This is a genomic window from Labilibaculum euxinicum (assembly GCF_009795715.1).
In the GTDB taxonomy this organism is placed as follows: domain Bacteria; phylum Bacteroidota; class Bacteroidia; order Bacteroidales; family Marinifilaceae; genus Labilibaculum; species Labilibaculum euxinus.
Window position 1 is genome coordinate 57672 of the sequence record NZ_WTCR01000015.1, and the last position, 57671, is coordinate 115342.

Here is a 57671-nt window from a genome sequence, read left to right on the forward strand (position 1 = left end):
CTTCATGATAAAAAGATGATCTTTTTTCCCAAATTTTAATAAAAGTTTCCTGAATTATATCTTCAACAACATCTTGTGCCAAAACATATTTATGACCAAACAGAAACAGCGCATCAAAATACTTATCGTACAATATTTTAAATGAGTCCTGATTACCATTCCTAAATAACTTTAGGAAAGTTTGATCGAAGGTTTTCATAGTTAGTAGTGGTTAATAATATTAAAACAGGGCTAACAATATTATAAATTATTTTCAGAATAATGCTAATTATCAACCAAGTATTTTCCCTAAACGTTCTAAAATTCACTTTTTTCCGTGCTAAATAAAATTCAAATTTTTAAATTACTGATACAAAAAAAAGGATGTCCAAAGAACATCCTTTCACTTATTTCCCAATCTTTATTACAAACCCAATTTCTTTTTCAATTCTTTAGGTATCGCATCTTTATGAACCATTACAGCCACAGTTTTAAGCTTCACATAAGCTTCACTCATGTTTAAATAGCCGCCAAATTGATTGCTGTTTTCAGCCCAGGAATTTTTTGTTTTATAATAAACCTTTCCATACTGATCCTTAACAATTCCTGTTAAATGCATCAAATGATCATCTGTCGTTTCAAAATCATCAAAGGTGGCCTGACGAAGCTCTTGGCTTACTTCGGGCTCAATATCTTTTTTACTATTTCCCTTTTCATCTTTTGCCAGATCTTTCTCCCACTTTGCAATTTCAGAATCAGTCATATCAACCGTTTTTTCTGATGGCAAAACAGCATACCCATTTCGATGAGAAAATCCTTTTTCACTAACATCACCGTCCCAACAAACTGAAAAGCCATTATTGAGAGCGTAGTTAATTACCTCCATCATATCATCCATAGGTACATTATAATACAAATCATCTGACCAATTATCCGGAATCTCCAAATTAATTTTCTGATAAAAAGGATGATGACTATATGAAGTCAGTTCAATGTAATCATCCGGATTAAAACCTAATTTCTCAGCATAAGAAACAGGAGTGTATTCAACTCCATCCAATTCAAAATTACTTGGTACTTTTCCCATATAAGTATCTAACACTGCATTTATTGATTCCTCCCAAACAGGGGTAATCTTTCTATTTGGATTTTTAATAACCTCATCCAGCATAGCTTTGGTCGATTGAAGCATCTCTTTATGGATGTGAAAACCGCTGCCATACTTATTCCCTGAATAAACACTTTCCGGAACAAATCCATTTTCTTTTACTACGTTTAGAACATCATGAGCTTGTCCTCCTTCACTATAGTTTCCTTTGCCATGGTAACGAAAATACCTTTTGGCTTTCTGAGAATAAGCTAACCGAACAATATACATTTCTGATAAATCAATTTCAGGTGCTCCCATACGCAGTAACTCAGTTTCGATATACGAGATTCCTGCAAAGCACCAGCAGGTTCCTGTACTTTGCTGATTTTTAACCGATGTTGTTGGAATATCTACCACAGTAGAATAAACCTTTTCTTCTTTCGTTGTTTCTTGCGCCATTGTAAGATTAACACTAAAAAAGGCAAGAATAATGATTGTTAAAAATGTTTTCTTCATCGTTTTAGTACGTATTTGTTGTTAGTATATTATATTCTAAAGGAACTTATTAATTTGTCTATTTCAAATTCATTAATTCATTCTGTTTCTTTTTAGTCATCTTAGCAACAACCTGATCATACGAATCATCAATCCATTGCTCTAGTTGCCGATCTGATACACTACCATCTATAACTACAGTATTCCAATATTTTTTATTCATATGATATCCAGGTAATACCGAAGAATACATCTCACGTAATTCAATGGCTTTTTCGGGATCACACTTCACATTCATTTGAAGTTCACCTGTTATATTTGTGAGCAAAAACATTTTATCCAGCACCTTAAAAACCAAGGTTTCTTCATCGAATGGAAATCCCTCACTTACAGCAATTTTTGAAAGACAATACTCTCTTAATTCCTCAATATTCATCTGTATATATTTGTTAGATTGCAACTTAAACAATGAAAACAAATATAAATACTTTTAAATAAAAGCCTAAATTTTCATGTATTAAGATGAAGAAAGATGTGGTTCTTAAGTTTCTGTAAGTTTACAAACATAAACCTCCTTACTATAAACAGAATTCACCTGTTTATAGTATAAATAAGGCATTTGTTAAACACTGAAAAAATATTTTTAACCTAGAAACAAATGATTTTTTTTTTACTTCTCTCAATTTTGTATATTTAGTTCACAGAAAAGTAAGAAATAGATATACTCATGAAAGAAACTGGCTACGCCCAAAAATACAATTGGAAAAACAAACGAATTCTCATTGTTGAAGATGAAGAGATTAACAACATGTTTTTCGATGCAGCTTTAAGCAGAACTGAGTCGAAACTGTTGTGGGCAAAAAATGGGAAAGAAGCGGTTGATATCATTGAAGAATCAGATGATATTGATGTCATTTTAATGGACATCAGATTACCTATAATGGACGGTTGCGAAGCCACCCGCAGAATCAAAAAAAATCACAAAGAAATTCCAATCATTGCTCAAACTGCATATGCACTTGAAGGGGACAAGGAACGCATATTGGATGCCGGCTGTGACGATTATCTATCAAAACCAATTCGTTTTGAAGAACTTTTATCAACTATCGATAAATATCTTGCCGATTAATCAACAGGTGCACTAAAAGCATCTTCGATGTGTTCAATTACAAATTCTGCATCTTGTTTTATCACACTTATTACATCGAATCGTACTTCTTGTACTATTTCTTTTGAATCGACATATCCCTGTGTTGCACGTACCAAAAATTTAATTTTTGAGAGTGTAATGGCATCAGCCGGGTGCTCAAAATATTCGGTTGATCTCGATTTAACTTCCACAACAACCAAAAGATCATCTTTTACAGCTACAATATCCAACTCCTTCTTTTGATAAATCCAATTACGATCCAGAATTTTATACCCATTTTGAAGCAAATGCTTCGCAGCAAGGTCTTCGCCCATTTTCCCTAAGTCATTGTGTGCAGCCATAATTATTCCATTTCCTTATATTTATCCCATGTAAACTTCGCTCCTTTTTCACTTACATCCAACCTTAAAAATCTACCAAACGGCAAAGCCCAATTTTCCTTGATATGACCGGCAGGAAAATCGAAAACAACCGGATAAGAATAATTTTCAATGGACTCTAAAATAATTTCGTAAGCAGTTTTTCCAAAATCAGGATTTCCTTCCTTCATATCGCTCATACCTCCAATAATCAATCCCTGAAGTTCTGATAATTTACCACCCATTTTTAAATTCTTCATCATTCTGTCCAAATGATACAATTCTTCTCCAACATCTTCAATAAAAAGAATTTTCCCATGCGGTTCAAAATCCATTACAGTTCCGCGTAAACTATAAAGAATAGATAAATTCCCCCCTATTAATTCTCCCTCTGTAACACCATTTCGATTTAATTCGTGAGAAGAAATTTCATAATTTTCCAAATCCCCGGCTAATGAATGCAAAAGAGTTGATAGTGAATTATCTTCCTTCTCCTTCAATGAAGGAAAATTAACGGGCATAGTCGCATGTATACTTTCCACTCCTAATATATTATTCAAATAGCTGTGAAATACAGTGATATCACTATATCCAACAATCCATTTTGGATTGCGAATAAACAGATCAAAATCTAAATGCTCCAATATTCGCACACTCCCATATCCACCTCTGGCACAAAGAACAGCTTTTATCTCAGGATCATCTAACATGAGCTGAAGATCTCGCAACCGATTCATATCACTGCCTGCAAATTGATTTTCAACATCAAACACATGATTTCCCAGAACGACTTTATAACCCGCCTCTTCCAATCTAGTGACTGCAATTCCCACTTTTTCAGGATTAATTTTTCCCGCGGGAGAGATGATTCCAATTTTATCTCCTTTTACTAAAGCAGCCGGCTGATACATATCTATTTAGTTTTTTTGAAGTAAGAACAAATTAAGAATAAAATACAAATGGATAACTACGTTTTTGCCAATTCTATCTTATCTTTGCAAACAATTCGACCAAAGGTCAAAGTTTTAAACAATAGTCAGTAAACAAAATTAACAGAGGAATCCTTCATCTCAAAACAATAAAAGGCAATTCCTTAAGAAAAAATATAATCACAAATGAAGAAATTTAATAGAACACTTGTAACCACGGCTTTACCTTATGCAAACGGACCGGTTCATATTGGTCATTTGGCTGGAGTATATGTTCCTGCAGATATCTACACAAGATACCTTAGAATAAAAGGAGAAGATGTACTACTGATTGGAGGTTCAGACGAACATGGTGTACCTATTACTATTAAAGCACAAAAGGAAGGCATTACCCCGCAGGATGTTGTGGATAAATATCACAATATTATCAAAGATTCATTTGAGAAGTTCGGAATTACTTTTGACATTTATTCCAGAACAAGTTCAAAAACACACCACGAAACTGCGTCTGAATTTTTTAAGACCTTAGATAACAAAGGAGAATTTATCGTAAAAACAAGTGAGCAATATTACGATGCTATTGCGAATCAATTCCTTGCAGACAGATACATTACCGGAACCTGTCCTCATTGTAATAACGACGGAGCATATGGTGATCAATGCGAAAGTTGCGGAACTTCACTAAATGCAACAGATTTAATCAATCCTACTTCATCCATTACCGGAAATAAGCCAGAATTAAAAGAAACCAAACACTGGTATTTGCCTTTAGATAAATATGAGAATGATCTGAAAAAATGGATTTTAGAAGATCATAAAGAATGGAAACCAAATGTTTACGGACAATGTAAATCATGGTTGGATACCGGATTGCACCCGAGAGCAGTAACCCGTGATTTAAATTGGGGGGTTCCTGTTCCTGCCGAAGGTGCAGAAGGAAAAGTACTTTACGTTTGGTTCGATGCTCCAATTGGATATATTTCGGCTACAAAAGAATTAACTCCCGACTGGGAAAAATACTGGAAAGCTGATGATTCGAAGATGGTTCATTTTATTGGAAAAGACAATATCGTATTCCATTGCATCATTTTCCCGGCAATGCTTAAGGCTGAAGGATCTTATATACTACCGGATAATGTTCCTGCCAACGAATTCTTAAATCTGGAAGGGGACAAAATTTCGACAAGTAGAAATTGGGCGGTTTGGCTGCACGAATATTTAGAGGAATTCCCTGATAAACAAGATGTTTTAAGGTATGTTTTGACCGCAAATGCTCCGGAAACTAAAGATAATGACTTTACCTGGAAAGATTTTCAGGCAAGAAACAACAATGAGCTGGTTGCAATTCTAGGAAACTTTGTGAATCGTGCTTTGGTTCTTACTCATAAATACTACAATGGAATAATTCCTGCGCAAGGAGAATTAACCGATTTCGATAAAGAAACATTAGCTCAGATTCCTGTCTTTAAAGAACAAGTTGAAAAGAATCTTGAAACTTACCATTTTCGTGAAGCATTAAAAGAAGCAATGAATTTAGCTCGTTTAGGAAATAAGTATTTAGCAGATACTGAACCTTGGAAACTGATTAAGACTGATGAAGAAAGAGTAAAAACGATCATGAATATTAGTCTTCAGATTACAGCCAATCTATCGACCTTAATCGAGCCGTTTTTGCCATTTACAGCCAGCAAACTTCGCGGATTTTTGAACATCGAGACTTTGGCCTGGGAAAATATTGGTGCTAATGTTATTTCAAATCATCATCAAATAAATACTGCTTCTTTACTTTTCGAAAAAATTGAAGATGAAACAATACAAGCTCAGGTAGACAAACTTTTGGCTACAAAAGCAGCTAACGAAGCAGAAAAAAAGATTGTTGCGCCGGCAAAAGAAAATATCAACTTCGATGATTTCATGAAACTGGATGTTCGTGTTGGAACAATTACAGCTGCTGAAAAGGTAGCAAAAACAAAAAAACTTTTAAAGCTAACTGTTGATACCGGAATTGATCAAAGAACTGTTGTTTCAGGTATTGCAGAACACTACAAACCTGAAGAAATTATTGGCAAGCAGGTTAGTATATTAGTGAATCTGGAACCAAAACAATTAAAAGGAATTGAATCTCAGGGGATGATTTTAATGGCTGAAGATGCCGATGGAAAATTATCTTTTGTTTCACCGGACCAAAGCATAAAACCAGGTTCTGAAATCAGATAATTCAAGACTTAAACTTTAAGATAAAAAAAAACGCTTTCCGATAGAAAGCGTTTTTTTTTAGGTCTTTATTTTTTCAGAACCCAGCAGTAAGCTTTTGAGTTCTTAGCAATTACCTTCTTTTTAAATTGATCTGCATCTGCTCTCTTATCAAATTGATTGATCGCAACAGAATACAAATTTTTATTTTTAATTATCACAGCAGGATAAGATTTAGAAATCAATTCCTGTTTTAATATTTCTGCATTTTTCATTGAAGTAAAACTACCCGAAATCAAATAAAATCTGCCTTCACGCAACTCATCCAGTTTCACTTCTTTTGTAAGCTTAGGCTCAAATATCACCATCTCTTCCGGTGGGGAAATTACCGGTTTTAATTGAACTATCTTCTCGGTAATTTCTTTCTTGCCTTCCATCATTCCCATAGAAGCTTCGTTACCAAGGAATGAACGTTCAGAATTCATTGGAAGTAAGGCAATTGTTAATACAAAAGGAATAGCTGCTGCGGCATACCACAAACGTTTTGTCGTAAAAAGTGTCCTTACTTTAGCTTGAGATATAATTGCCGGATGAATTTTGTCTTCTGCAGATAAGGATAGTTTAGGAAGATCTATTTGCTCCAAACCAAATGCATCTACCAAATAATTAAGCTCTTTTGAAGGCTCAAACAACATATTATGCCTTCTGTCATTGTAAAAACATCCTACCTGATCCAACACAACCCTTTCTCCACGCTGAATTCGAACACGGATATCTTCAGTAAAAAACTGAACAGATTTTTCAGCCTCTGAATAACTCAGATTTTCCGATTCAGCCAATCTATTAATCAGCAAACCATCATTTTTCGATAAATTACGGTTAAATCCAATAGCTTTGGACGGAGGAAAAACAATATTCAAACTATCGTCGATATTAGCAGGTTTATAGTTGGCAACAAAGCCACCAAACCCAGGTAATATCACACAATCGTGAATAAATAAAAGGTCTTTAATATATTTTGATACTTCCAGCATAATACACAAATATAATCAAAATTACATACCACTCAAATCGAATTTATCGTAAAAAAAGTAATCAACTATAAACCAAGCTTTTCACAACACAAAAATAATTATGCATCTATTCAGAAAGAGTTACTCTCCAATAAATTATTGTATTTTTGATACCATTAAAAATAATACATAAACTGTTTCCAATATTTTTTACCCTTGAGATTATTATGAGTATTTTAAAGTGAAATAACTAAAAATATTATCTGAACGTGAAAAAAAATATATTAATTACAGGAGGTGCCGGATTTATTGGTTCACATGTGGTTCGTTTGTTTGTAAACAAATATCCAGACTATCAAATCATTAACCTTGACGCACTTACATATGCCGGGAATCTTGAAAATTTAAGAGATATCGACTCCAAAGCAAATTACACTTTTATAAAAGGTGACATAACAGATCTGGCATTTGTATCAAACCTTTTTAAAAATTATAAATTTGAAGGAGTTCTGCATTTAGCCGCAGAGTCTCATGTTGATAGATCAATTTCAGATCCTTTAGCCTTTATTATGACCAATATTGTTGGAACTGTAAACCTTCTTAATGCAGCTAAAGAATGTTGGACCAATGATATGAATGGCAAAAAATTCTACCACATATCTACTGATGAAGTATACGGTTCCTTAGGAAAAACAGGGAAATTTACAGAAACAACTTCTTACGATCCGAGAAGTCCGTATTCTGCTTCAAAAGCAAGCTCAGACCATTTGGTTCGGGCATACTTTCACACCTATAAACTTCCGGTTGTATTGTCGAATTGCTCTAATAATTACGGTGCAAATCAGTTTCCTGAAAAACTCATTCCGTTGGTAATAAACAACATTAAAAATTCTAAACCATTGCCTATTTATGGTAAAGGAGATAATATAAGAGACTGGCTGTTTGTAAAAGATCATGCTTTGGCAATCGATTCCATTTACCATGATGGGAAAATTGGAGAGACCTATAATATTGGAGGGGATAACGAATGGACCAATCTGGATTTAGTGAAAAAACTTTGTGATATTATGGATCAGAAACTGAATCGTGAAACAGGAAGTTCACAGCAATTAATCACTTTTGTAAAAGACAGAGCAGGTCATGACCAGCGTTATGCTATAGATGCAACAAAAATTAAAAAAGAATTGGGATGGCAGCCAAGCATCCAATTCGAAGAGGGTTTTGAGCAAACGATTGACTGGTATCTGAAAAATTCCGACTGGATGGAAAATATTCTGTCGGGAGACTACGAAAAGTTCTACGAACAACAATATACCAACCGATAAAAAGAAGAGCGATGTGAAACAATCACATCGCTCTATTTATAATTCTTAAATCTTAAGTTACTCTACAGTAACAGATTTTGCTAAATTTCTTGGTTGATCAACATTACAGCCTCTGTAAACAGCGATATAATAAGAAATCAGCTGGAAAGGAATAACCGTTAACAATGGTGCCAATGGTTCCAAGGTTTCTGGAATTTCGACTACGAAATCAGCCATTTTACTAATTACAGTATCGCCCTCAGTAACAATAGCAATTACGTGGCCCTTTCTTGCCTTTACTTCCTGAATATTACTTACAATTTTCTCGTAAGATTTATCCTTTGTTGCAACAACAAAAACCGGCATTTGTTCATCTATAAGAGCAATTGGTCCGTGTTTCATTTCTGCCGCAGGATATCCTTCGGCATGTATGTATGAAATTTCTTTTAATTTTAGAGCTCCCTCCAAAGCTACCGGAAACAGGAAACCTCGTCCTAAATAGAGAGCATTGGTAGAATTCATGTATTGTTTGGATAATTCTTTAATGTCATCTTCTTTATCCAGGATTCTTTTTATCTTTTCCGGAAGATTTGCAAATTCTGCAATAAGCTCTTCATATGCATCCTTAGCCAGAGTTCCTTTGCGGTATCCAACAAGCATTGCCATCATGGTTAGCACAGTAACCTGAGCTGTAAATGCCTTTGTAGAAGCAACTCCAATTTCCGGACCTGCATGAGTATACACACCAGCATGAGTTTCACGGGGAATACTTGATCCAACTACATTACAAATACCAAGAACAGTTGCTCCAGCCTCTTTAGCTAATTTAATAGCAGCCAGGGTATCGGCAGTTTCACCACTCTGACTGATCGCCAAAACGATGTCATCCTTAAAAATCACAGGATTTCTATAACGGAATTCAGATGCATATTCTACTTCAACAGGAATTCTGGCAAATTCTTCAAATAAGTATTCACCTACCATTCCAGCATGCCAGGATGTACCACATCCAATAATTAATATTCGGCGGGCATTCACCAATTGCGGAATAACATCATTTATTCCACCTAAAAACACTTCTTTATTTGCGGTAGAGATTCGTCCTCGAATAGTATCATGAATAGAGCTGGTCTGTTCGAAAATTTCTTTTAGCATGAAATGATCGTATCCGTTTTTTTCAATTTGCTCAATATCCAAATCCAGTTGTTGAACATGGGGAGTTAATTTGTCATTCTGAATGGTTTTTAAAACCAATTCATCTCTGCTTATAATCGCAACATCATTATCATTCAGATAGATAACACTATTAGTATATTCAATAATTGGTGTAGCATCCGAAGCAAGAAAATATTCTCCGTTTCCAACTCCAACCACCAATGGACTTCCTTTTCTGGCCGCAATCAATTTATCTGGTTCATCATCACAAATAACAACCAAACCATAAGCTCCAACCACTTTTGTTAAAGCCAATCGAACTGCCAGTTCTGCAGAAACTTCACCTTTCAAATAGATATACTCAATCAGATTTGCCAGAACTTCTGTATCTGTATCACTTTGAAAAGCATATCCTCTTTTAATCAGCTTATCCTTTAAGGTTGAGTAGTTTTCAATAATTCCGTTATGAATAATTACAAATTTTTTATTCATCGAACTATGAGGATGAGCATTTTCATCGTTAGGTTCTCCGTGAGTTGCCCAACGGGTATGTCCAATTCCAATGGTTCCCGAAACATCATTTCCTTTTGCATGATTTTCCAGATCCTGAACCTTTCCCTTACACTTAAATACCTGAGTCCGATTTGTACGAAGAGCAACTCCTGCAGAATCATACCCTCTGTATTCTAATCTTTTAAGACCATTAATGAGTATAGGATAAGCCTGCTTATCCCCAATGTAACCAACTATTCCACACATAAATACAAATATTTCAGTTTCGGTACCACGCGAAACTTGTTAAAAAACAATTCATCAAATAATCTTGCAATCAATGAGTTAGCATCAAAATAGGCATCACCGAATGAATTATCATAAATCCAGCTAAAAATACGATAAGTTAGAAAGCTCTCCAAACTTCTTAAAGTATATTAAAGAATAAAAAATAAGGTGTAAGTAAGCAAATGCTTAAATACACCTTTTGAATATATCGTAAATCGTAACTATTCTGCTACTAATTCGTCATAAAGTTCTGAGTAAGCCAATACATATTCATCCTTGTTCTTATACTCCAGAAAAGGTTTTCCTGAAGCAACCGCATATGCCATCACTTCGTCGTTTATCTGAGGACTTCCCATAATCAGGGCATCAGACTGATCAATTGCTAATTTATGAAGTGCAACATAACTCGCATCTTCTAAAATGCTAACATCCTCCTGACTAACTCCCTCAATAATTGACTTTTCTCTAAACCGGCTGCTGAATTTTGTTGAGAACTCATCATCATACATGGAGAAAACAACCTTTGTTTCAGTAAATAACGGATCCTCATTAAATGATTTTTTCAAATACAAAGGTACCAAACCGGTGAACCAACCTTGACAATGTACCACATCCGGCGCCCATCTCAATTTTTTAACTGTTTCAAGTACCCCTCTTGCAAAGAAAATAGCTCTTTCATCATTATCCTCAAAAGCATCTCCGTTTTCATCTAACAGAATCTCTTTTCTATGAAAATAATCCTCATTGTCAATGAAATAAACTTGCATACGAGCCGCTTGAATCGAGGCAACCTTAATAATTAATGGATGATCTGTATCATCAATTATTAAATTCATTCCCGAAAGGCGGATAACTTCATGTAGTTGGTTTCTTCTCTCATTGATACATCCATATCTGGGCATGAAAGTTCTGATCTCTTTTCCTTTTTCCTGGATTCCCTGAGGTAGATATCTGCCTATTGCAGACATTTCAGTTTCAGGAAGATAAGGGGTAATTTCTTGTGAAACAAACAATACTTTTGTCTTTTCCATATAGTCGCTAATAATATAATACAGATTATCTGCGCAAAATTAGTAAAAATAATTAACATACCTGTCCGAAAGCGAAGCTTAAAGCTCCTACAATACAATTAAATGCAATTAATATTTCTCCATTTTATATTTATTTATTTTATTTGCAGTCTCAAATAAAAATCAATTAGATTTTACCGACACAATTCAAGGGATGGAAATAGTAAAGCTTGTTGCTGAGATTAAAAGTAAAATCAGCAAGTTGAAGGCAGAAGGAAAGACAATCGGATTTGTTCCTACAATGGGAGCTCTTCATAAGGGGCATTTGTCTCTTGTAAATACATCTGTAAAAAACAATGATATTACGGTTGTTAGTATTTTTGTAAACCCAACACAGTTCAATAATCCAGAGGATTTATTGACTTACCCAAGAACTATTGAAGAGGACTTGGAGAAACTTTCGGCCTGCAAACCAGACCTAATTTTTATTCCGGAAGTAAATGAAATTTATCCTGAACCTGACACCAGAATTTTCGATTTCGGTATGCTTGATAAGATTATGGAAGGGAAAAAACGTCCGGGTCATTTCAATGGTGTTGCTCAGGTTGTTAGCAAACTTTTCGATATCGTAAGCCCTGAAAATGCCTACTTTGGACAAAAAGATTTCCAACAAGTAGCTGTTATTAAGCAGATGACAAAAGATCTTAAGTTAAATGTTAATATCGTTCCCTGCCCTATTATCAGGGAAAAGGACGGTTTAGCCATGAGCTCAAGGAATGTTTTGCTCTCTGAAGATCAGAGAAAAAATGCTTGTAAAATCTCTGAAACTTTATTTAAAGCTCGTAACTTAGCTGCGGAATTAAGTGTTTCTCAATTGAAAGAATGGGTTGTTGAAGAAATCAATAAAAACAATTATCTTTCGGTCGAGTATTTTGAGATTGTTAACGATACAACCCTTGAGGTGATTAACGACTGGAATGAGTCAAATAATAAGATAGGTTGTATTACAGTTCAGGTTGGGAAAACCCGCCTGATAGATAACGTTACTTTTTAAAATTAGTTAAAAAACGATATGTACATTGAAGTTTGTAAATCGAAAATTCACAAAGCGTCAGTAACTGGTGCTGATCTTCAGTATGTTGGAAGTGTAACCATTGATGAAGACTTAATGGATGCAGCCAATCTAATTGAAAATGAGAAAGTTCAAATTGTTAACGTAAACAACGGAGAACGATTGGAAACCTATGTTATTCGTGGTGAAAGAGGCTCTGGAACCATTTGCTTGAATGGCCCTGCCGCCAGAAAATGTGCTGTTGGTGATATTGTTATCATCATCTCTTATGCATCTATGGAATTTGAGGAAGCAAAATTATGGGAACCTAGTTTGGTTTTTCCTGATACTGCGACCAACAAATTGATTTAAATTACAGTATTTAATAAGTACAGGGCTGTTCTAACCGATCAGCCCTTTTTTTATGGCCTTGCCACTATAAAACAATTCAAATATTAAAATTTACTTACAGAATAGAGATTGAACAATTTGATCGCTATTCTTGATACTTTGTTTCCGATACTCTATACTTGTAAATTATTAGCTTTAAATAAAGTCAGCCCAATGAATAAACTTGATATTGTAAAAAATAAAATCATATCTGATAAAAAAAATGCCTTTAACCTCCTTCAAACCTGGAGATTCAAGGAAAACAAAATTGTTTTCACCAATGGCTGTTTTGATCTGGTTCACCGCGGACATCTAGACTATTTAGCTTCGGCAGCCTCTATGGGCAATAAACTGATTATTGGTTTAAATACTGATGCCTCCGTTCAAAAACTAAAAGGTCCTGACCGACCAATTATTGATGAATATTCAAGAGCTTTTCTATTGGCATCATTAGGCTTTGTAGACATGGTAATTTACTTTGATGAACAAACACCCTACGAACTAATTAATTTTGTTCAGCCTGACATCTTGGTTAAAGGAAGCGATTACAATGCTGAAGACATTGTTGGATACGATATAGTAAAAGCCAAAGGAGGAGAAATTAAAACACTTGATTTCATTGAAGGATTCTCTTCAACCGGAATCATTAATAAAATAAAGGAAAAAGGATAGAGATTAAAAAGAAGCAAACCAGACTTTTTAAATAATTATCAATCTCAAGAATTCTTAATAATTACTAACTGATTACGCATGGCCACCAAAGCAAAAACAAAAAGTGCCTGGTTTTGTCAGAGTTGTGGAGTAGAATCTACAAAATGGGTAGGAAAATGTCCCTCTTGCGGAGAATGGAATTCCTTCGTTGAGGAAGTTGTTGTAAAATCAACAACATCAACAATAGCAGGAATCAATGGGCAGAACAAAAAAAACAAACCTCAAAAAATATCTGAAATATCTTCGTCGGAAGCATCACGATTCGACACTAAAAACGGAGAATTAAATAGAGTTCTTGGGGGAGGCCTTGTTCCCGGATCGTTAATATTAATTGGTGGGGAGCCGGGAATTGGCAAATCAACACTTGCACTTCAAATTGCCCTGAATTTAAAAAGTTATACGACCTTATATGTGTCGGGTGAAGAAAGCGCCCAACAAATAAAGCTACGTGGCAACCGCATAAATTCCGATAACGAAAACTGTCTGATTGTTAGCGAAACATCCATGGAGAATATCTTTTCTCATGTAAAAAACACCTCTCCGGATATTATAGTTATTGATTCCATTCAAACCCTTGCGACAGAATCAATAGAAGCAGGACCTGGCAGTGTATCACAAATCAGAGAATGCACATCTCAACTATTAAGATTTGCCAAGGAATCGTCAACGCCTGTAATTTTAATTGGCCACATCACTAAAGATGGAAATTTAGCCGGTCCTAAAATTTTAGAGCACATGGTGGATACTGTACTTCAGTTTGAGGGAGATCAAAACCACATGTATCGAATATTGCGATCTACAAAAAATCGGTTCGGCTCCACCTCCGAGATGGGAATTTATGAAATGCAGCACAACGGACTCCGCGAAGTCTCGAACCCATCAGAGCTTCTTCTTTCACATGAAGATGAAAGCCTTAGCGGTGTAACTATTTCTGCATCGATAGAAGGTATGCGTCCTTTTCTAATAGAAATACAAGCTTTGGTCAGTTCTGCAGCTTACGGAACCCCTCAACGATCATCAACAGGTTTCGACCTTCGTCGTTTAAACATGCTTTTAGCCGTCTTGGAAAAGCGAGCCGGATTCAAACTTTCAACCAAGGATGTATTCTTAAATATTGCAGGAGGAATTAAAGTAAACGATCCTGCTATCGATTTGGCAGTAATTCTTGCTGTACTATCATCGAGTACAGATGTTTCTATTCCTAAGGAAGTCTGTTTTTCGGGAGAAATAGGTTTATCCGGAGAGATTAGACCTGTTAGTAGAATAGATCAACGAATTAGTGAGGCTGAGAAGTTGGGATTCAAGCAAATTTTCATTCCAAAGCACAATTCCAAAGGACTTGACACTTCAAAATTTAAAATAAAAATTCATTTGGTAAGCAAGGTTGGAGAAGTATTCCAGACGCTTTTCAGATAAAAAAACAAGGCCGAAACGCAAGTTTCGGCCTTTAACAGTTACTATGAATTTTGTTGATTCGAGTATGGCAGTTCGAATCGAATAGCGTCGGAATAAGAAAGAAATAAACTGAATCTTTCCGCTTTTTTCCACCGAAAGCTAAAATCCATGATCTCAGGCAGGTCTTCTGGCTTATTCCAATTTTAAACACCTTCCCATTCCATCAGGAACAGTGGTTTTATTGCTTAAAATACTGATTCGAAAAACGAACCGGAATCTACAGCTGCGGGGACAGCTCCTGCTTAAACAGGATTCCCTATTATTCCCTTTCGGGAACCTGAAACTCACTACAATTTTAAAGAAATTTTATTGATCTTCCAACTAAAAAATTACTGAAAATCTAAAAGAAATCTTCATTCTCCGACTCTATCAATTCTTTGTTATTCGATTCATTAGATTCATCATCGCAATCCAGATTTATACTTACACCCCTTGGTTTTTCAAAATCCCCCTGAGTAATACCCAAACTTTTATCAGCATAAACCTTCTTCATATAAAGAGCCCAAATTGGCAATGCCATGTTTGCTCCCTGTCCCAGCGAAATTCCCTCAAAATGAACTGAACGATCCTCGGCACCAACCCATACACCGGAAACTAATTCAGGAGTAATTCCCATGAACCACCCATCCGAATGATTTTGTGTCGTTCCGGTTTTGCCTCCTATCGGATTAATCAAACCATATTTATATCTCAATCTGACTCCGGTTCCTCTCTGAACAACACCTTGCAATAAATTTGTCATTAAATAGGCTGTTCGCTCATCCATTACTTCATGTTTTCGAGGAACCGATTGAGCAAGTACATTTCCTTTGTGATCTTCTATTTTAGTGATGAAACTTGGTTTAATGTAAACCCCTTTATTTACAAAAGTTGAGTACGCGCCAACCATTTCATATACAGTAATTTCTGAGGTTCCTAAAAAGATAGATGGGACTGGATCAATTTCACTGATAACACCCATTTCATGAGCCATTTTAACAACCGATTCCGGTGTGGTTTGTTTCAAAACCCAAGCAGATATATAGTTCACCGAATTAGCCAACCCCCACTTTAAAGTTACCATTTCACCGTTCCTGGCATCAGTTGAATTTTTTGATGTCCAAGGTGTTCCATCCGGCAAAATAAAAGTCTGAGGGATATTGGGAACCCTATCGCAAGGCCCCAGGCCTTCCTGCATGGCAAGAGTGTATAAAAATGGCTTTATAGTTGATCCCACTTGCCGTTTACCCACATTAACCATATCGTACATGAAATGTTCATAATTTGGTCCTCCAACATAAGCACGCACTTCCCCGGTTTGAGGTTCCATCGACATAAATCCAGCACGTAAAAATCCCTTCATATAAAGCATGGAATCATTTGGACTCATAATGGTATCCCTTTCTCCTTTCCATGTGAAAATTCTCATTTTCGTTGGATTCTTAAATACCAATCGAATGGAATCCAAACTCATGCCATTTTTCTTTAAAACGCGGTATCTTTCACTTCTTCTCATAGAAGTTTCGATATTTTGATCTACATCCTCCTTAGATAAATCATCAGAAAAAGGCGGATATTTGTGATTTTCTTTCTCCCGGTTAAATGCCTTTTGCAAATCCAATCCTAAATGCTCAACCACAGCCTCTTCCGCATATCGCTGCATTCTGGAATCAAGGGTTGTATATATTTTTAATCCATCCTTATATATATTGTATGGAGTTCCATCTGCTTTTACATTTTTATTGCACCATCCATAAAAAGGATTGGTTTTCCACTCTATCGAATCTTTCACAAATTGTTGATCAGCATAAGATGGATACCTGTCTCTTGATGGCTCGTTTGCGGTTAAAGAAGTACGCAGATACTCTCTAAAATAGGGAGCCATTCCTCTTTTGTGATCCACCTTCTGGAAATCGATTCCTAAAGGAAGGTTTTTCAATGAATCAAATTCCATTTTCGATAAGTAATCATACCTTACCATTTGGGATAAAACAACATTGCGTCGGTTCAATGTCAATTCAGGTCGCCGCAACGGGTTAAAATATGATGGATTTTTTGCCATACCTACAAGCATAGCAGCTTGCTCAATCTTAAGAGAATCCGGTGTTGTATTAAAATATACGTTTGCTGCCGACTTAACACCTACCGCCAGGTTTAAGAAATCAAATTTATTAAAATACATGGTCATGATCTCCTCTTTGGTATAGCTTCGCTCCAGCTTTACCGCAATCACCCATTCACGAAATTTCCTGAAAACAATCTCCATTTTCTTCTCGAAACTCTCTCGCGGAAATAACATTTTAGCCAATTGCTGAGAAATTGTACTCCCTCCTCCAGCGCTTCTGTCACCAGTAATCAATCCCTTTGCTACCCGACCTAGACCACGCACATCAATTCCCGAATGGTCATTAAATCTCACATCCTCCGTAGCAATTAATGCATCTACCAAAAATGGAGACAATTCGGAATATTCAACAAAAGATCGATTTTCAAAATAGAATTTACCAATTAAATTTCCATCTACTGTATACACTTCTGTTGCCAAACTGTTTTTAGGATTTTCCAATTCTTCAAACGAAGGCATAAAGCCAAATGTCCCATTTGAAACACCGGCAAAAAAAAGTACTGCAATTAATATACATATCGAAAAAACTGACCAAAAAATAATCAATGGCTTTTTAAACATTTGTATTTTCGAAATTGGTTCGTTGTCCGAGTTAAACTCAGTGTTTCTTTCTGACATTTTAAATCAATTAATTTAATTTGTGCTGTAAAAATAGCAAATATTATTCGAACAATTATTGGAGGTACACCTTCTATTGATTTAGAATTATTTTAGATAAATGAAAAAGGTAATTTCAAAATAATCATCATTAAATTTTGAAGTTAGCTTCCTTATTGTTTTACTTTGCAAAAATTTTAACCTAAACTTTCCAAAGTAAAGATACAAGTATGGTAGAGAATTTAGTAATAGTCGAGTCCCCTGCAAAAGCAAAAACCATCGAAAAGTTTTTAGGCAAAAACTTTGTTGTTAAGTCTAGCTTTGGGCACATTAGAGACTTAGAGAAGAAAGATTTTGGAATTGACATCAAGAATAATTTCGCCCCCAATTATATTGTTTCCACAGATAAAAAAAAGGTAGTTGCTGAATTAAAGAAATTAGCGAAAGAAGCTTCTACGGTTTGGATCGCATCTGATGAGGATCGCGAGGGAGAAGCAATTGCATGGCACTTATACGAAGTATTAAAGCTTAAAAAAGAAAATACAAAACGTATCGTTTTCCATGAAATTACAAAAGAAGCAATTTTAAATGCAATTGAAAATCCACGTGATATTGATGTGAATTTGGTAAATGCGCAGCAAGCCAGACGAATTCTGGACAGATTGGTTGGTTTTGAAGTTTCTCCTGTTTTATGGAAAAAAGTTAAACCACAATTATCAGCCGGACGGGTACAATCGGTTGCTGTACGGTTAATTGTTGAAAGAGAAAGGGAAATTATTGACTTTACCTCTGAATCCTATTTTAAAATTATTGCTCTTCTTACCGTAACCGATAAGAATGGCGATGAAAAAACGCTAAAAGCAGAACTTCCTAAAAGATTTTCGACAAAAGAGGAAACTCTTAAATTCTTAAATAGCTGCAAAAATGCGGAGTACCGGGTTAATGATATAGAGAAAAAACCATCTACCCGTAAACCGGCAGCACCATTTACAACTTCTACCCTTCAACAAGAGGCAAGCAGAAAACTCGGATTTTCAGTAGCACAAACAATGACTGTTGCTCAGCGCCTTTATGAAGCTGGAAATATTACCTACATGAGAACTGACTCTGTAAATCTTGCAGAAACTGCACTTACAGCAGCTAAGGAAGAGATCACCAGACGTCATGGTTCCGAATACGTTCAAATCAGAAGGTATAAAACAAAAAACAAAGGAGCGCAGGAAGCTCACGAGGCAATTCGTCCTACCTATTTAAACAAAGAAGAAATTTCAGGCGAATCTAATGAAATTCGTTTGTACAATTTAATCTGGAAGCGAACCATTGCGTCTCAGATGGCTGATGCAAAGCTTGAAAAAACGAATATTAAGATTGGCATCTCAACAAACAATAAAGAGTTGGTAGCATCTGGCGAAATGATCAAATTCGATGGATTCTTTAGAGTGTATATGGAATCTTCGGATGATGAAAATCAGAAAGAAGAAGAAACACTTCTGCCTACAGTTGCAGTTGGCGATTTACTTCGCGAAGAAATAATGAGTGCCACTCAGAACTTTACCTATCGTCCTGCAAGATATACCGAAGCCAGCTTAGTGAAGAAATTAGAAGAACTTGGAATTGGCCGGCCATCAACTTACGCCCCAACAATTACCACAGTTCAAAATCGTGGATATGTTGTAAAAGAATCCAGAGACGGAATAGAAAGAAGCTATGAAATAATAACGCTTTCAAATAATAACATATCCGAAGAAACCAAGACTCAAATAACCGGAGCTGAAAACAAAAAGCTTTTTCCTGCAGATATAGGAATGGTAGTTACTGACTTTTTAAATAAGCACTTTACAACAATCATGAATTACAATTTCACAGCAGATGTGGAAAAAGAATTCGATGACATAGCTGTTGGGAAACTTGTGTGGTACGAAATGATTGGAAAATTCTACAATCCATTTCATGCCACCGTAGAAAAAACTCTTGAAGAATCCGAAAGAGAAACAGGAGAAAGAATTCTTGGTAACGATCCAGCTACCGGCAAAGTAATATTAGTACGTATTGGAAGATATGGTCCAATGGCACAACTAGGAGAAAGCTCTGATGATGAAAACGCTGAAGCTCCAAAATTTGCAAGCCTTCGTACCGGCCAGCACCTGGAAACAATCACACTTGAGGAAGCAATCGATTTATTTAAGCTTCCCAGAGACCTTGGTTTATACGAAGACAAAAAAGTAGTCGTTGCAATTGGTCGGTTTGGTCCATACGTTCGTCACGATGGAAAATTTGCTTCTTTAAAGAAAGATGTAGATGATCCGATGGAAATTGATTTGGAAAGAGCAATCGTTCTTATAGAGGAAAAAAAGGAGAAAGACAGATTGAAACACATCAAATCCTTTGATGAAGATGCAGATTTGCAAATTCTTAACGGTCGTTGGGGACCTTATATTTCTTACCAAAAGGAAAACTACCGTCTGGCTAAAGATTTAGAGGATCCAAAGACACTAAGTTATGAGGATTGCTTAAAAATTATTAAATCGGCACCTAAGAAGAAAACAACTAAAAAAGCACCGCCCAAAAAGAAAGCAGCAGCAACAAAGAAAACTGTTGCAGCGAAAAAGGCAAAAAAATAAAAAAAAAATTAAGGGTTGTCTTTCTAATACAGACAGCCCTTTTTTATTGCCATGCAATTAAATTCAAACAATCCATAATGTTATCTTATTGTTAACTTCATGTTAAAATTTACAAAAACTCTTAACAAAACAATAAAACCCTCGTAAATAAGACTTACAATAAAATATGGAAAACTCTAATCTATACAAGTAGATTATCATCCTGTTATTTAATTTAATGTTATAATTAAAAAAATTAAGTTTTAAATAGAACCGTAGAAACTATTGATTAATGCACCTGAACCTCTGATAAAACTTGTAAGGCACATTTATTTTTATTTACTTTACTCCTCACAGTTTTTGACCGTTACTGAACCATAATGTATTACATGAAAAAAATTATTTTCTTCATATTATTGTCTTGCAACACCTTATTAATAAAGGCTCAGCAAGATCCGCAGTTCAGTCAAAACATGTTCAATATTCTTTCTGTAAACCCTGCATTTGCTGGTGCAGACAAGGATATATTTGTGTCGGCAATTAATCGTCAACAATGGGTTGGTTTCGAAAATGCTCCTGTTACCACTGTGTTTAATATAAGCACACCAGTTACATTTATGGGAACAGATCATGGTATTGGATTAACTATACTAAGCGATAAATTAGGTTTCGAAAAGAATACCGGCATACGTTTTAGTTATGCATATCAAAAAAAAACTGGTGAAGGTTCTTTAAATATTGGGTTCAGTTTCGGTTTTCAAAACAATTCCCTTAAAGGAGAATGGTTTGTTCCCGACGGAGATGGTTTTTCTACACCCGATGACGATTTGGGCTCTTCAAGTGTAGATGACAGTAAAATGGTTTTTGATTTAGGACTAGGAATTTATTATAAAACAGACAACTTTTATGTAGGAACTTCCGTAAGCCATCTGAACAAACCCAATATTGGATATAATGAAAATATTGAAACCTATCTTGCGCGTCATTATTATGCAATGGCAGGATATCGATACGAATTAAATGAATCGTGGGAAGTTTTACCTTCGGTTTTTTACAAAACTGATGCCGTAGTGTCTCAATTTGATTTAAATACGAACATCAGATACAATAAAAAGATTTGGGGAGGCGTTTCATATAGGGTTGATGACGCCATTGTTGGAATGTTGGGAGTTTTGTTTAATAATGGTATTCAAATTGGATATGCATACGACATTTCAACCTCAAAAATTGCAAGAGGATCGCATGAGTTTTTATTAGCTTATCGATTCAGTACAAAATTGGAAAAACGAAATCAAAAATATAAGAGCATTCGATTTTTGTAATATTAATTAGAAAAACTATACAATCAGTATAATTTATAAAACCACTATGAATAAACTACTTACAACACTTTGTGTAATTGTTTTATTGTTCTTAACCAGTTGTGGTAAAAACACTGGGAACGGAGAACTTACCGGTGCGGGTCAGAGAGGTAAATGGTTTGAACCTAAACCATATGGTATGGTATTGATTCCACGCGGAAGCTTTACTGTAGGTCCGAATGATCAGGATGTAGCTTGGGCACTTAATGCTACGGCTAAAACCGTATCTGTTGAATCTTATTGGATGGATGAAACCGAAATTACAAACAATGAGTATCGTCAGTTTGTATATTGGGTCAGAGATTCTATTGCACGCGAATTATTAGGACAACAATTCGAAGAGTTCTTAATTGCTGAAGATGACAATGGCAATCCAATAGATCCTCCTTTTATTAATTGGGACGAAAGATTGGAATGGGATAATGAAGAATATACTGAAATTCTGGAAGACATGTATCTGCCTGTTAACGAAAGATTTTTCAGAAATAAAGAAATTGATTCTCGTAAACTAAAATATCAGTACGAGTGGGTTGATCTTCAGCAAGCCGCAAAAAAATCGAACCGTTATAATTATGAAACAGGAGAATATGAAGGAATGGTTGATGATTACAAAGGAGGCCGTAAGAAAATTGAAGACCGCTCTTCTTTTATCATGAAAGAAGCCCTTAATATTTACCCGGACACATTATGCTGGATTCAGGATTTTACCTACTCATATAACGAACCTTGGACAAAACAATATTTTTGGCATCCTGGTTATGATGACTATCCTGTAGTTGGAGTTTCCTGGAAACAAGCGTCTGCATTTTCTATCTGGAGAACCCGTTTTCACAATTCTGCATTAAAAGCAGAAGGTGATTATCCTGTTCAGGATTATCGATTACCCACAGAATCGGAATGGGAATATGCTGCCAGAGGAGGCATTGCATTAAATATGTATCCTTGGGGTGGACCCTATACAAGAAACGACCAAGGCTGTTTTCTTGCCAATTTTAAACCTCTGCGCGGAAATTACGTAGACGATGGAGGTCTTGTAACCCTGCCTGTTGGCAGCTACGAGCCAAATGAATTTGGATTATATGATATGGCAGGTAATGTTGCAGAATGGACTTCAGGAGCTTACGATGAGTCAGCCTATTCATTTACTCATGATATGAATCCAAATTATGAATACAATGCATTACCCGATGATCCACCAGCTTTAAAAAGAAAAGTTACCAGAGGAGGATCATGGAAAGATATAGGATACTATTTGCAGTGTGCAACCAGAACATACGAGTATCAGGATACTGCAAAATCTTATATCGGATTCCGTTGTGTCAGAACTCATTTAGGTAAATAATATTACCCGTAGACTATTTATTTTAGACCTTTTCAAACTTAACTGATCATGAATATTACCGAACTTGTTCAATCTCCTAGATGGAAAAAATTTATGGGCTATGTGTATGGCTGGGGTGCTTCCGTAGTTTTAATTGGTGCACTATTCAAAATACAACATTACCCATATGCAGGAGAACTTCTTACCGTTGGTATGACTGTAGAGGCTATTATCTTTTTCTTCTCAGCTTTTGAACCACCACACGAGCAACCAGACTGGAGTTTAGTATATCCGGAATTAATTGGATTGGAACCAAGAGAAGGTAGTGCCGGAGGCGGTGTTCAGGTTGAAGGACTGGAACAATTACAATCATTCCTAGAGAAAATGAGTGTTCATCCGGACAAAATATCGAATTTAAGTCAAGGGCTTGCAAAATTAACCAACGTTGCAGAAAACCTTTCAAACCTGTCAGAAGCAGCTATTGCAACCAATGGTTACATTGAAAGTATACAGAAAGCATCAAGTTCTGTTGGAGAATTTTCTAATAGATACGCTGAATCAACAGAAGAAATATCTAATTCAGCTCAAAAATTAAGTAATTCTTATCAGGAAACAGCAAATATTGTTTCTTCATCAGGTGAAGGATTCGCTAAAAATGTGAACGATTCAGGAAATAAATTGTTGGAGTCCTATCAAAATATGGATAAATCGTTGCAAACCGGATTTGATAAAATTTCTGAAAACAGCAATACGTATAATGGTTCCATGTCAACATTGAATAATAACCTGTCATCACTGAACGCGATTTACGAGTTGCAGCTAAAACAAAGTGACGAGCAAATAACTAATTCGAAAACTGTACATCAGGATTTGGGTAAAGTTCTTGAAACTCTTACTGTAACTCTACAAAATGCACAAGCTTACAAAAAAGAAACCGAACAGTTAAACGAAAATCTTGCCGCGCTTAATACCATATACGGTAATATGCTGAGCGCCATGGATGTAAGAAAGAAAAATTAATTTAACTGTCAAGCTAAGCTGAAATGGGAGCAACGAATTGTAAAGAAACGCCACGGCAAAAAATGATTGGGATGATGTATTTATTCCTGACAGCAATGTTAGCGATAAATGTATCAAACGAAGTCCTTAATGCTTTCACGATTATTGATAATGGTTTGGCTAAAACCATTCAAACCTTCGAAGAAAAAAATGAAAATAAATATAAGGATTTCCTAATTGCCTTGGAAGCAAACCCGACTAAAGTTCAGGAAGCTTGGGATAATGCTAACAAGATAAAATCCGAATCAAATAAATTATCAAATTTAATCGATTCTCTGAAACATAGAATCGTTAAAACTGCAGATGGTCCTGAATACGATATGAATAACATCGAGAGTAGAGACAATTTGGATGTACCTCCTGAAATTATGATTATTGGAGGACAGGGTAAAGTTTTACGAAAAGCTATTGATTCTTATCGTGATTTGGTATTAAGTCATATTGCAGGAAAAGATTCTACTCTGCGTAAAGCAATTATGAAAACTCTAAATACGAAAAAACCAAAAAAGATGACTAAAGGTGATCCAAATTATAGTTGGGAGTCTATACAATTTTCTCATACACCACTAATTGGAGCAGTCACTCTACTATCTAAGATCCAGACAGATATTCGTAGTACTGAATCGGATATCGTAAGTTATTTATTCAATCAAATTGAAGCAGAATCTTTTAAATTCAATAAACTAAGGGCAGAAGTATTTTCACCTTCAAATTATATTTTAAAAGGTGACACCTACGAAGCTCAGGTTTTTCTTGCAGCTATTGATACGACACAAAACCCTAAAATAGTAGTAGATAGAACAGGTCCAATTAGAACATTCAAAGATGGCCGGGGTATTTACACTGCAGAAGCTGATAAGGTTGGTGAAGTGAAATGGGGTGGTGTGATCACTTATACAAGTCCGTCAGGAATTGACAAAAAATATGATTTTGAATCAAGTTATATTGTAGCAGAGCCTAATGTTGTTGTATCTGCTACCAAAATGAATGTATTCTATGTAGGTGTTGACAATCCGGTAAGTGTTTCTGCTCCGGGATTTTCATCGGACAGAGTACGTGCCAGAATGGACAATGGTAGTTTGGTTAAAAAAGGCGATGCTTATGTTGCAAGACCTAAAGTAGCATTTAAAAATGCGAAAGTATTGGTTGAAGCACAATTTGAGGATGGTTGGAGACCGTTACGTACTGTTGATTTTAGAGTGAAACCAATTCCAGATCCTATTGCTAAAGTTGCAGATTTAGGTGGAGGTAAAATTAAAAAGAATCTGCTCTTGGCACAAACAGGTGTTGATGCGGTTATGGATCATTTTGATTTCGACTTAAAGTTTAAGATTACCAGCTTTACTGTTTCTACAATCGTTAAAGGCTTCACTGTTGATCAAGAATCCAGATCGGATGTATTTACAAAGGAACAGATTGAAATGTTTAAAAATTTAAAAAGAAGTCAGAAACTATATATTGAAGATATTAGGGCAGTTGGTCCGGATGGTGTAACCAGAGACTTACCTACAATTTCATTTAGAATTGAGTAATAAAATTTATATATGATGAAGAAAAGCTTATTACTAATAATTGGTCTTGTAATGATTTGTGCCTCGTATTCCAGTGCACAAACAAATGCAACAAGTGTTTATTCAAAAAATCATATCAAAAACAGAAAACCTATCCCTTATTCAAATATACGTGAGTCAGATGTGATGTGGTCGAAGTTAGTTTGGAGATTCGTGGATTTACGGGAAAAAATGAACCTTCCTATGTATTATCCAACAACACCAGAAGATGACCGCTACAGTTTAATCGATCTATTGATGTATGGGATTGAAAATGAAGGCTTAACTGCTTACGAGACAAACGATGATGAATTTAAGGTTCCTATGACGATTGATCAGATTCGTTCGAAGTTTGATGCCCAAAATGATACGATCATGCAACGCAATAGATTGACAGGAGAACTTGAACAAAAAATTCTTCCCGGTGAAATGCATACAGATGATGTAAAAAGATATATGGTGAAAGAACAGTGGTTCTTCGACAAACAAACATCGACTCTACAGGTTCGGATCATTGGAATTTGTCCAATTCGTGAATACATAAAAGATGGCGATTCAGAGTTAGATGGTATTCAACAGAAAAAACTGTTTTGGATCTATTTTCCTGAAGCCCGGCCTTTGCTTGCTTCTCACGAAGTGTTTAATCCAAATAACGATGCCGCTCGTTATTCATTCGATGATTTGTTCTTAAAAAGACATTTTTCGAGTTTTATTTCACAAATCTCCAATGTTCACAACAATCGTCAGATTAGTGAATACACTGTTGGTTTAAACTCAATGCTTGAAGCAGAACGAATTAAGAATGAGATTTTCACATTTGAACATGATCTTTGGGAATTCTAAAAAAAATATACTGATATAAAAAAAGGACCTGTAAGGTCCTTTTTTTATCATACGAATTTTTTCCCTTTTGTGATTTTCACATCATTAACAATTTTCCTTATCTCCTGCTCATCCCTTCTACGACATATGAGCAGAGAATTATCAGTCTCAACAACAATGTAATCCTTTAAGCCCTGCACAACAACCAATTTGTTATTTGGTACATTTACCAGACAATTTTTTGATTCGTAAAGCATCACATTTTCGCCCTGAATTGCATTCTGATTATTATCCTTAGCAGTATGCTCGTAAAGTGAGCCCCAAGTTCCTAGGTCGGACCAACCAAATTCAGAACAATACACAAATACACTTTCAGACTTTTCAAGAATTCCGTAATCAATAGAAATATTCTCGCATTTTGGATAAATCTGATCAATAAAACTTTGTTCTTCCCCAGTGTCAAGTTTATCTAATATGGCCTCAAACAGATTTTTTATATCCGGTAAAAACTTATCGAATGCATCCTGTATTGTTGAAAGTTTCCAAACAAATATCCCTGAATTCCAAAAGAATTCGCCCGATTCCTGAAATATTTTTGCCAATTCAAGGTGTGGTTTTTCTGTAAATGTTTTTACAGGATACACATCAGAATAATTCTCAACTGCTTTATTTGAAACCTGAATATAACCATAACCGGTTTCCGGTCTTGAGGGAGTAATACCCAATGTCAATAATTTATTTCCATCTTGTACGAATTGAATTCCTTCCGACAAAACTCCTAAAAACTTAGTCTCATTTAATATTAAATGATCTGCAGGCGTTACAATAATTGATGCATTCGGATTTCGCTTTTGTATTTTATGATTGGCATAAGCAATACAAGGTGCAGTATTTCTTCTTATTGGCTCCAACAAAACCTGATCTTCATTTATATTTGGGAGCTGCTGAAGAACAAGATTCTTGTAATTAGCATTGGTTACAACGAAAAAATTCTCTGCCGGACAAATGGATGCAAACCGCTCATAAGTCAATTGAATTAGAGTCTTACCTGTACCAAGAATATCAAGAAATTGTTTGGGTTTATTATTTTTACTTAAAGGCCAAAAACGTGAGCCTACGCCCCCAGCCATAATTACGCAATAATTATTTTTATCCATTGGAAATTATTTAACTGAATCCATACCAAATTAAATCGGAATTCAGAGTAGTAAAATTATACCCTAAAATACTGAAAAGCCTTATTAAATCAAAAAAGAATAGAAATTTCAATAGATACACTTATCCTGGAAGATGGTAAACAAATAATTTGTAATTTTATCGTAAACAAAATAACTATGAACTTGTTTGAAAACGTAGGAAAATTCTCAAGATTTCTTGTATTGGTATTTTCAAAACCAGAAAAAGGCAAGACTTTATTTTCACAAATAATCCGTGAGATTGATAAACTCGGAATCAATTCCATTGGGATTGTTGTTATTATATCACTATTTATGGGAGCCGTTATAACCTTGCAAACGGCATACAATATGCTTAATCCTTTACTTCCGGATTATTTGGTTGGCTATACAACAAGAGAATCAATGATTCTTGAATTCTCATCGACGATAGTTGGTTTGATATTAGCTGGAAAAGTTGGTTCAAACATAGCTTCTGAAATTGGCTCGATGCGGGTAACTGAACAAATTGATGCTTTGGAAATCATGGGAATCAATTCTGCCAATCATTTGGTTTTACCCAAAATTATAGCGGCAATTTTTATTAATCCATTTCTATACGTGCTAAGCGTGTTTGTAGGAATAACTGGTGGATTACTTGCTGGTTATCTAACAAGTACAGTTAATTTAGCCGACTATATTGATGGCGTGCAATATGCTTTTATTCCTTATTACATTACCTATTCCCTAATAAAAACAGCTGTTTTTGCCTTTATAATAACAGCAATACCATCCTTCTATGGATATTACGTAAAAGGAGGTGCACTGGAAGTAGGTAGAGCGAGCACAAAAGCTGTTGTAAACAGCAGTATTCTAATTCTTCTTGCTAATGTGATTCTCACACAAATCCTTTTAAAATGATCACTGTAAGTAATGTAAATAAATCCTTTGCCGACTTAAAAGTGTTGAATGATATCTCAATCAATTTTGAGGCTGGTAAAACCAATCTTATTATAGGACAAAGCGGATCCGGTAAAACAGTTTTACTTAAATCAATCATCGGTCTTCATGAGGTTGATTCCGGTAGTATTTTCTATAACGACAGAGATTTTACTTCCTTGAATTTGAAAGGAAGAAAAGAGATTCGAAAGGAAATGGGCATGGTATTTCAGGGCGGGGCTTTATTCGACTCTATGAGTGTTGAAGAAAATGTACTCTTTCCTTTGGATATGTTTTCGGATATGAGTGAAAAAGAAAAAAAAGATCGTGCAAACTTCTGCTTAAACCGTGTTAATATACAAAATTCAAATCACCTGTTTCCTGCCGAAATTAGTGGTGGTATGCAGAAACGTGTTGCCATTGCAAGGGCAATTGCTTTGAATCCAAAATATCTTTTTTGCGATGAACCCAATTCCGGTTTAGATCCTGTAACTGCTATTTTGATTGATAATCTTATTCAGGAAATTACAAAAGAGTATAATATGACTACCATTATTAATACTCATGATATGAATTCAGTAATGGAAATTGGAGAGAAAATTGTTTTTATAAGCAAGGGGAACAAAGTTTGGGAAGGTTCCAAAGATGAAATATTTAATACCGACAATAAGGATTTAAATGATTTTGTCTTTGCTTCGGAATTGTATAAAAAGATTAAAAAAATAAGCTAGTAGAAATCCCACTCGAACATTCTATTCGATTTATTATCTTTGCTTTCAGATCAACAAGAAATAATTCATGAATAAAATACTACTTTTCTTTATTTGCTGTGCATTCACCTTTTTGATATCCTGCAAAAAAAATAATAAAAATACTCCTCAGTTAAATGAAGATCAATTCACTAAGATGCTTATTGATATTCATATTATTGATGGAACTTTAGAATCCCAGAATATTTATCGCTCTGGAGATAATTATCGCCCCAGCTACTATTACAATTCTATTTTTCAGAAATACAATATCACCCGTGATCAATTTGATTCCTGCGTATCCTATTATTCTAACGATACGAAAAGATTCACCCAAATTTACGATGTGATTATAGATTCACTTAACCGACTTGAAACTCAATATCGTATTGAGGTTAAAAATAAAAAACTGGAACAAGACACTGTAAACCTTTGGACAAAAAAACAGAATTGGAGAGTTCCTGAAAAAGATAAAAACCAAGTTGATTTTGCAATTCCAATCAAAGAGAAAGGAATTTACACCATTAAAGCTTCCATTAAAATATTTAAGGATGATCAAACAGATAAACCTAAATTGGAGGCTTATTTTTGGAAACAGGATAGTTTGGGCGAAGAACATAAAGTAAGCTTTATGCCACGGCCAATTGCTAAAGAAATGAAATTTAACACTTATGAATTAAGTTTGTCCTATCCGGATTCGAGCTACACAGAGCTGCGTGGCAACTTATTTGCCGGAGAAAATGATCTTGTTGAGTTTACTCAGCATTTCGAAATTAAGGACATCATAATTTTCAATCCGCAGATTAGACCTGATTCCCTGCAGGTGATTAAGGAATTAAAGCAAGATGAGGAACAAAACCTTAGGCGTGTGCGATGAGAAAAATAGCGGCGAACTACATTTTTCCAGTTACAGCTACTCCTCTAAAAAATGGAATTATTGTACTTGATGAGAAAAATTATATTGTCGATATAATTGATACGAAGGGACAATTTAAAGAAATTCAAAATCTTGAATTCTACAGTGGTGTAATTATTCCCGGATTTATTGATGTATTTACCTTACTCAGTATTTCTTCTTTTTCAAGAAATGATTTCAAAAAATGTTTGCAGGATGATTTTGGTTCTGCACTTAAAAAGAGCTTACTCAAAAAAGAAACTACCCCTACTGCAGTACAAAGAGGGATTAATCAATTAGAAGCTTATGGAACTGTTGCCGCGGCAGACTATTTCACTGTAAATGATCATGCTGAGCAAAAACGAAAATCTAAATTGTATTTTTCTGATAGTAACGCTGCAGAATCAAACTGTTCGTTACAAATCCCAATATCAAACAAGCAGCTAAATCCAACCCAATCCATTCTGTTGAATCAGATGATCTTAGAAAAATTGAATGGGTTTATACCTGCTGCAAGTGAAATGAACCGATACTGCATTGGAACAGGGTCACTTGGAACGCATTTGAAACTATCTGTTTTTGAGGAATTAAAAGCTTTGCAGGAAATTCTGCCGGCACTTACGTTTTGGGAATTGATTAAATGGGGAACCATAAACGGAGCAAAACATCTACAGATTGAAAATAAATTTGGAAGTCTTGAAATTGGTAAAAAACCTGGCTTAAACCTGCTCACAAATCTTGATCATTCCAATCAGAAATTTAACACGGCAAGCGAACTGAAAGTCCTTGTTTAATCAAAGTGAATTAACTCCACGATTTAAACTCTTTATTTTAATGGATCAACTCAGGAATTTATCTAAATTTGGGCAACAAAAAAAAACGTATAAATGGCTACTTTTCTCTTCGATAAAATTATTTTCGGCCCCGTAAAAAGCAGAAGACTTGGGGTTTCATTAGGTATTAATTTATTGCCTAACGATTGCAAACTCTGCAGTTTTAATTGCATTTATTGTGAATGTGGCTGGAATCCGGATCACTCTGAACAGAAAATTAACTTTCATCCTAAAGATCAGGTGAAAGAAAGTCTATTCGAGAAATTGAGCCTGATGAAAGCCAATAATGAAGATCTGGATGTGATTACCTTTGCAGGAAATGGTGAACCAACACTTCATCCTGAATTTAGCGAAATCATTAATTACACGATCGAGGTTAGAAATCAAGTATTTCCACAGGCAAGAATCGCTGTCCTTTCTAATTCATCGATGATTCACAAAAAGTCGGTATTCGAAGCTCTAAATAAGGTAGATGATAACATTTTAAAGCTGGATGGCGGAACAGAAGAAACCATAATCAATTTAGATCAGCCGGTTGGAAAGTTCAATCTAAATAATACGGTTGAACTTCTTTCAAAATTTGATGGCAATTTAATCATCCAAACCCTTTTTATCAGAGGAGAATACGAGGGTAAAATTATAGACAATACAACCAAAGAAGAAATAGAAGCCTGGTTGACTCACCTGCAAAAAATCCAACCTAAAGAGGTGATGATTTATACCATTTCGAGGGATACGCCAAGTGATAATCTGGAGAAAATATCAATGGAAGAATTGCAGCAAATTGCACAAAAAGTAGAGGATGCCGGATTTAAAACACAAATCAGCGGTTAATATTTTGTCTTCGTAAAACGATGAGGTGCTATCGGTTCCTGAAATTCATTTTTAATGCTCAACGGGAGCTGAGGTAAATTTCATAAAAACATTTTACCCTCCAAAAGCCCAATAGAAAAGGAATTATTGTTGTTGTGAGGTGAGATTTTTAACTTCATTATTACGTCTGCAAATATCTTTTGTTTCTCCATTCCAGAAGTTTTTTTACAATAATTGCTTATATCTCTTTTTTATTTGCAATTACTCTCTAAAAGTATAACTTTAAGTTTATTACAAAATAAAACCTAAGAGAAAACAATAAATCTATGTTTAAAACATCTATTAAAATAAGCTGTTTCATTCTTTTTTTCATGTCATCAGTGCTAACTTTTGGTTGTCAAAATAAGAAACCCTCAGCTGATAAAATACCTGAGATAACTGCGCCACAACAAAAGGAGTTTAAATCGGTTAAAACTCTGTTTTACAATGTGCCAAGCCCAATTGAAGTGACTGGTATTATCAAAAAAATGAACCTTCCTTATCAACCCGATTTAATGAATCCGGTTTCCAATGCAGATAATTATTTATCACAAGCAGATGTGGCTATCAACATTGGTATTTACGGTGCGGATTTAAGTTACATTCGGATTTATGAACAGTTTCAGGATGCGGCAAGATATTTAGCCGTAATCAAGAAATTTACTCGCGATTTGGGAATTCCTGAAGAGCAGGAGAGAATTACTGCCCGAAGAATGGAAGAGAATATTGAAAACCAAGATTCTTTGCTTCAGATTATTACCGAAACTTTTACAAAATCGGACAGTTATCTGAAAGAAAATCAAAGGGGTGGTGTTGCTGCTTTAATTGTTTTTGGTGGATGGATTGAAACCCTGTATCTGGCAACAAATATTGTTGATTTAAAAAATCCTCAAAAGGAAATGGTCAACTTAATTTCACAGCAAAAACATTCTGTAAAAAACTTAATTGGTTTACTAAATCAATATAGAGATAACTATAAAATAAATCAGATTCTGCCGGATTTAAAGAAACTGGATGCAAAATTTCAGGAAATATCACAGACTAAATCTTCTGCTTCGAGCATTAAAACCAAAGACGGCAAAACAGTTATAAAAAATCAGGTTACTCTAACTGCTTCGAACGAAACAATCAGAGAAATAAAAGAAATTAACAGCAAAATAAGAGAAACGATTACCGAATTATAGGATTGGGGAGCACTAAAACGATTGGGATGAAAACGACTATAAAAACCATATTATTTATTTTTTACTTATTCGCGTTGCCAAATATTGTGCTTGCGCAGTGTAACGAATACACCAAAAAGGAATGCATTCCGAAACTTACGCCTTATACGTTTAACGGGCAATTAAATAATGCGGTGTTATCGGAAGGTGAAACTGCTGAATTGCAACTGACTTTTTATAAGGATCAGGAATATCGAATTCTGGTTGAAGGAGAAGAGAGCCTTGGTAAAATTCAATTTCAGCTTTTTGATACTGATTACAACTTATTGTATGATAATGCTGATGAAGATCACACAAACCTGTGGGATTTTATGGTTGAGAGTACTGATGATTTTGTAATTCGTGTTCTAGTCCCCGAAGATCAAAAAAAGGAGCGGATTGAAAGTGGCTGCGTTTCAATTTTAGTTGGCTTTAGAGCTTTTGGATCGAGAACCATTTTTAAATGATCATTTTCTGAGTCGAAACCTACGAAACAAAAAAACCATCCCGCAAAGGATGGTTTTTTTTCATTTCTGTAGTTTCAGTAATTATTTCATCAAAAATTTAGCTGAACCAATATGGTTTCCTTCAGCGAAAACATCCACTTTATATTCTCCTTCAATAAGACTTCCATCATTATCCCAGAATACAGCAACATCAAGCTGCTCCCCTTCGTAATCAATCTCTCGCGTTGCAGAATAGCTAAGTTTAGTATTCTCAAAATCGAATAAAAGATTTTCCGGATTACCCAAAACAACTTCATCAGGTCGGGTAATGCGCACAAATATTGCTTTAGCCCCGGTTGATGCAGTTACATTCTTTTGAATCGTAAAATTGGTGACCAGTTTTTCCGTTTTGGAAATCTTTTTCACCTCTTTGCCTTTTCTATTTATAGGAGAACAAGCAAGATCTACTAATGAAAGAGTAGCCGCCTTACTAATTACCTCTTTCATTGTTTCAGTTGATTCCTCGAGCTTGGTGTTTCGGTCTTTAACCCAATCGATCTGCTTTTTAACTCTTACATTTTCAGCTGTAAGCAATTGATTGCGTGTATTTAGAGAGTCAATTTGAACAATGTAATCTCTCAATACTCCTTTTAAAGTTCCTAACTCTTTTTTGTATTTATTAATTTCGAAATAAGAATTGTTTCGAAATACTTTCATTCGATCCAAAAGTTCATTTATCTTTTCCTGTTCCATTTTCAGCTGAACATTCAAGGTATCGTTACTCGTTTGCAGAGAATCGTAATCCTGTGAAAGTAATTTCAATTCGTTTTCCAAACTTATTTTCTCGGTAGTAATTTCGGATATATAGCGCTTATTATCTCTATGTTCCATATAATACATAACCGCTAAAATCACAAGAATTACCCCTAAAGTTGACAATACCCCAATATAAATGTTGTCTTTTTTACTTTTACCTTTAATCTCTGCCATAAAAACTCTACTTAATTAATTCGAACAAATTTACTTATCTTTTTTTTAATTGTATTCTCAAATTCATATTTGTTTGAGCACATGATGCTCATCAATAATGAATAGAATCAATACATTGTAAAACCAAATACAATTGTCAATTGAACCGCAGCAATAAACAAACCAAATTTCGAAATTCTTAATTTCTAAACAAAATAACGGAGCTAACATCCTGTTAAAGAATGCGCCCCGTTACCAAACTAACCCTGTGGTTTTTTTTTATTAAGTAGATTTCTTCTACAGGATGTTACCCAATTTCACACCAAAATAAATTGTTCTTGGATTTAAAGGACCATATACGTAACCTGCATCACGGGACGGGCCAAAATCAAAATCATCCTGAAAAGAATTAAAAATATTCTTCATCCCCAAATCAAACTGTAACTTCACATCACTGCCTAAATCGAAATGGTAAGCAAAGTTGATTCCCAAATCCATAAAACGATCTGATTTCACTAAACTTTCCTGAATCTCATTTCCATATTTATCATCTCCTCCACTTAAGTGAATCAAATTCATTGGTCCGGTATATGATCCTGATAATGTAGCAGTAAACTCATGAAGAGGTTTCCAGTTCATTGCAAAATAACCATACTGCTCTGGTGTTCTTAAAATATCATCAGTAGTAGTATTGGCTGTATCCTCATCCTCTCCCTGATCAACAGCATCATCGTATTTACTGGATTGCAATGTTAGTCCCATTTGGAAATCCAACTTATAGGATGGGGCCAGTTTACATTCAAAATTTACCCCCCGAACAACCGCTCCATTGGCATTTTTTCGAAGCATAACCATGTTTCCTGTCGCATCTACCTCACTAAATTCGTTAAAGAAAGGATCGATTAACTGAGTATTAAAACCCTCTGCAAGAAAATAGGTCTGCATTTTACCAAAGGCTTTGGTGTAATCCCAGGATACAGTATAACTGTTTGATTTCTCTTCTGTTAAATCGTCAGCCAATTCGTGTGTGATTCTTCTGGCCGTTGAAGCTTCAATGTGTAAATCTTCATCGAAAATTTGCGGAGCTCTAAAACCTCTTGCATAACTAACCCGCAATTGCGAACCTTTAAAGATATCGAATAACACGTTAGCTCTGGGACTAAATACTGTATTTGAATAATTGGAATTTTCCGCAGAATTTTTAATTTCATAGGAATCCATTCTTACACCCAATAGAAATTTTACAGCTCCTAAATCCCATTTACTTTGAGCAAATGCACCTATAGTATTTGATGTTTGATCGGCAATTTTGGTTGTTTTAACAAATTCATTATTTGTAAAATCATAATACCCCAATTTATCATCTTTCAGACTGTTGTAAACATTCTCCAATCCAAGAGTGATATCTGCAGGAGCGAAAAATAAATTATCAAACTTTGTAAAGAATTGCACTCCGGCAGAAACAGCCAAATCATCGGTTTGACCATAAGCACCATAATCAGGAATTGGTGTAGATAATTTCGCACCATTTTCGTCATAAATAGTGGCAGCTCCATAGTAACTATCCCTATCGATACTTTGTCCCGAAGCATAAACAGACAATTTACTGATGCGATCCTGATTAAGATATTGATCCCAGGCCAAACTTCCTGAATTAATACGATGACTTACTTCTTCGGCAACAGTAGCTTCATGAGCCTTTAAATTTAGCTGATCTCCGCCCCTTCGGTACTCATCAACTACATGATATTCCAAAGTCAATTTGGCTAAATCTGAAAGACGATGATAAGCACGTAAACCGACACTTATATTTTTCAATTTAACCATATCGGAATAACCATCCTTATTCGCATCCCAATCACCGCGCTCACGGTTCATCCCAAAAATAAACATCCCGCTTTTATGATCTTCAGAAACAACTGACGCATTAAAATCGGCAGTCATGTCACTGGCAGCATCTCCACCACCATCAACACCAATACCTACAGCTCCATATTTCACTCCTGCTTTAAAAGTATTGGCAACAGGATCTTTTGTAATGATATTAATTGTACCGGCAATTGCATTCCCTCCAAAAAGAGCTGAACCACCTCCACGTACAATCTCAACACGCTGAATCATACTTGCCGGAATGTGTTCCAATCCGTATACTCCGGCCAATCCGCTGAAAATAGCTCTGCTGTTAATTAATATCTGCGTATATGGTCCTTCCAAACCATTCATTCTTACTTGCGAAAAACCACAATTGTTACAATTATTCTCTACACGCAAACCAGGAGAAAAAACCAAACCATCAGCCAGGTTTGCTGATGATATTTGCTCCAGCAACTTAGTAGATATAGAATTTACTACAACAGGAGCATCTTTACGTTGAATTCTGTTTCGATCGGCCGTAACCACAACCTGATCCAAGCCAATAAAATCTTCTGCTATTTTAAATTCAAGAACAGAGTTCTTTCCTCCTTTTAGTTCCAATTCCTTCTTGTCCAATTTGTATCCCACACAAGTAGCAATTACATGATAATGCCCCACAGGAACATTCTCGATTACAAATTCGCCGTCGAAATTTGTTACTGCTCCCATGCTCGATCCTTCAAGAGCAACACTGGCATAAGGAATGGGTTTGCTGCTGTTACTGTCAATCACTTTGCCTTTTACACTTGAAGTAATATTTTCGGCAGAAACAGAAAATGCCACACTAATTAGCATAGCAATGCCAATAGTTAGATGAGTTAGTAGTCTCATTATAAGGTATATTTTTTTGATGTTTGTATTTATTGATATACACAACACTCCCTCATACTATCAAACAGTATCAGGAAACAGTTACATACTCAAATTTTAAATGGACCTTTTCAGGTAATAATAATAAAGGTGTTACTGGAAAACAGGCGGAGCCCTGTTGTCAAGAAGAGAACTTATAATTCCTTTCTTAATAAAAAGGTGGTAAACATTACTAATTTCATAAGATTTTCCTATTAATGCAGCTATAAATAAAACTGAACCGAGCAAGAACAGGAAACTCGTAAATTGCTGCAGTGAAAAACATTCATGAGAAGAATGATGATGATTTGCTGTTCCGTTAGAACTCCCTGGTTTTTGATAGGGATGAGCATGAACGATTAAAGTTCCATCAACTTGTCTATGAACGTGCCAATTAAAAACAGCATTACCCGCCAACAAAATCATTGCCGGGAGCAGTATACTTACAATCGCTATTTTTATTTTTCGAAAACCGTTCATTACCGAATTAAATTGGCATTAACATTACGGCTCAAAAGTAGAAAGTCGGGATTCGTTTAACAATACCTATATGTTGGTATTCATTGACTCCAACCATGTTACTTAACATGTTTTTCATTAAGGCGATTGAAATACTCCTTTATTACATCTTCAGAAGCAACCAAATCGGAGTCCAAAACAGGCTTAGATTTTCTGATTCGGGAAATATAATCTTCTTTGGAGCAAACCATCTCATTCTGATACAAATACCAAAACTGAACGTGAACCCACAAATCATTTCCGGGTCCAAATTGAGCGCGTAATTCGTAAGCTTTTTCTGTAAGCTCCTCTATTTCTGAACCAAACCGGTAAAACATATTTTTAAAAGGAACCGGGTGCACACCGGTTTGCTTTGCCTCATCAAAACGGTAATCTCCAAATTCGATTAACTGCTGTATTTCTGTTTTCCCTTCAAATTGTGCATCGATAACCGGCATTGATGAAATTTGCTTTTGCAATTGAGACAAAGAAATGGAAAGCTTATTTTCAACAACTTTGGCAAAATCCGTAAGGTGATTTTTCAAAGAATTATTCGATGTGGTCGCTACTAATTCTGAGCTGATGATATCATCTTCATTAAATTCATTCTCCCATTTCACAATTCGGTTTATTTCCTGAAGAATCATTCTAACAAATTGCCTGTTATCCGATTGTGAATCGCAAACAATCATAAAATAATCCTGATATCTAACCATTATTATCAAAACCCCATCCAGACTAAACTTCAGACTTCGTTTTAAGAATAAGCCTTTTTTATGCAAACAGAACCTGATTTCGGTCTTAGTCTTTGCTTTATTTATCGCTGAAAAGGAAAGCAAAGATTGATAGGAAATGGCATACGTTTTAGAATTTGCATCTACTTTATCGCAGCATACAATTTCAGAGTTGCTTTTAATCTCAGTTGTAACATGATTTAGAATTACAGCTCCTTGTTGAACTGCACTTTTCAGTAAAGAAAGCAACAAGCGATTTGTTGAAATCTTAAATTCTTTATCGATGTGAACAGCATCAGCGGTTTCGGCAGTAAGAGCCGGCTCATATTTTGAAATGTCCTTATCGCGAATACTTCCCGAAAATATTTTTTCCCATTTTGAAATGTTTCGTTTTACATTCAGATATTCATCTGGCAAAATTAAATGAGGAAAGCGGTTGCGAAAAGCAAGAACCAATGGATGTGTACTTTCCGAAGTATCAACAATAGGGTGCAAAGATTCTTGAAAATCATTTTCGGTTAAAATGGCGCATTTATATCCGTTAACAGTCGCCAAAAGAGCAAACAGAACTTCCTTTATACCAACACTTAGTATCACAAAATCGAATTGAGTATTTGCCGCTGTTTCAAGAAATTTATCTCTTTTTAACACGGAATATTGTAAGGAGTCCTCCATTTTACTTTTATTAACTTATTTTTGTTTTGAATCTTTGTAATTTTGTTGCCTAATAATCAAAAATAATCAATTTGAAAAAGATAGCTTTTTATATCCTTGCGGGATTTGCAATTTCAGCCCTATTATATTCTTGTGCACGAAAAGGAATGCCTACCGGAGGGCCTCTTGATTACACAGCTCCAAAGGTTACATTGACCAAGCCTCAAAACTACTCAACAAACTTTAAAGGTGGAAAAATAGAAATTTTCTTTGATGAATTTGTTCAGCTAAAAGATATAAGTTCAAATTTCACAATTTCTCCACCACTAAAAAAGAAACCTTTGGTGAAATTAAAAGGTCGTTCTATCTACGTGAAGTTAGAAGAGAAACTTCGTGAAAACACCACCTATACTCTCGATTTTGGAAATGGCATTGCCGATAATAATGAAGGGAATCCTTTGGGAGAATATCAATTTGTTTTCTCAACAGGTAACCAACTGGATTCATTAAGCATTAAAGGAAAATTAGACAATTCCTTCAATCAATTACCAGTTGAAAAAGCCATGGTAATGGCTTACTTAAATACGAATGATTCTGTACCCTTTACAGTAATTCCAAGTTATGTTGCTAAAACCGATTCGGCAGGTTATTTTCAACTGAACAATTTAAGCAGCGGAGACTACAAGCTATTTGCAATTGTTGATGGAAACCGCGATTTTCTGTACAATGGCCCCGGCGAAATGATTGGTTTCAGCAATGACATTATTACGCCAAAAATGCATACTTACGAACAATTAGACAGCATTAATGCCGACTCCGTTGTAGTAAGACAAATGATGGAAACAGAACCGTCAAATATTTACCTTAGAATGTTTGATGAAGAAAATCCTCTTCAATACCTTACCACTTATAAAAGAGATCGCAGAGAACAAATCTATTTTGATTTTAACTCGAAAAGAACTGATAGTCTTAAGATTGATTTTATTGATGTTGATGAAAATCCAAATTGGTTTTTGCTTGAAAAAAATAGAACAAACGATACTCTTTCCTATTGGATAACCGATTCGACTATTTACCAAAGAGATACTCTTTTGGCGAAACTGGAATATTTGAAAACTGACTCGTTGGGTAAACTTGTAAGCTTTACCGATACAGTTAAATTAAATTATAAGGCTCCGAAAAAAGCAAAAGCTTCGAGGAATAAAAAGAAACAGGCAAAAATTAAAATTCCTACCTATGGATTTAAATTGAATGCCAGTAGTTCGCAGGATTTAAACAAAGATGTAATTATTGATTTTAATGAACCTCTAGCCGAAATCAATAAAGACAGTATTCATTTGTATCAACTTCAGGACACAATACTAATTCCTGTTGATTATAAAATAGAGCAGGATTCTGCTGATATTCTTCGCTATCATGTTAAAATTGACTGGAAAGCAGAAACCCAATATAAGGTTGAGTTTGATTCAACCGCATTTCGAAATATTTATGGTTTGTACAGCGATAAATACAATGGGAAAATTACAACCCGGGAAGAAGAATATTACGGAAAAATATTATTGAATGTATCCAATGTAAAAAAACCACTGATTGTTCAACTATTAAAAAACAACAAAAGTGAAGGGATTGTTCAGGCAAAAAGGATTTATTCCGATCAAACCGTAATATTCGATTATTTAGCTCCTGACACCTATATCATTAAATTAATTGTTGATGAGAACGACAATGGTAAATGGGACACCGGTAATTACAGAGAAGGTCTTCAGCCTGAAATGGTTCATTACTTTAGAAAAGAAATTAAAGTCCGTTCGTATTTCGATGTAGAAGATCGTATTTATATTCCGGAAAATGGTCCGGAAATCAATTTCAATCAGCATTTAATAGAACTTGAGCAAAAAAGGCAGAAAAAGCTTGAAAAAGCATTACTAAAAGATGCTGAAAAAAATAAAAAGAAAACAAGAACCAAAAACAACAATTAGATATGTCAGTACTTCTGGAATTTGCTATTTTCCCAACCGACAAAGGTGATAGCGTAAGCAAACAAGTTAGTCAGGTTATTGAGTTGATCCGCGAAAGCGGGATTAGCTACCAGTTAACTGCAATGGGAACTTTGATTGAGACTGATGCGTTACCGGAAGCTTTAGCGCTTGTAAACCGCTGTTATGATCTTTTAGCGGAAGATTCAGAACGTGTTTATACTACTATAACGATCGATATTCAGAAGAACAAACACAATCGCTTAAAAACCAAAGTAGAAGCAATCGAAAATAAGATTGGCAAGGTTAATAAGTAAGGAACAAGTTTCAAGGACCAAGTATTAAGTATCAAGAAAATTCACGAATGAAATTTTTAGCCTCACTTAAGTACCGTATTTTTTCAAGAAGAACAATTATGGTTCTAATTCTGCTAATGGGAACATTTGGTCTGAATGCACAATGTGTGGTAAAAAATTTCGCTTTTCAATCGGGTGAAAAATTAGTTTTCAGAGGCTACTACAACTGGGGATTTATTTGGGTTGCTGCAGGTGAAGTTGAACTGTCTGTTAAAGCAGACCAGTTTCAAAATAAAGAGGTATTCAAAATAAAAGGAGAAGGCCGAAACACAAAAGCATTTGACTGGTTTTTTAAGCTTAGAGACACATTAACCTGCTATGCCGACGCTAAAACTCTTGCTCCACTCTACTTCGACAGACGAACTCATGAAGCCAAATACGATGCTCATCACGAGTATTGGTTTGATTACAAAAAAAATCAGATTAGGTCGCAAATTCAGAAACGAGATAAGCCTGTAAAGCACGATACGCTAAAAAACAAGCCCTGCACTTTCGATATTTTATCGGTTGCGTACTACGTTCGGAATCTCGATTTCTCGAAATACAAGAAAGGAGATAAAATTCCGATTTCGATGCTGATCGATAACGAAATTCACTCCCTCTATATTCGCTATCGCGGATTGGAAACCATCAAGGCAAATTCAGGCGAACGTTTCGAATGCCTCAAATTCTCGCCCCTTTTGGTTGAAGGTACCATGTTTAAAGGCGGCGAAGACATGACCGTTTGGCTAAGCAACGACGACAACCGAATTCCAATTATGGTGGAAGCAAAAGTGCTGGTTGGCAGCGTTAAGGGAATTCTGGAAAGCTACGACGGCCTGCGAAACACCAAAAATTCTTTCTTCAAGAATAACAAAGGGAATCTGGATATTGCGGAGTAAGATTTTTTCTGACCGGTTCCCGAACTAGTACTAGTCCGATTGATGGACAAGTAGTGGTCCGACTGCTGGACTAATACTAGTCCCATTACCGGAGCAGTAGTGATCCGGTTTATTGCAAAAACTTTAAGACAAAATCTTCCGCTGCTTTTTCAAGATAAATGCCTGCGTTTTTTATAGAATCATCTGTACTTGCAGCATATTTGCTTACTTCGAACAGGCAATCGATATTCATTTCTTTTACTCTTGCCTCATCCAAATCAAGCAATCCACAAAAAATTGCCAGTTTTTGATCAGTAATGGAATCCAATACACCGCGGATTACTTTTCCTGAGAATGTTTGCTCATCCAATTTTCCTTCTCCGGTAATTATCCAGCCAGCACCTTTAATGAGAGCATCAAAATTGGCCTCCTTTTTTAGTAAATCAATACCCGGATTCAAGGCTGCATTTAAGAACAGAATACAAGCTGCTCCCAAACCACCCGCAGCACCTGCACCGCTTATTTCCTGCAAATCGAACCCGAATTGCTTCTTAGCTACTTCATTAAAATTCTGTAATCCGGCATCCAATTCCCGCACCATTTCGGGTGTCGCTCCTTTTTGTGGAGAATAGATATAAGCGGCTCCATTTTCGCCATACAAAGGATTATCAACATCGCAGGCAACTTCGAATTTCACCCCTTTTAATCTTGGATGTGCGACTGAATGATCAATAGAATAAAGTTGAATTAAATCCTGGCCGGCACCTTTCAACTCATTATTATTTTCATCGAAAAAGACATAACCCAATGCCCGCGCCATGCCCAAACCGGCATCGTTGGTTGCACTTCCGCCAATACCCAAAATAATGTGTTCTGCACCTTTGTCCAACGCATCTTTAATTAATTCGCCGGTTCCATAAGTGCTTGTCAGCATCGGATTTGCCTCATCGCCTTGCAGCAAACGAATTCCCGAAGCTTCTGCCATCTCAATGTAAGCAGTCTTCTTCTTTTCAGAATACAAATAAAAGGCAGTAATTTTTCGATGCAGCGGATCGTGAACCTCGATGGAGTTCATTTCTCCTTCCAGATAGAAGTTCAGGACTTCAATTGTACCATCACCACCATCAGCCAACGGTAGTTTGATGATCTCAACATCAGAAGTGTGTTTTCTGATCCCTCTCTCAACAGCATCACAAAATTCCATTCCGGTGAGAGAGCCTTTGAATTTATCCGGAGCTAAAATAATTTTTGTCATCATTGGTAAGTTAGCTTAAATCAGGAGGATTTTAACTTACTATTATTGGGACAGGTTGAAAAAAAAGCTTATTTCTTATCTATTTTAATCTCAAAAAGTTTAGGCCATCTTTTCCCGGTAACAAACAAACGATTATTAATAGAATCCCAGGCTATTCCATTCAATACCTCATCTCCCTCTATCAATATTCTCTTGTCGGCTAGTTTTAAAATCTTACCTAGATTTAAATTTCCTTCTACTCTTCCCGTTTCCGGATTTATAATTACAATGCGGTCGGTAAGCCAAACATTGGCATAAATTTTTCCATTTATATATTCCAATTCATTCAAATTGGTTACCATTCCCGAATTATCATACACTTCAATTATTCTCTTCCTGCTATAATTGTCAGCATCAAGAACTGTCAGCACATTTGTCCCATCCGAAAGAATCAACTCATTGTTAGCTGATGTAATTCCCCAGCCCTGATTATTGGACGTGTTGGGTTCAAAAGTATCCTCTTTTTCAAAAGTTACAGGATCAACAACAAAAACTTTTTTTGCATTCCAGGTCAATTGAATAATTTTTCCCTTGGAAAACGTAATGCCTTCGCCAAAATATTCCTGCTCTAAATTCTTAACCGACAGGGCCTCACCATTTTCAAGTTTTACCTTTCGCAAAGTAGATTCGCCTCTTTGCCCTGTTCCCTCATATAGAAATCCTTCATGATAAAACAATCCCTGGGTATAAGCACCTCTATCGTGGGGAAACTCATTAATTATTTCATATGAATATTCAACAGGAGGGATATTCGTTTTCAAATTTATAAATGTGGAAACAATACCAATTGTCCCGTCTTCATGATAAGCCATCACCTTCAGATCGTGTTTCCCCATTTTTTGATCCTCAGGAACCCAAGTCATTGTCCATGGCTCATCGGTCAAACTTCCAATTAAAGTCTCATCAGCCCAAAACTGAACAGAATCAATTCCGGCCGCCCTATTTCTGGGAGTCATTTCAATTTCAACATCTCCTCCCATGGTATATAAATCACCCCGATGCGGTTGTTTTAAGCGCAAACTATTAACAATCACTGTCGTTTTTTCTGTCTGCTCATCAAAGCTTTTATCGGCAAACTTATTATTGTTTACACTCTTGCCATTACACGAGACTAACAGCAAAAAACAAACAAGCGATAAAAAAGAGTGAGTATTCATGGTAATTCTTTTAGGATAAAACGATCAGTGAAAACAACAATTAGTTTTAGTATTACAAGCTTTAAAATTAGCTAAAAAATAAAAAACTGCCCTGATCAGTCAGGACAGTTTGTATTATTTTAAGATTTCCCATTCATAACCATCTTTGGTGTCTTTTACAACAATGCCTAAATTGGTCAATTCATCTCTTATTTTATCGGCAGTAGCCCAGTCTTTATTCTTTTTGGCCTCATCGCGGGTCGAAAGCAGCAAACGGACAACCTTATCGAGTATCTCGTTATTCCCTCCTGATTCACCTTCATCTTTCAAACCCAACACGTCAAACACCAAATTGTGATACAAATCCTTTAAAACAGTAAGATCAGAAGCAGTAATCGTTTCCTTTCCAACAGCTAATGAATTAATCATCTTCACTCCATCAAACAAGTGAGCAATTAATATCGGTGTGTTAAAATCATCATTTAATGCCTCGTAACACTTTGTCTTTAATTCCTCAACCGAATTGGAAGAAGAAGCCGAAGCTTGTATTTTATCTATCGTTGCAACAGCTGTCATCAAACGTTTAAAACCTTTTTCTGCTGCCTGAAGCGCATCGTTCGAAAAATCCAACGGACTGCGGTAATGAGCCTGCAACATGAAAAAGCGAACCGCCATCGGGCTATACGCCTGTTCCAGTACATCATTCTCTCCCGAAAACATAGAAGATAAATTCACGTAATTTCCCAATGATTTACCCATCTTCTGACCATTGATGGTGATCATGTTGTTATGCATCCAGTATTTTACAGCTTCGTGACCATTCGATCCTGTCGATTGAGCAATCTCACATTCGTGATGCGGGAATTGCAGATCCAATCCACCTCCGTGGATATCAAATTTAGCACCCAGATATTTCTGACTCATTGCAGAACATTCCAAATGCCAGCCAGGAAATCCATCACTCCATTTCGAAGGCCAACGCATAATGTGCTCCGGTGTCGCTTTTTTCCAAAGAGCAAAGTCAAAACTGTTTTTCTTTTCGCTTTGTCCTTCTAAATCGCGGGTGTTCGAGAGCAACTCTTCAATTTTTCTTCCTGATAACTTGCCGTAGTCGTATTTTTCGCTGTATGCTTTCACATCAAAATAAACAGAACCTTCACTCTCATAGGCAAACCCATTCGCAAGCAGTTTATCAATCACCTCCATTTGCTCAATAATGTGTCCTGATGCACGAGGCTCAATACTTGGCTTCAATACATTCAGATCATCCATATCATTGTGATAGCGATCGGTAAAAAACTGAACAATTTCCATTGGCTCCAGTTGTTCCAAACGAGCCTTTTTAGCAATTTTATCTTCGCCCTCATCTGCATCATTCACCAAATGTCCTACATCGGTAATGTTTCTAACGTAGCGTACTTTATATCCTAGATGCGTTAAGTAACGAAAAACCAAATCAAATGTAATTGCTGGCCGGGCATGCCCCAAATGTGCATCACCATATACCGTAGGACCACATACATACAGCCCAACATGGGGAGCATTAATGGGTTCAAACAATTCTTTTTTACGATTTAGTGTATTATAAATGAACAACTTATTTTCCATAACTGTAATATAATCGAAATTCTATTGGGAGTGTAAAATTATAAAAAATTATTGCTCGCCATAAAATATCTTGCGAATAACTTTAGAATTCTGATAGATAGATTCAATTCATTCCTAATTTTCGACTTCCTTAGGGAGTAAGTTACGTCAATAAAACTCTTTTCAACTCAAAAAATGGGGTTCAAACAGACCATACAACTGTATATTCAATCATAATCTACTCTTTTTATTGTCTATATAGATTCCTTCACTATCTTTGTGACATAAAATATTCTATCCAATATCCTAAATTGCGATTACCGTCATCAGCAAGATTACTTGAAAACATTCACCTTCCTCATTGAATGTAAAGGAAAATCAACAAAAGGAAATAACAACAAGAATTATATAGAGATTGATCAAATTTGGATAGAATAAATACAGTTTATAGACTAATTATAAAATCTTAATCATGTAATATTGTTTTAAACAATCAAAATATATTTTTTATTATTACTTTCAACTATAAGCTCATACAGGATCAATCCAATAGTAGTATTACAAAATTAAAAGAATGTCAAAAAAAAATAAAAAAGAACATAGAAAAGGAAAACCAGCACATAACCGCCAAAGTCTTTCAAAACTAATTGATGGAATATTCGCTCAAAACCCAACTAAAACACTTAATTACAAACAAATTTCAAGTGAATTGGGAATTAAAGACATGGGCACAAAGCAGCTTGTAGTCGGAATTCTTTGCGATATGGTTGATTTAGAGGTTTTAAGTGAAATTTCGACAGGAAAATACAAATTGAAATCGAAAATCGGCAACATAACGGGCAAGGTTGACATGACTGCCCGAGGATCTGCATTTATCGTTTCGGAAGAAATTGAAGAAGATGTTTTTGTATCGCAGGCAAATTTAAACAGAGCTTTACATGGAGATATCGTTAAAGTTTCCTTGTATGCACGTAAAAAAAGCAAGCAACCCGAAGGCGAAGTGGTTGAAATCGTTAAAAGGAAAAAAACCACCTTTGTAGGAATCGTAGATGTTTCTAAAAACTATGCATTCCTGGTTTCATCGGGCAAACAAATGCCATACGATATTTTTATTCCTTTGGCAAAGTTAAATGGGGCACAAAATGGCGATAAGGCAATTGCACAAATAACCGAATGGCCTAAAAAATCGAAAAATCCGGTTGGTCAGATTACAACTGTTTTGGGTAAACCCGGTGATAACAACACCGAGATGCATGCGATTCTGGCTGAGTTTGATCTGCCTCATATTTTCCCTGAAAATGTAAACGAAGCAGCGGAGGAAATATCCGATGTAATAACAAAAGACGAAATTGCTCTTCGCAGAGACTTCAGAGAGGCCACAACCTTCACCATCGATCCGCACGATGCGAAAGATTTTGATGATGCGTTGTCGATTCGGGCTTTGGAGAATGGAAACTGGGAAATTGGTGTTCACATTGCTGATGTTACACATTACGTAAGAAAAGGGAGTATCATTGAACAAGAAGCTTTTGACAGAGCAACTTCTGTTTATTTAGTAGACCGTGTGGTTCCAATGTTACCGGAACGTTTATCGAACGGAATTTGTTCCCTGAGACCCAATGAGGAAAAATTAACTTTTTCGGCTGTATTCGAAATGGATGATACCGCAGATGTAATCAATACATGGATTGGTAAAACCGTAATTAATTCGAACCGACGATTCACCTACGAAGAGGCGCAGGATATTATTGAAACCGGAGAAGGAGATTTTAGTGAAGAAGTTCTTGAATTGGATAAACTGGCTAAATTGCTGCGCAAAAGAAGATTTAAAAAAGGAGCAATTGATTTTGATCGTTTCGAAGTAAAATTCGAAATTGACGAAACGGGTAAACCAACACGCGTTTATTTTAAAGAATCAAAAGATTCGAACAAACTGATTGAGGAATTTATGCTTTTGGCCAACAAACGTGTTGCTGAAGTTGTTGGACGTGTACCAAAAGGCAAAACTGCTAAAACATTTGTTTACAGAACTCATGACCAGCCAAATCCTGAAAAACTAAATACTTTTAACCAATTTATTCAAAAATTCGGATACAGTTTAAAGACAACAAATCCGGGAGCAATATCCAGTTCGCTAAACGCTCTATTACACGATGTAAAAGGTGAAACCATTCAAAATCTGGTAGAAACTTTAGCGATTCGCTCCATGGCAAAAGCCGAATATTCAACTGTGAATATTGGTCACTATGGATTACATTTCGATTATTACTCACACTTCACATCGCCAATTAGAAGATATCCCGATATGATGGCTCACAGATTACTGGAGAAATACTTTTCGGGTGCTAAATCGGTAAACAAAGAGAAATACGAAGAGTATTGCCAACATTGCAGTGAAATGGAACAAAAAGCAGCACAAGCTGAACGTGCATCCATAAAATACAAACAGGTGGAATTCATGCAGGAACATATTGGTCAGGAATTTACAGGAACTATATCAGGTGTTACCGAGTGGGGATTTTACGTGGAATTGGATGAAAATAAATGCGAAGGAATGGTTTCAATTCGTGAGTTGGAAGATGATTTCTATGAATTTGACGAGGACAACTATTGTATTGTTGGACGCAATCATCGTAAAATTTATCAATTAGGAGATAAAGTTGAAATTTTGGTTGCCAAAGCAAATTTAATTGCCAAGCAACTTGATTTTGTATTAGCTGATTCTGAGAAAAATATATAATTCAAAAAAACGTAAAGCAAGGTCGGATCTCCCATTTGAAATCCGTCCTTTTTCTTTTGTTAATCAACTTAATAAAACACATTTCTTAATAAATGATAAAATGAGAGGCATCATTTCATTCATCCACTCTTTTTATGTAATTTTGATTGAAACCCGCACATATTAAATAAAGGTAAGGTTACGCATGAAAAAGATATTGATAATTGATGATGATCCAACTATTTGCCTGATGCTTCAGGGCTTGTTAAAGCGTAAAAACTTTGATGCAGATACTGTGTTTTCTGCCGGAGAAGCATTAAAAAAGCTGGAGATTAATCAATTTGATCTTGTATTAAGTGATTTCCGTTTGCCGGATTTTGATGGATTGGAACTTCTCCAAAAAATAAAATCAATGCATCCTCATGTTCCTGTGATTATTATGACTTCTTATGCTGATATAAGAACCGCTGTGAGTGCAATAAAAATGGGTGCGTTTGAATATGTAACCAAGCCGCTTAACCCGGATGAAATACTCTTGCAAATCAATTCTGCTCTTGCAAAATCAGAAGAACCTAAAAGTTCTAAAAATTCACAAGAAAAAAAGAACAAAGAAGGGCTTGAATTTGTAAGTGGAAACAGTCCAAATTCCTTACAAATTGACCAATACATTAAATTGGTGGCACCCACAGATATGTCAGTTATTATTGAAGGTGAAAGCGGTACTGGAAAAGAAATTGCGGCCCGAAGAATTCACTTTGACAGTAAGAGAAAAAAGAAAGCTTTTGTTGCCGTTGATTGTGGTGCTTTATCTACAGATTTAGCAGGAAGCGAACTGTTCGGTCATATAAAAGGTTCATTTACAGGGGCAATAAACGATAAAGAAGGTCAATTTGAATCAGCTCAGGGGGGAACTTTGTTTCTGGACGAAATAGGGAATTTATCTTATGAAATTCAAATGAAGCTCTTAAGAGCTTTGCAAGAACGTAAAGTTCGTAGAATTGGAAGCAATAAAGATATTGATGTCGATGTCCGGATTGTTGTTGCTACCAATGAAGACTTATCAGTAGCAGTAAATAATGGAGACTTTAGAGAAGATCTTTACCATCGTTTAAACGAATTCAAAATTACTGTTCCTGCCTTGCGAAACAGAATTGAAGACATTGAACTGTTTTCGAATTATTTTCTCGAACTATCCAATAATGAGCTGAATAAAGAAATAACAGGATTTAGCTCCGAGGTTTTGGAAAAATTCAAATCTTATTCATGGCCGGGCAATTTAAGAGAACTTCGAAATGTTATAAGAAGATCTGTTTTGCTTAGTCCTGAAAAGAAAGTAGAACTAACCAGTTTACCCAATGAAATCTTAAATGACAATGCCAACAGTGGTTTTGTTGTGGAAGGTTCCAATCTTAAATTAATTCAGGCCGCAAACGAAAAGGAATTAATTGTATCCACGCTCCGAAAGGTGAACTATAACAAATCGAAAGCCGCCAGAATGCTTAATATCGACAGAAAAACCTTATACAATAAGATTAAACAATACGGAATCGATATTTAAAAATAGACTTAGGCAATAATTTCATCACGAATAGATGATATTACTAAATTTGTGTTAGCTGTAACAGTTGCAACCAACTCTCTTATCTCTTCGTGGTTTATCTCAGCATTTTCTTTTTTATGAAGAATGGTTTCCAATCGCGCTAAAATAGGAACCACAATTAAAACCCTAAGCTGGTTAAACGAAGAAAGCATCTTATGAGCAATTTCACCAATAGCCAGATAATTTTTATCAATCAAAGCTTTATTCAATAAATCGACATTTTCGTGTGCAGAAACAATAAACTGCTCCAATATCTGATTAACTAATCCCTGATCATCGGAGGTAAATTGTTTGATTTGAGTTAAGTCGAAAAGATCATCCGACATTGTTTTGTCAGAACCTTTTAATTCAATTCTCTCTTCTTTCGCAATACCAAATAAATCTCGAAGCATTCCCATCAGAATAGCCTCATCAAATGGTTTCACAAGACAATCTGTCATTCCCGATTGTATATACTGTTTTAAATCCGACTCTCTCACATTCGCAGTTAAAGCAATAATTGGAATTTCAGATTTTTTGGTGTGCTCCAATTTTCTAATATTTTTACACAGCTCAATTCCGCCCATTTCAGGCATGTGGATATCTGTAAGAATCAGATCGTAATCTTTTTGCCTGATCAAATCGTAGGCCTTAGATCCATCTTCCACAAAGTCTGCCTGCAAGCCCCAACTGGCAAAAATGGTTTTCAGCAACAATAAACTGTACGGATCATCATCTGCAACCAAAAAGGATTTTTGCCTTAAAAAATCAGGAATTTGAACCTCTCTTGATCCTTTATGCTCAGTCACCTCTTCTTTCGATTCCAATAACGGTATTCGCAAAGTAAAACAAGATCCTTCACCCAGCTTACTCTCTACGAACAAATCACCACCCAACAATCGTGATAATCTTCTGCTAATTGCCAAACCCAATCCTGTTCCCCCATACTTCCTTGCCGAAAACGAATCTGCCTGACTGAAATCTTCAAAAATTGTTTCTAATTTATTCTCATCAATTCCAATTCCGGTATCAATTACATTTACTTCGAACATAAAGTACTTATCGATTTGAATAACCGATGATTTGATTCTAACAGCCCCCTTGGGAGTAAATTTTATGGCATTACTACCCAAATTCAATAGAATCTGTTTAATTCGAAACGGATCACTATCTAAATTAATCTGAGAATCACCATCGTATTCCCAAGTAAAATCGATGTCCCTGTTTTCAGCATTAATTTTCAGAACATCGTATACGTCAAAAACCAGTGAATGTGGCTGAAACGGAATATTTTCAATATGCAGTTTTCCAGCTTCTATTTTCGACAAATCGAGAATTTCATTGACCAAGCCAAGTAAATGTTTCGAAGAGTTTTTAAGAACCCGTACGAATCCCTGTTGCTGATCTGCTAATTTTGTTTTATCAAGCTGATTTGTAAAACCTAAGATGGCATTAAGAGGAGTTCTTATTTCATGACTCATTATGGCTAAAAAATCTTCTTTCACTTTTGCCAACTTTTCTGCTTTTCCTTTAGCTACAATTAATTCTTTTCTATAAAAATTACTTTTGGTGATATCAGTAAGAATGAAAATAATAAATAAAATACCCAATATAAATCCAACAATAATGATCACAGAAATAATAAATATTGAATTACTGGCAATCTCTTTTGCGCTATCCGATTCATGAGTTAATTGCTGCAATCTTTCCTTTTCCAACTGATGCAATAAAATTTTAATCTTGTCCCACATTAAAGAATTCTCCTCAACTAACCGCAATTCTTCATTCGAAACAATCTCTCTGTTCAATCGCTCTTTGGCCTGAGCAGTAAGTAACATAGTCTCCAAACTGCGCAACAAACTATCGGCTTGTGGCAAATAACTTGTATCAATCTGAATTTGAGTTCGTTGAATTACAGTCTCAATCGAATCTATTTTGGTCTCACTCTTTTTGCCACTAAAAAGTCTGGCAACAAATCCTTTCTTCTTTTTTTCCTTCACCTCAGCAGGACTAACAACTGTATCCAAAAACGTTGTAGTAGTTGTGGTAGTCTTAATTTTTGTTTTTGTAGCATCAGAGACTTCACTAAGTTGCTCCATCGCTTTTTGAGAAAGATTTTCCTTCTCTTTTGATCTTTTTAATTCAACAAACCTCTCTAATTTATCAGCACGTTCCTCTAGTAAATAATTCATTGAATCAATTAAAAGAAACGATTTACTACTATCATCACTATAATATCTCAGCGAATCCAAATCACTTTGTATCTCAATAATATTATCAGCATATTTAGCCAAATAGCGTTCCTTCTTTGTTAAGGAATAAATTCTGATCTTATTTTCAGCCTCCGATAAATTGGTGAGAATTCGATTCATTCTGGCAATCTCAGCATCTGGTTTCGATAAGAAATCCACAGAATCCAAAAGTTTATTATAAGACTGATAAGCAATTAAAACAGAAGCAAAAATAGCCAGGAATACAAATATGTACCCTGCAACTACTTTTACCTTTATATTACTTCTACTTTCTGACACCATTTGAATTTATTTGTTTTCTTATATCACCGTAAGGTTTAAATTCTTTAAGGTAAAGTTAATAAGAATATTTTTAGTCCGTGCTCAAAATACTGGTACACATTCCTTTAAACAACCCTTAACCTTTTGGGTATTTTATACCCATGAACTGGGGAAATATTCCCCAACTCCGATTCCTCAACTCTAAAACAGCAATCTATCCGCAAAAATGAAACCGTACATTAAATACTGATAATATGTGAGTTGCAATGAGTAGATGAATAATATCCTTTGGTGTACAATCTTGGCATGATATTCATATATGTAATAAAAACAAGATAATGAAACCTAATCTCTAAAAACTAATTTATGAAACGTATTCTTATAGCATTGCTAATTGTTCCATTGTTTATCTCGTGTAATCAAAAAGAGTTAAAACAATTAAGAGAGCAAAACCAGCAACTAACTGTAATGGCTCAGGAAAAAGATTCTTCAATTAATGAATTTATTGGATCATTAAATTCAATTGAAGAAAATCTTGAAATGATTAAGCAAAAAGAAAATATTATTGCAGTTAACTCTGAGAATCCTAATCAATCTCAAAAACAAAAAATTGCAAGTGATTTAACTTCAATCAATAATCTGTTAGAACAAAACAAATTAAAAATTGAAGAATTAGACAAAAAATTAAATAATAGCTGGTATCAAAACTCTAAGCTACGCAAATTAACTGATCGTTTAAAAACGGAATTGGAAGCTAAAGAAGGTGAAATTATTGTTCTGAATGACAAAGTAGCTAAATTGAACATTGAAGTAGATAACTTAAATGGACAAGTGACTGAGCTAAATGGAACTGTGTTGGCTTTAAATACTGAAAACGAAAACAAAACAAAAGTAATTGAAAACGCAACAAACGAACTAAATACAGCTTACTATATATTTGGAACCAGCAAAGAATTACAAGAGAAAAATGTAATAACCAAAGACGGTGGATTTATCGGAATTGGAAAAACAGCAGTTCTTAATAAAGATTTTAATACAAGTGAATTTGAAAAAATTGATATCACCAAAGTTACTACTATTCCTGTCATCGGGAAGAAGATTAGTTTTGTAACAAATCATCCAAGCAACTCTTATAAGGTTGAGGGAGTTGAAACAGTTGAAGGCATTACAATTCTAGATCCGGTTGAATTCTGGAAATCTTCAAAGTATTTGGTAATCGCGGTACGATAATCAATACATGGTTGAGTTTTAAGGTTGTCCAAGAAAGGCTGTCAGGAGTGGCGGCCTTTCTTATGCTTTCTATTTTGTAATCAATATTCAAATGATGAAACTGTTTTGATTGTTCATGAGTTTTTGTATTTTAGTGTTTTAATTTGATTTAAATAAAAATAATATTCATGAAAGAAGCATATCAAATCAACAAAGTTTATTCTATAATCCTAATACTTGTTGGATTAATTGGAATTACAGCAAGGTACTTTGATGCAGGAGATTGGCAATTTACAGCCTTGATTCCTACTTTCTTTGGACTTATACTGTACTTTTGCACCACAGGCATTCAGAAAGAGAATGCCGCAGTTGGACATGTTGCAGCACTTGTAACAAGCCTGTTAATAATCATGTCTCTAGTGATGCTGTCGAAAGGTATTTTTGGAGATGCAGGATGGGGCAGAAAACAATGGATATTCCTCATTATAATAGCTGGTGGAATATGGAGTTTACGCAGTCAGATATTATACTTTAAAGCACAACGAAAAAGGAAAGCCAATCAAGCTAAATCATAAAAAAGCCCGTTAGGGCTTTTTTGCTTATAATACGATTCAAGTTCTCAAAAAATAAAACCAAATTTCATTTATAAAATATCTTTTATAGGTTCGATTAGAATCACTATTATTTTTTTACTCGAAAATACTGGCTTTTCACTAAAACATTCATGCCATCCACTCATTTAATTTTTTTCACAAGTCTGTTAACTTAATATTTGTTTTTAGGAATTATATCCTGCAATACAATAATTAATAAACAACGAAGATGGAAAAATCAGAAGTAACAACAGGTGCTTATACTCCGTATAGCACAAAGATTTCAAAAGAAGCTAAAGATATATTTCAAAAAGCCACTGAGGATCTGGTGGGAGTTGAATATAGTCCTTTCGCTGTAGCTTGCCAAATTGTTGGCGGAACCAACTTCAGATTCATTTGCAATGCTAAAGAAGTCTCTCCAAATGCTCCTACCACGGTTGCAATGATTGAAATTTATCAACCTATAAACGACATTCCCCGGATTTCTGAAATTAGTAGATGTTAAGTTAAAAAATCTTACGGATAGTCCAAAGAAACAGGATAACTTTAATGGCTCGAGGCTTAATAATATAAGCACAAGACCGGCACAGTAAAACTAAGCCTAAAAATACTTACGTAAATCGCTTCATCTAAAAAGGAGGCTGTCTCATAACTACGAAACTGCCTCTTTTTCAATTCCTGAAACTCCTATTGATACTTCTAACAGCCAGTTCCAATAATTCAACAAAAAATAATTAAGAATATACCTGGATATTTCAGAATAATTGTACCAACTGTTTCGGTAATGTTACGTGTCTCTTCTTCAATTCGTTTCAACAAGAACTATAACTTGTTTGCCGTTCTTATTTCTGCTATCATTTCCTGCTGTTCTGTTTGATCAGTTTTACTGGTTGGGAACTGATAATTATATGGTATGTAATAAATCAAACACATTATTGCAGTAAGTTTTTGCAACAGGAATGTGCTCACCATCAACTATAATCATTTTCCCTTCAAAACCATCAATTTTAGTGAGATTAATTATATATGATCTATGCACCCTAATAAACTGATTTCCCGGCAATTTTGCTGTAAACTTCTTAAGAACAGTTGAGTATAGATAGTCTCCTTTTGTTGTATGAATTACCGTATAGTTATTCTCAGCTCTTAACCAAAATATCTCCTCGAAATTGACCCTGTCAAAATGATTGTTCTTTTTTAAAAACAGACAATTATTTAAATGATCCAAGGTTAAATTTTCTTCTTTATTTTCGCCCAAAGAGTAATTCAACTTCTCATTATTACTCACTGCAAGTGTTAATGAAAAATGTATTTGATTTAATGTCGGATTTTGCAATACTATTACACTTGGATTCGCCTCCTTTAGCTTTTCTATACTAATTTGCCCAACAGTTGAAATGAGAAATATAAACGGAATTCTGAATTCACATTTAATGATTTCTGCTAATTGACATCCGTTAAGATCATCGTCCAAATTTACATCAATCAGAACAATATCGATTTCGGTACTCACTAAAAATTCAAGAGCTGCTTTGGAATGAAATACCGTTTTAACTATCTCGTAATCCATATCGTTTAAGCAATTCAGAATTCCTTCATCAATGGCATATTCATCCTCAACTATTAAAATTCGGATCTTACTTTTCATACTCTTTAGTCAATTTAATATAACAATTGCGCAATATCGAATACTTTAAGTATGCTACAGAAGTGTTCTTACATACATCATTCAGATAAAAATTAAAAAAAGCTACCATTAAGAGAGTATTTCCCGTTTGATAGAAATGAATGGTATTTGCATAAATTTACAATTGCTAGTCGTTAGTAGTAGTCTTTATTAACACACAAACTCTTTAATTACAATTCAATCAAGAAATGTAATCATAAACATGAGTTTAATAATAAATATAAGACAATCTGAAACAATCAGCAAATAATAATTTATGTTTTGTACAAAAAAAGTCACAGGGAAATTTTAACGAATCAGGAATTTGTCAGGGAGTACTTGCTTATTAATAATACAAAAAGCCCTAAACGGGCTTTTATACTTACTTTATTGATATAAATTATTTTTTTATTTATGCTCTTTCATGAAATATTTTCGCTGAAACAAAAGGATAAAAGTAACACCAATTGTTATGTATGAATCGGCAATATTAAAAACCGGACGAAAGAAAATATAATGTTCTCCGCCCCACATGGGTAACCATTCAGGAAATCTTCCTTCCAGAAGAGGGAAATAAAGCATATCAACTACTTTGCCATGTAAAAAGGATGCATAGCCTCCCCCTTCGGGCATAAAAGTTGAAACCTGATAGTAGCTATCATTAAAAATTAATCCATAAAATGCACTGTCAATAATGTTACCCATTGCTCCGGAAAAAATTAAAGCAATTGAAATCACTAATCCCAAAGGCGCTTTCTTAGTCGAGATATCGTACAGATACCACCCAATACCGCAAACAGCAAATATTCGAAACAAACTTAAAAGAATTTTCCCCCACTGGCCTTCTAATTCCATTCCGAAGGCCATTCCATTGTTTTCAATAAAATGAATCAAGAACCAATCCCCGAATACCGAATACTCTTCTCCCAGCATCATATGGGTTTTGATCCAAATTTTTACTACCTGATCCAAAACAAGAAGTAGCACAATAAGTACTATCGATTTTTTAAATAAAGA

The 57671-nt window shown here is 35.2% G+C and carries 48 protein-coding genes and 1 riboswitch (2 of these 49 cut by a window edge); of the genes, 28 read left to right on the plus strand and 20 right to left on the minus strand.

Annotated features, from left to right (window positions below; genetic code table 11):
* From GQR60_RS17270 to GQR60_RS17280, 3 genes are all read right to left on the minus strand, one after another.
* On the minus strand, nt 1-199 hold the 5' portion of the coding sequence (locus GQR60_RS17270; RefSeq protein ID WP_124994133.1) for an RNA polymerase sigma factor. Its footprint begins 356 nt before the window's first position; 199 of the gene's 555 nt are visible here — the first part of the coding sequence; it begins with the start codon at nt 197-199; its stop codon lies off the left edge, out of view.
* Between the two features lie 204 nt (nt 200-403).
* Nucleotides 404-1585 (minus strand): C1 family peptidase, encoded by a 1182-nt coding sequence (locus GQR60_RS17275; protein WP_124994134.1) that lies wholly within the window; start codon nt 1583-1585, stop codon nt 404-406.
* A 58-nt stretch (nt 1586-1643) separates the two neighbouring features.
* Nucleotides 1644-2000 carry an MmcQ/YjbR family DNA-binding protein gene (locus GQR60_RS17280; RefSeq protein ID WP_124994135.1) on the minus strand — a complete coding sequence of 119 codons (357 nt, stop codon included), beginning with the start codon at nt 1998-2000 and terminating at the stop codon, nt 1644-1646.
* 291 nt (nt 2001-2291) lie between these two features.
* Here GQR60_RS17280 and GQR60_RS17285 point away from each other — a divergent pair, with 291 nt between their 5' ends.
* Nucleotides 2292-2693 carry a response regulator gene (locus tag GQR60_RS17285; protein ID WP_124994136.1) on the plus strand — a complete coding sequence of 134 codons (402 nt, stop codon included), beginning with the start codon at nt 2292-2294 and terminating at the stop codon, nt 2691-2693.
* Here the strand turns inward: GQR60_RS17285 and GQR60_RS17290 are convergent.
* Nucleotides 2690-3055, minus strand: a complete 366-nt coding sequence (locus GQR60_RS17290) for a YraN family protein (protein ID WP_124994137.1) — start codon at nt 3053-3055, stop codon at nt 2690-2692. The genes GQR60_RS17285 and GQR60_RS17290 overlap by 4 nt on opposite strands.
* Nucleotides 3056-3057: 2 nt before the next feature.
* On the minus strand, nt 3058-3984 hold the full coding sequence (locus tag GQR60_RS17295) for a S66 peptidase family protein (protein ID WP_124994138.1): 927 nt from the start codon (nt 3982-3984) through the stop codon (nt 3058-3060).
* A 204-nt stretch (nt 3985-4188) separates the two neighbouring features.
* Here GQR60_RS17295 and metG point away from each other — a divergent pair, with 204 nt between their 5' ends.
* Nucleotides 4189-6219: a methionine--tRNA ligase gene (metG, locus tag GQR60_RS17300; protein WP_124994139.1), complete on the plus strand. Its 2031-nt coding sequence runs from the start codon at nt 4189-4191 to the stop codon at nt 6217-6219.
* Between the two features lie 65 nt (nt 6220-6284).
* Here the strand turns inward: metG and GQR60_RS17305 are convergent, their stop codons facing one another.
* Nucleotides 6285-7229 carry an HU domain-containing protein gene (locus tag GQR60_RS17305; protein ID WP_124994140.1) on the minus strand — a complete coding sequence of 315 codons (945 nt, stop codon included), beginning with the start codon at nt 7227-7229 and terminating at the stop codon, nt 6285-6287.
* Nucleotides 7230-7477: 248 nt separating this feature from the next.
* Between GQR60_RS17305 and rfbB the strand changes: the two genes are divergently transcribed.
* Nucleotides 7478-8533: a dTDP-glucose 4,6-dehydratase gene (gene rfbB / locus GQR60_RS17310; RefSeq protein WP_124994141.1), complete on the plus strand. Its 1056-nt coding sequence runs from the start codon at nt 7478-7480 to the stop codon at nt 8531-8533.
* A 57-nt stretch (nt 8534-8590) separates the two neighbouring features.
* Here rfbB and glmS read toward each other — a convergent pair whose 3' ends face one another.
* Entirely contained in the window at nt 8591-10426 is a 1836-nt protein-coding gene (gene glmS / locus GQR60_RS17315) for a glutamine--fructose-6-phosphate transaminase (isomerizing) (RefSeq protein WP_124994142.1), read from the minus strand.
* 242 nt (nt 10427-10668) lie between these two features.
* Nucleotides 10669-11478, minus strand: a complete 810-nt coding sequence (locus GQR60_RS17320) for a glycogen/starch synthase (protein WP_124994143.1) — start codon at nt 11476-11478, stop codon at nt 10669-10671.
* Between the two features lie 193 nt (nt 11479-11671).
* On the opposite strand from GQR60_RS17320, the gene panC reads away from it, so the two are divergent.
* The 4 genes from panC to radA all read left to right on the plus strand — a co-directional run bounded on the left by panC (nt 11672) and on the right by radA (nt 15025).
* Nucleotides 11672-12511, plus strand: a complete 840-nt coding sequence (panC, locus tag GQR60_RS17325) for a pantoate--beta-alanine ligase (RefSeq protein ID WP_124994144.1) — start codon at nt 11672-11674, stop codon at nt 12509-12511.
* A gap of 18 nt (nt 12512-12529) precedes the next feature.
* Entirely contained in the window at nt 12530-12880 is a 351-nt protein-coding gene (gene panD / locus GQR60_RS17330) for an aspartate 1-decarboxylase (RefSeq protein WP_101310495.1), read from the plus strand.
* A gap of 192 nt (nt 12881-13072) precedes the next feature.
* Nucleotides 13073-13570: a D-glycero-beta-D-manno-heptose 1-phosphate adenylyltransferase gene (gene rfaE2 / locus GQR60_RS17335; protein ID WP_101310494.1), complete on the plus strand. Its 498-nt coding sequence runs from the start codon at nt 13073-13075 to the stop codon at nt 13568-13570.
* Nucleotides 13571-13648: 78 nt separating this feature from the next.
* Nucleotides 13649-15025 (plus strand): DNA repair protein RadA, encoded by a 1377-nt coding sequence (gene radA / locus GQR60_RS17340; RefSeq protein WP_124994145.1) that lies wholly within the window; start codon nt 13649-13651, stop codon nt 15023-15025.
* Nucleotides 15026-15164: 139 nt separating this feature from the next.
* A riboswitch (cobalamin riboswitch) is annotated at nt 15165-15360 on the minus strand.
* A 44-nt stretch (nt 15361-15404) separates the two neighbouring features.
* Here the strand turns inward: radA and GQR60_RS17345 are convergent.
* Nucleotides 15405-17786, minus strand: a complete 2382-nt coding sequence (locus GQR60_RS17345) for a penicillin-binding protein 1A (protein WP_225441450.1) — start codon at nt 17784-17786, stop codon at nt 15405-15407.
* A gap of 209 nt (nt 17787-17995) precedes the next feature.
* Between GQR60_RS17345 and topA the strand changes: the two genes are divergently transcribed.
* The 6 genes from topA to porN all read left to right on the plus strand — a co-directional run bounded on the left by topA (nt 17996) and on the right by porN (nt 26499).
* Nucleotides 17996-20386: a type I DNA topoisomerase gene (gene topA / locus GQR60_RS17350; protein WP_124994146.1), complete on the plus strand. Its 2391-nt coding sequence runs from the start codon at nt 17996-17998 to the stop codon at nt 20384-20386.
* A 368-nt stretch (nt 20387-20754) separates the two neighbouring features.
* On the plus strand, nt 20755-21687 hold the full coding sequence (locus GQR60_RS17355; protein WP_160463513.1) for a PorP/SprF family type IX secretion system membrane protein: 933 nt from the start codon (nt 20755-20757) through the stop codon (nt 21685-21687).
* Between the two features lie 46 nt (nt 21688-21733).
* Nucleotides 21734-23068, plus strand: a complete 1335-nt coding sequence (gene porK, locus GQR60_RS17360) for a T9SS ring complex lipoprotein PorK/GldK (protein WP_101310490.1) — start codon at nt 21734-21736, stop codon at nt 23066-23068.
* Between the two features lie 48 nt (nt 23069-23116).
* Complete coding sequence (gene porL, locus GQR60_RS17365; RefSeq protein WP_124994148.1) at nt 23117-24067, plus strand: type IX secretion system motor protein PorL/GldL; 951 nt, start codon at nt 23117-23119, stop codon at nt 24065-24067.
* Between the two features lie 23 nt (nt 24068-24090).
* Nucleotides 24091-25638, plus strand: a complete 1548-nt coding sequence (gene porM / locus GQR60_RS17370) for a type IX secretion system motor protein PorM/GldM (RefSeq protein WP_124994149.1) — start codon at nt 24091-24093, stop codon at nt 25636-25638.
* A gap of 15 nt (nt 25639-25653) precedes the next feature.
* A complete protein-coding gene (gene porN, locus GQR60_RS17375) occupies nt 25654-26499 on the plus strand; it encodes a type IX secretion system ring subunit PorN/GldN (protein WP_124994150.1) in 846 nt (281 codons plus the stop codon).
* A gap of 47 nt (nt 26500-26546) precedes the next feature.
* Here porN and GQR60_RS17380 read toward each other — a convergent pair whose 3' ends face one another.
* Complete coding sequence (locus GQR60_RS17380) at nt 26547-27635, minus strand: mannose-1-phosphate guanylyltransferase (RefSeq protein WP_124994151.1); 1089 nt, start codon at nt 27633-27635, stop codon at nt 26547-26549.
* Nucleotides 27636-27812: 177 nt separating this feature from the next.
* On the opposite strand from GQR60_RS17380, the gene GQR60_RS17385 reads away from it, so the two are divergent.
* The 7 genes from GQR60_RS17385 (at nt 27813) to GQR60_RS17415 (ending at nt 33569) form a co-directional block, all read left to right on the plus strand.
* Nucleotides 27813-28553 (plus strand): MlaE family ABC transporter permease, encoded by a 741-nt coding sequence (locus tag GQR60_RS17385; RefSeq protein WP_124994152.1) that lies wholly within the window; start codon nt 27813-27815, stop codon nt 28551-28553.
* Nucleotides 28550-29302 carry an ABC transporter ATP-binding protein gene (locus GQR60_RS17390; RefSeq protein WP_124994153.1) on the plus strand — a complete coding sequence of 251 codons (753 nt, stop codon included), beginning with the start codon at nt 28550-28552 and terminating at the stop codon, nt 29300-29302. Before GQR60_RS17385 ends, GQR60_RS17390 begins: the two co-directional genes overlap by 4 nt.
* 67 nt (nt 29303-29369) lie before the next feature.
* Entirely contained in the window at nt 29370-30197 is an 828-nt protein-coding gene (locus tag GQR60_RS17395) for a DUF4296 domain-containing protein (protein WP_124994154.1), read from the plus strand.
* Complete coding sequence (locus tag GQR60_RS17400; RefSeq protein WP_124994155.1) at nt 30194-31009, plus strand: amidohydrolase family protein; 816 nt, start codon at nt 30194-30196, stop codon at nt 31007-31009. The genes GQR60_RS17395 and GQR60_RS17400 overlap by 4 nt, the downstream gene beginning before the upstream one ends.
* Nucleotides 31010-31102: 93 nt before the next feature.
* Entirely contained in the window at nt 31103-31882 is a 780-nt protein-coding gene (locus tag GQR60_RS17405) for a radical SAM protein (protein ID WP_124994156.1), read from the plus strand.
* Nucleotides 31883-32232: 350 nt separating this feature from the next.
* Complete coding sequence (locus GQR60_RS17410; RefSeq protein ID WP_124994157.1) at nt 32233-33084, plus strand: hypothetical protein; 852 nt, start codon at nt 32233-32235, stop codon at nt 33082-33084.
* A gap of 26 nt (nt 33085-33110) precedes the next feature.
* Nucleotides 33111-33569, plus strand: coding sequence for a hypothetical protein (locus tag GQR60_RS17415; protein WP_101310479.1), 459 nt, complete (start codon nt 33111-33113; stop codon nt 33567-33569).
* 81 nt (nt 33570-33650) lie between these two features.
* On the opposite strand, the gene GQR60_RS17420 is transcribed toward GQR60_RS17415, so the two are convergent.
* The 4 genes from GQR60_RS17420 to GQR60_RS17435 form a co-directional block, all read right to left on the minus strand.
* A complete protein-coding gene (locus GQR60_RS17420; protein ID WP_124994158.1) occupies nt 33651-34538 on the minus strand; it encodes a coiled-coil domain-containing protein in 888 nt (295 codons plus the stop codon).
* A gap of 276 nt (nt 34539-34814) precedes the next feature.
* Entirely contained in the window at nt 34815-37262 is a 2448-nt protein-coding gene (locus GQR60_RS17425) for a TonB-dependent receptor (RefSeq protein WP_124994159.1), read from the minus strand.
* Nucleotides 37263-37394: 132 nt separating this feature from the next.
* Nucleotides 37395-37760 carry a hypothetical protein gene (locus GQR60_RS17430; RefSeq protein ID WP_124994160.1) on the minus strand — a complete coding sequence of 122 codons (366 nt, stop codon included), beginning with the start codon at nt 37758-37760 and terminating at the stop codon, nt 37395-37397.
* 98 nt (nt 37761-37858) lie between these two features.
* Nucleotides 37859-39187, minus strand: coding sequence for a hypothetical protein (locus tag GQR60_RS17435; RefSeq protein ID WP_124994161.1), 1329 nt, complete (start codon nt 39185-39187; stop codon nt 37859-37861).
* Between the two features lie 71 nt (nt 39188-39258).
* Between GQR60_RS17435 and GQR60_RS17440 the strand changes: the two genes are divergently transcribed.
* Genes GQR60_RS17440 through GQR60_RS17450 form a run of 3 tightly spaced genes read left to right on the plus strand, consistent with a single transcriptional unit; the run spans nt 39259 to nt 42379 of the window.
* Nucleotides 39259-41145, plus strand: a complete 1887-nt coding sequence (locus GQR60_RS17440; protein WP_124994162.1) for an Ig-like domain-containing protein — start codon at nt 39259-39261, stop codon at nt 41143-41145.
* Nucleotides 41146-41147: 2 nt separating this feature from the next.
* Nucleotides 41148-41459: an MTH1187 family thiamine-binding protein gene (locus GQR60_RS17445; protein WP_124994163.1), complete on the plus strand. Its 312-nt coding sequence runs from the start codon at nt 41148-41150 to the stop codon at nt 41457-41459.
* A 47-nt stretch (nt 41460-41506) separates the two neighbouring features.
* Nucleotides 41507-42379 carry a DUF3108 domain-containing protein gene (locus GQR60_RS17450; protein WP_225441451.1) on the plus strand — a complete coding sequence of 291 codons (873 nt, stop codon included), beginning with the start codon at nt 41507-41509 and terminating at the stop codon, nt 42377-42379.
* 109 nt (nt 42380-42488) lie between these two features.
* Here the strand turns inward: GQR60_RS17450 and GQR60_RS17455 are convergent, their stop codons facing one another.
* From GQR60_RS17455 to cysS, 3 genes are all read right to left on the minus strand, one after another.
* On the minus strand, nt 42489-43613 hold the full coding sequence (locus GQR60_RS17455; protein WP_124994164.1) for a glycerate kinase: 1125 nt from the start codon (nt 43611-43613) through the stop codon (nt 42489-42491).
* A 68-nt stretch (nt 43614-43681) separates the two neighbouring features.
* The gene (locus tag GQR60_RS17460) at nt 43682-44809 is read right to left on the minus strand and encodes a glutaminyl-peptide cyclotransferase (RefSeq protein WP_124994165.1); all 1128 of its coding nucleotides are present in this window, start codon (nt 44807-44809) and stop codon (nt 43682-43684) included.
* Between the two features lie 114 nt (nt 44810-44923).
* A complete protein-coding gene (cysS, locus tag GQR60_RS17465) occupies nt 44924-46396 on the minus strand; it encodes a cysteine--tRNA ligase (RefSeq protein WP_124994166.1) in 1473 nt (490 codons plus the stop codon).
* A 553-nt stretch (nt 46397-46949) separates the two neighbouring features.
* Between cysS and rnr the strand changes: the two genes are divergently transcribed.
* Together rnr and GQR60_RS17475 are read left to right on the plus strand one after the other, a co-directional pair.
* On the plus strand, nt 46950-49115 hold the full coding sequence (rnr, locus tag GQR60_RS17470) for a ribonuclease R (protein ID WP_124994167.1): 2166 nt from the start codon (nt 46950-46952) through the stop codon (nt 49113-49115).
* A gap of 184 nt (nt 49116-49299) precedes the next feature.
* Nucleotides 49300-50652 carry a sigma-54-dependent transcriptional regulator gene (locus tag GQR60_RS17475; protein ID WP_124994168.1) on the plus strand — a complete coding sequence of 451 codons (1353 nt, stop codon included), beginning with the start codon at nt 49300-49302 and terminating at the stop codon, nt 50650-50652.
* 8 nt (nt 50653-50660) lie between these two features.
* Here the strand turns inward: GQR60_RS17475 and GQR60_RS17480 are convergent, their stop codons facing one another.
* A complete protein-coding gene (locus GQR60_RS17480) occupies nt 50661-53207 on the minus strand; it encodes a response regulator (RefSeq protein WP_124994169.1) in 2547 nt (848 codons plus the stop codon).
* 345 nt (nt 53208-53552) lie between these two features.
* Between GQR60_RS17480 and GQR60_RS17485 the strand changes: the two genes are divergently transcribed.
* The 3 genes from GQR60_RS17485 to GQR60_RS17495 all read left to right on the plus strand — a co-directional run bounded on the left by GQR60_RS17485 (nt 53553) and on the right by GQR60_RS17495 (nt 55493).
* Nucleotides 53553-54416 carry a Cbp1 family collagen-binding glycoprotein adhesin gene (locus tag GQR60_RS17485; protein WP_124994170.1) on the plus strand — a complete coding sequence of 288 codons (864 nt, stop codon included), beginning with the start codon at nt 53553-53555 and terminating at the stop codon, nt 54414-54416.
* Between the two features lie 167 nt (nt 54417-54583).
* A complete protein-coding gene (locus GQR60_RS17490) occupies nt 54584-54970 on the plus strand; it encodes a hypothetical protein (RefSeq protein ID WP_124994171.1) in 387 nt (128 codons plus the stop codon).
* 247 nt (nt 54971-55217) lie between these two features.
* On the plus strand, nt 55218-55493 hold the full coding sequence (locus GQR60_RS17495) for a hypothetical protein (RefSeq protein WP_124994172.1): 276 nt from the start codon (nt 55218-55220) through the stop codon (nt 55491-55493).
* A 399-nt stretch (nt 55494-55892) separates the two neighbouring features.
* On the opposite strand, the gene GQR60_RS17500 is transcribed toward GQR60_RS17495, so the two are convergent.
* The gene (locus tag GQR60_RS17500) at nt 55893-56636 is read right to left on the minus strand and encodes a LytR/AlgR family response regulator transcription factor (RefSeq protein WP_124994173.1); all 744 of its coding nucleotides are present in this window, start codon (nt 56634-56636) and stop codon (nt 55893-55895) included.
* Between the two features lie 426 nt (nt 56637-57062).
* Nucleotides 57063-57671: the 3' portion of a lipoprotein signal peptidase gene (locus GQR60_RS17505; protein WP_124994174.1), read on the minus strand. 3 nt of this gene lie beyond the right edge of the window; the window shows 609 of its 612 coding nt (coding positions 4-612); its start codon lies off the right edge, out of view — the gene reads right to left on this strand; it ends in the stop codon at nt 57063-57065.

Bases quoted from the DNA above. Each gene is read 5' to 3' on its own strand.
- GQR60_RS17275 (WP_124994134.1), bottom strand. From the start codon at position 1,585: ATGAAGAAAACATTTTTAACAATCATTATTCTTGCCTTTTTTAGTGTT.
- GQR60_RS17280 (WP_124994135.1), bottom strand. From the start codon at position 2,000: ATGAATATTGAGGAATTAAGAGAGTATTGTCTTTCAAAAATTGCTGTA.
- GQR60_RS17285 (WP_124994136.1), top strand. From the start codon at position 2,292: ATGAAAGAAACTGGCTACGCCCAAAAATACAATTGGAAAAACAAACGA.
- GQR60_RS17290 (WP_124994137.1), bottom strand. From the start codon at position 3,055: ATGGCTGCACACAATGACTTAGGGAAAATGGGCGAAGACCTTGCTGCG.
- GQR60_RS17295 (WP_124994138.1), bottom strand. From the start codon at position 3,984: ATGTATCAGCCGGCTGCTTTAGTAAAAGGAGATAAAATTGGAATCATC.
- metG (WP_124994139.1), top strand. From the start codon at position 4,189: ATGAAGAAATTTAATAGAACACTTGTAACCACGGCTTTACCTTATGCA.
- GQR60_RS17305 (WP_124994140.1), bottom strand. From the start codon at position 7,229: ATGCTGGAAGTATCAAAATATATTAAAGACCTTTTATTTATTCACGAT.
- glmS (WP_124994142.1), bottom strand. From the start codon at position 10,426: ATGTGTGGAATAGTTGGTTACATTGGGGATAAGCAGGCTTATCCTATA.
- GQR60_RS17320 (WP_124994143.1), bottom strand. From the start codon at position 11,478: ATGGAAAAGACAAAAGTATTGTTTGTTTCACAAGAAATTACCCCTTAT.
- panC (WP_124994144.1), top strand. From the start codon at position 11,672: ATGGAAATAGTAAAGCTTGTTGCTGAGATTAAAAGTAAAATCAGCAAG.
- panD (WP_101310495.1), top strand. From the start codon at position 12,530: ATGTACATTGAAGTTTGTAAATCGAAAATTCACAAAGCGTCAGTAACT.
- rfaE2 (WP_101310494.1), top strand. From the start codon at position 13,073: ATGAATAAACTTGATATTGTAAAAAATAAAATCATATCTGATAAAAAA.
- radA (WP_124994145.1), top strand. From the start codon at position 13,649: ATGGCCACCAAAGCAAAAACAAAAAGTGCCTGGTTTTGTCAGAGTTGT.
- GQR60_RS17345 (WP_225441450.1), bottom strand. From the start codon at position 17,786: ATGTCAGAAAGAAACACTGAGTTTAACTCGGACAACGAACCAATTTCG.
- topA (WP_124994146.1), top strand. From the start codon at position 17,996: ATGGTAGAGAATTTAGTAATAGTCGAGTCCCCTGCAAAAGCAAAAACC.
- GQR60_RS17355 (WP_160463513.1), top strand. From the start codon at position 20,755: ATGAAAAAAATTATTTTCTTCATATTATTGTCTTGCAACACCTTATTA.
- porK (WP_101310490.1), top strand. From the start codon at position 21,734: ATGAATAAACTACTTACAACACTTTGTGTAATTGTTTTATTGTTCTTA.
- porL (WP_124994148.1), top strand. From the start codon at position 23,117: ATGAATATTACCGAACTTGTTCAATCTCCTAGATGGAAAAAATTTATG.
- porM (WP_124994149.1), top strand. From the start codon at position 24,091: ATGGGAGCAACGAATTGTAAAGAAACGCCACGGCAAAAAATGATTGGG.
- porN (WP_124994150.1), top strand. From the start codon at position 25,654: ATGAAGAAAAGCTTATTACTAATAATTGGTCTTGTAATGATTTGTGCC.
- GQR60_RS17380 (WP_124994151.1), bottom strand. From the start codon at position 27,635: ATGGATAAAAATAATTATTGCGTAATTATGGCTGGGGGCGTAGGCTCA.
- GQR60_RS17385 (WP_124994152.1), top strand. From the start codon at position 27,813: ATGAACTTGTTTGAAAACGTAGGAAAATTCTCAAGATTTCTTGTATTG.
- GQR60_RS17390 (WP_124994153.1), top strand. From the start codon at position 28,550: ATGATCACTGTAAGTAATGTAAATAAATCCTTTGCCGACTTAAAAGTG.
- GQR60_RS17395 (WP_124994154.1), top strand. From the start codon at position 29,370: ATGAATAAAATACTACTTTTCTTTATTTGCTGTGCATTCACCTTTTTG.
- GQR60_RS17400 (WP_124994155.1), top strand. From the start codon at position 30,194: ATGAGAAAAATAGCGGCGAACTACATTTTTCCAGTTACAGCTACTCCT.
- GQR60_RS17405 (WP_124994156.1), top strand. From the start codon at position 31,103: ATGGCTACTTTTCTCTTCGATAAAATTATTTTCGGCCCCGTAAAAAGC.
- GQR60_RS17410 (WP_124994157.1), top strand. From the start codon at position 32,233: ATGTCATCAGTGCTAACTTTTGGTTGTCAAAATAAGAAACCCTCAGCT.
- GQR60_RS17415 (WP_101310479.1), top strand. From the start codon at position 33,111: ATGAAAACGACTATAAAAACCATATTATTTATTTTTTACTTATTCGCG.
- GQR60_RS17420 (WP_124994158.1), bottom strand. From the start codon at position 34,538: ATGGCAGAGATTAAAGGTAAAAGTAAAAAAGACAACATTTATATTGGG.
- GQR60_RS17425 (WP_124994159.1), bottom strand. From the start codon at position 37,262: ATGAGACTACTAACTCATCTAACTATTGGCATTGCTATGCTAATTAGT.
- GQR60_RS17430 (WP_124994160.1), bottom strand. From the start codon at position 37,760: ATGAACGGTTTTCGAAAAATAAAAATAGCGATTGTAAGTATACTGCTC.
- GQR60_RS17435 (WP_124994161.1), bottom strand. From the start codon at position 39,187: ATGGAGGACTCCTTACAATATTCCGTGTTAAAAAGAGATAAATTTCTT.
- GQR60_RS17445 (WP_124994163.1), top strand. From the start codon at position 41,148: ATGTCAGTACTTCTGGAATTTGCTATTTTCCCAACCGACAAAGGTGAT.
- GQR60_RS17450 (WP_225441451.1), top strand. From the start codon at position 41,507: ATGAAATTTTTAGCCTCACTTAAGTACCGTATTTTTTCAAGAAGAACA.
- GQR60_RS17455 (WP_124994164.1), bottom strand. From the start codon at position 43,613: ATGACAAAAATTATTTTAGCTCCGGATAAATTCAAAGGCTCTCTCACC.
- GQR60_RS17460 (WP_124994165.1), bottom strand. From the start codon at position 44,809: ATGAATACTCACTCTTTTTTATCGCTTGTTTGTTTTTTGCTGTTAGTC.
- cysS (WP_124994166.1), bottom strand. From the start codon at position 46,396: ATGGAAAATAAGTTGTTCATTTATAATACACTAAATCGTAAAAAAGAA.
- rnr (WP_124994167.1), top strand. From the start codon at position 46,950: ATGTCAAAAAAAAATAAAAAAGAACATAGAAAAGGAAAACCAGCACAT.
- GQR60_RS17475 (WP_124994168.1), top strand. From the start codon at position 49,300: ATGAAAAAGATATTGATAATTGATGATGATCCAACTATTTGCCTGATG.
- GQR60_RS17480 (WP_124994169.1), bottom strand. From the start codon at position 53,207: ATGGTGTCAGAAAGTAGAAGTAATATAAAGGTAAAAGTAGTTGCAGGG.
- GQR60_RS17485 (WP_124994170.1), top strand. From the start codon at position 53,553: ATGAAACGTATTCTTATAGCATTGCTAATTGTTCCATTGTTTATCTCG.
- GQR60_RS17490 (WP_124994171.1), top strand. From the start codon at position 54,584: ATGAAAGAAGCATATCAAATCAACAAAGTTTATTCTATAATCCTAATA.
- GQR60_RS17495 (WP_124994172.1), top strand. From the start codon at position 55,218: ATGGAAAAATCAGAAGTAACAACAGGTGCTTATACTCCGTATAGCACA.
- GQR60_RS17500 (WP_124994173.1), bottom strand. From the start codon at position 56,636: ATGAAAAGTAAGATCCGAATTTTAATAGTTGAGGATGAATATGCCATT.